We start from the raw sequence: 57,671 nt of genomic DNA, 5'->3' as shown, positions 1-57,671 counted from the left end.
AGCATCCCGCTTATTATCATTATAAATGGCATAACTTCTTGCAACGTCATTGGCGTTCTAAGTATAACCATACCAAGAATATAAAAAACGTTTACTGATTTTCCAAATGATCTGCGGGTAACTTCTAAAGCATCAACAACAATAACTACAGCTCCTACCACTAATAATACCAGTAATAGGCTTGCTATAAACCTGCGTGCAATATAACGAGATATAATAGGAAACTGGAGCATTGTCCTTACAAACAAAAATTAATTTAAGTAAATATAGGGATTTCACCCCTATATTTTTTATTACTTCTGTTTACGGCGTAGAAAAGCAGGTATATCAAGATTACCTTCATCTACACTAACTTCTACATGTGCATCTTTTTTTGATTGCTCATTGCTACCAAATAAAGAACTTGCTACTCTACCAAACAAACCCTTATTTTTCACAGGTTCAGCTTGTTGCTTATATTGCTGCTCCGTTTGAATTTCGCGTTTGTAATTCGCCATAAAATTGTCTAAAGAAGGATTTGTAGTTTGCGTAAAGCTTTCATGCTTAACCTGAGGTCTAAAATTACTTGCGCCTACTAATTCTTCTTCTAATTCCCTAATTTCAACATTTTCATCTTCTGCAATTAAACTTTCTACTTCTTTTTCTAATTCCACTGCAAAATTATCATGTTGAGCTTTTTGTACAGGAACTTCTTCAACTGTTACAGTCTCAACAGTAACTTTTACTGTTTCTTTTACTGGAGCAGTATCTATTTTTCTTTCCACATTAAGACTTGTACGTCTGTCTTCAGGGTGATCAATACCAGTTGCTACAACAGTAATTCTAATTTGACCAGTTAGATTTGGATTAAATGTAGAACCGAAAATAATATTTGCGTCTGAATCAACTTCATCTCTAATTCTGTTAGCAGCTTCATCAACCTCAAATAATGTCATATCAGGGCCACCAGTAATATTGATAAGGACGCCTCTTGCACCTTTCATAGAAGTTTGATCTAAAAGCGGATTAGAAATTGCTGCTTCTGCGGCTAAAATTGATCTATTATCGCCCGATGCCTCACCAGTACCCATCATCGCCTTACCCATCTTACTCATAATGGTAACGATATCAGCGAAATCAAGGTTAATAAGACCAGGCATTGTGATTAAGTCTGTAACACCACGAACACCGGCATGAAGTACATCATCTGCCATTTTAAATGCATCAGCAAATGTAGTGCGCTCATTAGCAACACGGAATAAATTTTGGTTAGGAATAACAATTAATGTATCAACATATTTTTGCATTTCAATAAGACCCTGCTCAGCTAGTCTCATTCTGTGCGCGCCTTCAAAATGGAAAGGCTTTGTAACCACACCTACAGTAAGAATGCCCTTATTACGTGCAAGGTTTGCAACAACAGGTGCTGCACCTGTTCCTGTACCACCGCCCATACCAGCTGTAATGAACACCATATTTGAGCCATCAAGTAATTTATCAATAACAGCAGAACTTTCTTCAGCTGAAGCACGACCAACATCAGGGGAAGCACCAGCACCAAGACCTCTGGTAATGTTTTCACCAAGCTGAACTCTTGTAGAAGCTTTTGAAAATTCTAAAGCCTGAGCATCTGTGTTTGCTACAATGAACTCCGCACCCTCAAGATTAGAATTTATCATGTTATTTACAGCATTACCGCCCGCACCACCTACGCCAAATACAGTGATTCTTGGTTTTAAAATAACATTATCAGGAATGTTAAGATTTATTGTCATTGATTGCTACCCTTCATCAGTCAGAAATTAAATATATACAACTTTAGAGAATATAGCGTTTTATGCAAGTTTTTTCATTGATTTTTATAGATTTTTTTATAAAAAATTTCTTAAGAAACATTTTATACCAAAAAGAAAATTTTGGTTCCTAAAAAATTTAAGAACCAAAATTTAAAGAAAAATTATTTTGTAGCAGCTTTTTGCGCTTCAATAAGTTGCTTAATACCCATCTCAGCAAACTCCAGCATATTATTTAATTGCTCTCTTGTATAAGACTTTTCCTCACCTGTTGCCTGAGTCTCAATAAGGTCATAATTACCGTTCATAACAAAGTTTGCATCTACTTCTGCACTACTATCTTCTTCGTAATTGAGATCAAGAATTACTTCACCTTTTAAAATACCGCATGATACTGCAGCAATATTATTTATTATCGGTGATTTTCTTAGCAAACCCTTTTCAACAAGTTTATTACACGCAATTTGAAGTGCCACAAATCCACCGGTAATAGACGCAGTACGAGTGCCTCCATCAGCTTGAATAACATCACAATCAATTAATATCTGACGCTCACCCAAAGCTTTTAAATCAACTGCATTTCTTAAAGACCTACCAATAAGCCTTTGTATTTCCTGAGTTCTGCCAGATTGCTTACCTTGCGATGCTTCTCTTCTCATACGAGAATGCGTAGATCTTGGTAGCATACCATATTCAGCCGTAATCCACCCACTTCCTGTGCCTTTAATAAATGGTGGAACTGATTCCTCAATTGTTGCTGTACAAAGTACGTGCGTATTACCAAACTTTATCATACACGAGCCTTCAGCATATCTTGATACATTAGTTTCGATTGATACAGGTCTCATTTCATTATTTTTTCTATTTTCTAATCTCATTTTTCTCTCATCAAATTTATTTCATATACGGTATTAAACATTCACCTGTAATACTATCTTTTACTTTTATTAGCTCTTCTGGTGTACATGCAGCAACAATGTAACCACCTTTATTACCACCGCCAGGACCTACATCAATTACGTGATCCGCAGTTTTAATCACATCAAGATTATGTTCGATTACAATTACGGAGTTACCAAGCTCAACAAGCCTGTGAAGCACCTGAAGTAACTTTTTAATATCATCTATGTGAAGACCAGTAGTTGGCTCATCTAAAATATAAAGTGTTTTACCAGTAGATTTACGCGATAATTCTTTGGCAAGTTTTACCCTTTGCGCCTCACCACCTGATAACGTTGTGGCAGACTGACCAATTTTAATATAACCAAGCCCCACTTCTTTAAGCGCTACCATTTTTTCTTTAATAGAAGGGATCTTGTCAAAAAACTCAATCGCTTCATCAACATTCATACCCAAAACATCTGCAATGGATTTATCTTTGTACTTAATCTCTAAAGTTTCACGATTATATCTTGCGCCATTACAACTATCACATTTAACGTATACATCTGGTAAAAAGTGCATCTCAATTTTAATCTGCCCATCACCCTGACAAGTCTCACAGCGTCCACCTTTTACGTTAAATGAGAATCTACCTACTTTGTAGCCCCTTGCCTTAGACTCAGGAAGCCCAACATACCAATCACGAATATGTGTAAATGCACCTGTATAGGTAGCAGGATTTGATCTTGGTGTACGCCCGATTGGAGTTTGATCAATCTCAATAATTTTATCAATATGCTCAAGACCAGTAAGCCTGTCATAAGGACCTGGATGGGTTTTTGTACCCTCTAATATTTTAATCGCAGCTTTATAAAGCGTGTGGATAATCAAACTTGATTTACCCCCACCTGAAACCCCAGTAATCGCAGTAAATGTTCCAAGTGGAATTTTTATACTGACATTACAAAGATTATTGGCTTTAGCACCCTCTAATATTAAAAACTTATCTTTATGACCCTTTCTTCTTGTTGCAGGAATCTCAATTTTCTTTTTACCTGATAAGTATTGACCTGTAATACTGTTAGGATCATTTTTAATTTCTTCTAACGTACCCTTAGATACAATCTGACCACCATAAATACCTGCACCTGGTCCTACGTCAATAATATAGTCTGCTTCCATCATAGTTTCTTCATCGTGTTCAACCACAATTACCGAATTCTGAAGCGCCTTAAGGTTCTTAAGTGTTTGGATAAGCTTTTTATTATCTGACTGATGAAGACCAATTGATGGCTCATCAAGTACATATAATACACCTGTAAGACCAGAACCAATTTGAGATGCAAGCCTGATACGCTGACTTTCACCACCAGAAAGAGTTCCTGATTCTCGTGATAACGTCAAATACTCAAGCCCTACGTTTCTTAAGAATCCTAAACGGTCATTAAGCTCTTTTAAAATTTTCTCAGCAATTTTGTTTTGAGTTTCAGTTAAGTATTTTGGAAGATCAAGAAACCAGTCAACAAGCTCTGCAATATTTTTTGTACAAAGCTCTCCAATATTAAGAAGATTAACTCTAACTAAAAGGCTTTCTTTTCTTAGTCTAAAACCATTACATTCACGGCAATGACGTTCCGCTCTATATTTTTCAAGATCTTCTTTCATCCATGTGCTATCAGCTTCGTGGTGTCTCTTTTCTAAATGCGGCACAATTCCTTCAAATGGCTTTGTAATTTGCTGCTTTCTATAGCCGTCATTAAACATGAAACCAATTTCTTCTTTACCAGAACCATATAGCAATACTTCCTTTGCTTTTTCAGGTATTGTCTCATATGCATCGTTGAGTGTGAAATTATAATGCTGAGCAACTGCTTCTAAAGCCTGACTCATAAGTTTAGACTTATTTTCCGCCCAAGGAGCAATAGCACCATCATTGATTGATTTCCTAGAGTTAGGGATTATAAGCTCAGGATCAAAAAATTTCTCTTTACCAATACCATCACATGTTTCACAAGCACCATATGGGCTGTTAAATGAAAATATTCTAGGCTCAATTTCGTCTAGTTGAAATCCCGAAACAGGACATGCGAATTTTTCAGAAAATACCAGTATTTGGTCATTTTGATGCGCAGTACCATGATCTTCAGGAAGCGATACTATTTCAACATATAGCAGACCATGACCATGTTTAAGAGCTGTTTCAACACTATCTGCAAGTCTATTGCCGAGGCTATCATTAATAACAAGTCTGTCTATTACTATATCTATATGATGCTTCTTATTTTTATCTATACTTGGTAGATCATCAAGCTCATGCAAGATACCATCTAATTTAATACGCTGATAACCTTGCTTTTTAAGCTGCATGAATTCTTTTTTATACTCACCCTTTTGACCACGTACCATTGGAGCTAGAATATATACCTTTGTATCTTTTGGAAGTTTCTTTATCGCATCAACCATTTGCGATACTGTTTGGCTTTCAATAGGTTTACCTGTAACAGGCGAATACGGCACGCCAATTCTGGCATACAGTAACCTTAAGTAATCATATATCTCGGTAATCGTACCAACAGTTGATCTCGGGTTTTTCGATATTGTTTTTTGATCAATTGAAATTGCGGGAGATAATCCGCTAATATGATCCACATCAGGTTTATCCTGAAGTTCCAAAAACTGCCTTGCATAAGCAGACAAGCTTTCTACGTATCTTCTTTGACCTTCCGCATATACGGTATCGAACGCTAAAGAAGACTTACCAGAGCCAGAAAGCCCAGTGATTACTACTAATTGATCCCTAGGGATATCGATGCTGACATTTTTTAAATTATGCTGCCTAGCACCCTTAACAGAAATATATCCAGTCATAACAACCACTTTGATTATTGTTAAAACGTTTTATTTTTAATTTTTTTATTAACACAAAATAAAACGTTTGATTTTAAAATATCCTTCATTATATTGGTAATCTGAAATGTAGCAACACTTTAATAGGAAAAACGACATGGTTGGTAGCATTAACAAGGTAATTTTAGTTGGTAACGTAGGAAAAGACCCAGAAGTAAGGTCAACATCCGATGGCAGAAAATTGGCTTCGGTAACTCTTGCTACATCTGAAACATGGAAAGATAAGAATACTGGCGAAAGAAAAGATAAAACAGAATGGCATAGAATCAGCATTTTCAATGAAGGTTTAGTTAACGTTGTTGAAAATTATGTTAGAAAAGGTGCTAAGTTATATATTGAAGGCGCACTTCATACAAGAAAATGGACAGATCAAAACGGTGTTGAGAAATATTCAACCGAGATTGTTTTACAAGGTTATAACTGCCAGTTAATGATGCTTGACAGACAAAATACTTCTAATAGTAGTCAATCTATGGACAGGTCTCAAACTGAAGCTGATAAAGATGAATTTGTTTTAGATGACGATTTACCTTTTTAATTATCACAGGTTTATAAATTGATTAACTTAGACTTTTATAAAGGAAAATCATTTTTTGTATATGGCCTGGGAAGAACAGGAATATCAGCAGTAAATGCTTTATTAAAGTCTAATATCAATGTCAAAAGCTGGGATGAAAAAGCATCTTCAATTAACTTACCAGATCATATTAGAAATACATTAGAATCTCCTGAAACAACAAATTGGAAAAATACTGATTATTTAGTACTTTCTCCAGGAGTGCCTTTAACATTTCCAGAACCACATTATATTGTAAATTTTGCTAAATCTGCTGGAACTACTATTTATTCTGACATAGAAATGTTATTCCATAGTCAGAAAAAAAATAAATTTATAGGAATTACAGGTACCAACGGTAAATCTACTACAACATCACTTACGCATTATATATTATCCCATTCCAAATTAGATACCCAAATTGGTGGAAACATCGGAATTCCAGTCATGGATCTTAACCCTTTTCAGAGATCTGGAAATTTTGTATTAGAAATGTCTTCCTTTCAGCTTGATTTGCTTCATGACGTTAAGTTTAATACTGCAGCAATATTAAATGTTACAAAAGATCATTTAGACAGGCATGGCAATATGGATCACTATATTAATGCTAAAACCAAAATATTTGATCATCAAACAATGATGGACAATGCCATTTTTGCAATTGATAATCCCATTACATTAAATTTATACCAAAATCTGCCTTTAAAATCATATAAAGTCCCCGTTTCCAGTCTTAATAAAAATATGGAATTTGGTGTATATGTTGGAGAAGATCACATTCAGTTTAATGTACATAACCATAAGGGTGATATTCAATTCAGTCAGCCTAAAAACCTGCCTGGCAAGCACAATCGTGAAAACATAGCAGTAGCATTTGCTATAGGTATGCTTTACAACCTAAGCCCTGAAAATATTTTACAGGCAATAAACAGCTTTAGCCCATTACCACATAGACTTGAGTATCTTGGGCAAATGCTTAACATGTCTTTTTATAATGATAGCAAATCTACAAATGCTGAAGCATCAATAGCGGCCTTATCATCATTCTCTAATATTTATTGGATCTTAGGTGGTCAGCCAAAAGAAGGGGGGCTGGAAGCTCTAAGACCATACCTATCAAATGTACATAAGGCTTATTTAATAGGATCTTCTCAGGATGAATTTGCAAATTTCCTAAAATCTGAAGGCGTTTCATATTCAAAATGCGGAACATTAGAAAATGCCTTTACCGATGCAGCATTAGATGCTAAAAGCGATCTCAAACATGCAAATATTGTTTTGAGTCCTGCTTGTGCATCATTTGATCAGTTTAAAAGTTTTGAACATAGAGGCGAAGAATTTAGAAGAATATTTGAATATTATAATGCTCAATCTTTATAATTTTTAAATTCATATGCCCACCCCATTACATGAGGCTGTTCTAAATAATAGTTATAGCCAGGTTATAAAAATAATATCCAATATTTCAACTCTAGATGTTATTGATTTACAGGGACGAACACCATTATAATACGCAGCAACTCATGGATTGCACGATATGATTGCTTTACTACACCTTTATGGAGCTAATATAAATTATTCGGATTACCTAGGTATTACACCCTTAGAAGTATCCATAGCACACAATCATACATTAAGTACTGCTTTATTAATATTATTTGGCAGCACAACACGTTTTAACATTATTTGTGCAGTTGAATCATTCAACGATATATTCTGCGAAGATAACAAAATAGAATACTCTAAGGTATTTTCATATGCAGAAAATTATATATTGTGTTATAACAGCGCTTTAGTTGACCTTTATTTCAATACTTGTATGTATTTGCATAATGATAATCAGTTATTTCCTTGCCAGAGTTACCGTAATAATCTGCATGAGAATATTTACACAGAAGTCTATGAAAGACTGATAAATTGCAATTATTTATCTTTATCGAATCCTGAATATAATAAAATTATTTACGAAGAACTTTTGCATTCTATTCATACAAAATTAGAAATGCTTAAATTTCAAACAAGAGAGCCGAGATTATTTTAGTATTAACTTCACCATAAACCATGGTCTAAACCTGTTTGCCTTTGGATTATGAACAATATCTGCAGCAATTCTACAAAATTTACGTAAACTTTTATTCAGAATGTCATCTACAATATTTTTAGAAAAATGCGTGCTATTGAAAAAGTCAGCCATGATGTCAATACTATTAGTACTAATATTTGATTCTGTTATGTTAAGGACTTTACAAAACTCAAGTAATAAATCTTTAGCACTATTATAGCTAACTGGTTTATTTTCAATTTTTGCCTCAAAAATATCCAGCAAAGCAATTGCATTAAAGTTTGTAATATTCTTTATAAGAGGATTATCATGCAGGTTGTTTTCTATAGCCTCTTTCCACCATGTTATCCTTATTTGCTGTAAAGTAGGATCAAGGGTTTTACTAAAAATTGACTGCATTTCAGCGAGAAATTCAAAGAAAAACTTAGCTTTTTGTTCTTTTTTATTAGAGGCTAGCAGGAAAATATATCCTGGTAAAAAATTGTGCTTTATGTTTAAAAGTATATTTTTATATTCTTTATGATCCACTGCCTATTAATCCTTTTAGCTCTGCTTCAACAAGCTTGTACTTAGAAACCAAATCATTCATTTGACTTTCAATATTTGTAACCTGATTATTTATAATATCAAGTTCAATTTTCTTAGACATTTCGCCCAGCTCCATCGCTCCGATTTGCTGACTGGATGACTTAATAGAATGCACCTTTATTTTTATAGCATTATAATCTTTGGCATTTAGATCATTTTTATGTTCATCTAAAAGTCTGGAAGTTGTTTTAATATAATTTTCAATTAAAAAATTAAAATTATCCTCCATAATTTCTTTAAGTTCATTAAAAGTATCTATGTTAATTTCACTCATGATGCACTCCAATACTTATTTAATACATTCTCAAGGTCTCCGGGTACAAATGGCTTTGCAATAAAGTCATTCATACCAGCTTCAAAACATTTATCTTTTTCTTCTTTTGTTGCACTCGCTGTAATTGCTACAATAATTTGGTCTTTATTGATTTGCTTAATTCGTCTGGTGGATTCGAACCCATCCATAACTGGCATTTGACAATCCATAAAAATAAGGTCATACTTTTTTTCAGAATATACATTTACTGCATCTAAACCATTTGCTGCAATTTCGCATTTAATTTGGAATTTTTCTAACATTTTAGATAAAACTTGCTGATTAATAGGATTATCTTCAACTATTAGAATACTCTTATTATCAAAGATTTTTTTGTTAATTTTTACTACTTCTGCCTCAGATTTTTTTGCAAAGATTTTTACTATATTATATATACTATAAGGCTTGCTTATTATAGTTAATTTATCATTTTCATCTTGCTCTATCATGTTATTAACATGGCATACAAGTACGCATTTAATATTTTCCTTTTGAGCTATATTTAAATAGTTACTAAACTCAGAATGATTGTCATCTATAACTATTGCGTTTAATGACTTTATATTTTCAATAGCAGGATTAATAACAACATTATACTCTTCTTCCAGTCTACCTAGAATATTTTGAATTTTTTGCGAACCATTTACAAACCCAATGGTAAAATCATTTTTAATTTTTGGTAATAACACGGGTTTTTTATCAATAGGTAGAGAAAAACAGAATTTAGAACCCTTACTTATCTCACTTGTTACAACAAGTTTACCACCAATAATTTCTACAAGTTGCTTTGTGATTGCAAGACCTAATCCGGTACCACCATATTTTCTTGTTGTACTGCTATCTGCCTGAGTAAATTCCTTAAATATTTGCCCTATTTTAGACTCTTCTATACCTATTCCTTCATCTTCTACGCTAATTAAAACTCTTGAATTCATCTCATCGATTTTTTCAAGTATAACAGAAATAATTACATGACCTTTAGAGGTGAATTTTACAGCATTACTGGTGAAGTTTTGAACTATCTGTTTAATTTTGAAGCTATCGCTTACAATTTGAAAATTATCAGGCAGATTGTAGTCTATAAATAGCTCGATTTTCTTTTGTGATATTTGATAAGAGAAGATTTTTACAGTATCTTTTATAACGTTTAATAAATTAAACTCAGATCTGTCTAAATCAATCTTACCAGCTTCAATCTTTGAAAAATCAAGAATATCATTAATTATATCTAATAAAATTTGTGATGAAGCAATAATATTGCTCATTAGTCCTTTTTGTTTATGATCAAGCTTTGTATCGAGCATTAAATGACTTAAGCCAGTTATCCCGTTCAATGGCGTCCTTATTTCATGGCTCATATTAGCCAGGAATAATGATTTACTTTTACTAGCCTGCTGAGCTAAATCTAAAGCATTCTGAAGCTCTGTAATATTAGTATGAAAACCTACCAAGCGTTTTTGTCTTTTATTGTTAAGCATTATTTTTGCACGCGATAACACATGCATAATAGATCCATCTTTATGATAATATCTCTGTTTTATATTAAACTCTTCAATAAAACCTTGTTTGTACTGTTCTAATATTCTAAAGCTTCTGTCTATATCATCAGGATGTATAAGTTTTTTCCATGTAGATACATGATTAGGCAGCTCTTCGTATGCATAACCAAGCATTTCTTTCCATTTAGGCGAAAACCATATTTCATCCGTATCAATGTTCCAGTCCCAAATGCCATCTTCTGTTGAATTTATTAAAAAATCATACATTTGGTTTGTTTGCATTAGCTGCTCTTCTGTCAGCTTAGAAAAGGTAATATCTTGCGATACAAAAATAATACTTTTAAGTCTCTCTAAATTATCATAAGAAATTTTTGTATGAACCTGAAAATACCTTTTACTTGTATCCATAGTTATAAACCTTATTACTTCTGGCAAGCATGGTTTATTACCAAGTATAATATTAATTGTACTCAAAAATTTTGTTCGGTCATCTGGATAAATCATTTCAACAAATTCATCAAGAGTAACCATGTTTATACGACTACTTGGACCAATAAGTTCAAGAAAATCATTTGATAGCATAACCAGATTTGTAAATACGTCATATTCCCAAGTGATGACGCCTGCTATTTTCTGAATAAACAATATGCGATCTATAGTTTTTCTATATTCTGTTACATCATTTTGGACGCCACAAACTTTGACAATCCTACCAAGCTCTATTTCAGCTACACATTTACAATGAAAATATACGGTAGAACCGTTTTTATGCATAAACCTTGCATCAAATTCAATGGTATTGTTTTCATTTTGTCTAATAAATTCCTTTAAAATACTCATCACCATATTATAATCACCAATATGTATGAGCTTACTCCAAGAATCAAAGTTACTTATAGCATCGCGTGTATATCCTAGTAATTTTAATACACCGTCTGCAATCTGGAAAGTATTGGTATTTACATCCCACATCCAGTATGTATGATTTTCAAAGGGTAATGTTTCAATGTTATTTTCTTGTGTCATACATTACACCTTTTACCTGATTACCTTGTTCATTAAAACTGAGTTCATCAAAAGCAATATTTTTTGCGATGGCAAGACCTCTGCCTGAAATTCCATCAAGCCTGGGGGTTTTAGAAAGAAATGTTTTCCAGTCAAAGCCTCTCCCTTCATCTGTTATTGTAATGCTTACCTTTCCAGCTTCTTTTCTTATGTCAATATTTGCAGTTTTTTGTGTTGTGTTTATAAGTTTACTAATCTCATCTGTATATATACCTTTTGATAAAAGCTCATTTTTCCTTTTCGACTCAATTCCTAAATTACCATGCTCTATTGCATTCATCATAATTTCGTGCATGCCCAGTCTTGCTCTATCTGCATCTGGGAAAATTCTACATAAAACCTGAGCAATATAATCTATCTCAGATGGCTTTGAAAATGACAATGAAATTGACCCAAATCTTTCCAATAAATTATCTATAGAAATTTCAAAAATTATATCATTTAGTGTTTTAGTAAAAGTGGCTGGATTTGTGGTCTCAATTTCGACTACGTTTGGAAGATTATTAAGTTCTTTCTGAATAGCCATACTATCTTCAATACATTTTAAAACAATAATTTTAAAATATTTATCAGCATTATCATTTATTAACTGACCATATAGTTTAATTTTAGGCTCTGATACTACCACCATATTAAAAGCAGAGAACAAATCTCTATTGTTCTCGATTTCCTGACTTTCTGTAAACTTTATATGGGCCGCTCCAAAGTAGCCGCGAATAAGCTCTAAAATATGAAAGCGATCTTCTAAAACTCCAACATTTAAAAGTCCGTAATTAATTTGATGCCTCTTTATTGTAGGTTCAATATATATTTTAAAATAAATTAATTAACAAATAAAGATTTTTGACATTTTTTAAGAATAAAAATAGTTAAATTAAATTAACGATTAAAGCTTTAATTTATAATAAAATGCGATATTTATCTAAAAAGTCATGTAAATCAATAAAATACGAATTGCGTGCTGCCAGAAATAATCATATAATCGTGGTAATATTAAATTTTTTATTGGAAAATCACATGATTGTTACTTGCCCCTCATGTTTTTCAAGATTTAGCTTAGATAACAATATTTTACCTCCAAGAGGTAGAAAAGTAAGATGCAGTAAATGTAAGAATGAGTGGCATCAGGAACATCCTGACTTTTCATTTACCACGGCTAAAAAAGAAGAAATCAACATTGATAAATTTATTAAAGACCCAGGAGAAGGAAAGCTTGGAATTCCTACAAAAGCACTAATCATTCAATATATTCCAAAAATAGTGTTTTTCTTTATTGGCGTTATAATGCTTAGTTTTACTATGCTTATTTTTTATAGAGATAATCTAGGTCTTACCGCTAAGTTTGAAGGTTTTTATGATTCTATAGGCTATAGTAATACTACAAGTATGAAGTTTGCTGATCTTACAATTCAGAAAACCTTAACTACTAACGGTAATTTCCTTGTGTTTAGTGGCAATATGATAAATGACTCTAATAAGCCTGTTGATGCTGTATTTTTAAGGGTTACTATTAAAGATCGCAATAATAATGAACTAGTAAAACAAATTTTCCCATATACAGGTGCAAAATATATAGAGCCAGGCGAATCTATAGATATAAAATTCCCTATGAAGATTTGGTTTAACCCCGAACTTATGAATTTTGTTGAACTTGATATTGCAAGTAAGCTTGAATTTGCTATAGGTCTTAGATAACCTGTATTCAAGTTTAGCTATTAGTAATATATAATTTTTATAGTACTAAAATATAAAGTTACGATATTTACTATATAACAAATTCCCACTCTGCAATACCATCAGTATCACCATTAGATATTGGAGTATATTTGTAGTTATACTTTAGATCTGATATATTTTCCTGAATCTCTACTATTGCCTCAATTACATCCTTATCAATCCGAGATGCCTGACACAAAAGAACCTCACTATTAAAGTCCATAGTAAATTTTGCGCGGCTTTTATCAAAATTATCATAAATGATATTTATTGCAGCTTCTAAGGGGTTTGAGTAATCGTCAGCCGCATAGTCTATAGCTCCCTCCAAATTCTCTACAGCAGTCTCTAAAATTAAATTAAAACCTGTATTTTGCTCTATAACTTCAATGCGCTGATCAGTTTCGGAAAAAGTTTCTCTAACAAATATATGGTATGTATGTGAGCTAGGCATATTAACCCCTTGATTAATTAATTGGTACATCTAATTAATTATAATAGTTAAAAAATTAACTGTCTACTCTCATTTGTTTTTTTTATATATAAAATAAAAAAAGCGCCTTTATTATGGCGCTTTTTTATTTTATTACTTTGTGATAGACTTATCTAGGAGCACCAACAGTAGTAGGTCTCCCAGCAGGAGCTTCTGAACCAACCGGATCAACTGCTACCATGTCATCACTTTCATTATTATCAACAAGTGTAGGGTTTTCTTTAAGCATGTAGCCTCTACCCCAAACAGTTTCAATATAATTTAAACCACCTGATGCATCAGCAAGTTTCTTACGTAACTTACATACAAATACGTCGATAATTTTTAATTCTGGCTCATCAACACCACCGTATAAGTGACCTAAGAAATCTTCTTTCTTAAGAGTTGTACCTTTGTGCATAGCTAAAAGCTCGATAATTTGGTACTCTTTACCTGTAAGATGTAAAATATTTCCGTCAACTTCTACAGATCTTGTATCTAAGTTGATTGTAACTTTGTCAAATCTGATTACAGAATCAGCATGACCTTTTGAACGACGTACAATAGCATGAATTCTTGCTAATAATTCGCTTCTGTCATATGGCTTTGTAACATAATCATCAGCACCAAAACCAAGACCTTTTACTTTTTGTTCTGCAGCAGATAAACCAGAAAGAATAAGAATAGGAGTTTGTACTTTATTACTTCTTAATCTTAAAAGCACTTCATACCCGTTAATATCTGGAAGCATGAGGTCTAGAATAATGATATCATAATCATATACTTTTCCTAACTGCGATCCTTCCTCACCTAAAGTTGCAATGTCGCACTTTATGTTATCAGCATCTAACATTAGTTCAATTGAACGGGCTGTTGATGGATCGTCTTCAATAAGTAAAGCTCTCATTTATTCTTTCTCCTTTAAAAGTTCTAATTTTTTGTAACGAACACAAAAAAGTATTTCGTTATTGCCAATTAGGCAACATATTTTTAAAAATGATAAATACAACGCATGTTTTAAAATATCAACATTTATTTTTAAAACTTTACAAATAGTTGTATTTTTTTATTAAAAATACTCTTTTGAGCGTATTTTTTGTATGTAGAAAGCTAATATATCTAAAAAATGATTAAAAGTCAAGATTAAATTATAGCAAACTTTACCATTTTGCAACAATTATTAATAGTTAAGCAAATCTTCTTGAATTTCAATTGGCTGAATGCCATTTTTGGAATTTAATATATAGCGATAAACCTGTAAATTTTCAAGTATTCTGTACACATAATTACGAGTTTCATTAAATGGAGTGGATTCTATCCAGTTTATAACCTTATCTAAATCAGTAAATTTACTTGGATCTCCAAACATTTTAAGCCATTTCCTTACATTACCTGTTCCTGCGTTGTATCCCATAAAAGTCAGATAAAGGTTACTATCGTATGCATTTAAAAGCTTGTGCAGATAAAACTGACCTAGGTTCATATTATATAGAGGATCAGATGTTAAGCTTTTCAAACTGTACTGAACTCCCAGCTGAGCTGCATTCTGCTTAGCCGTAGACGGTAAAAGCTGCATCATACCGAGAGCATTAGCTGAACTTTTTGCATATTGGTAAAAATTACTTTCCTGTCTTGTAATTGCAAATATAATAGCTTTTTCAATTAATGGGTTAAAATTAAGTTTAATCCTTGGATAACCAATATCGTAAAATAAATGCCCTTTTTGTGCCGCCTCTTTAGCAACTTCAACAGTAATATTTTTCAAGTTATAGCTTAATGGCAATTTAGCATACATGTAACTTTCAGCTTTAGACTTTGAATGCCTGACTGATGAATTAAGAAATTGCTTTGCTACCCCACCCTCTTTAACGCCAAGTAGTATTTTAGCTATTTTATATTTTACATTACCTTCTGCTCTAGAAGCAGATTCCTTATCGATTTTTGGAGCAGCAGGTAAACTAAAATTTTTCTTACCTAGCTTAAATAATGCAATTTGTCCAAAAAACTGCTCAGGGTGTTGTCCCGCCACTTCAAACCATTTATGGCTTTCTTCATTATTTCCCGCTTTTTTATAAGCCATACCCAGCCAGTATGCAGCCCTTACCTTACTCATAGTATATTTTACACCGTTATACATACGCGCAAAGTGCTGACTAGCAGTTTTATAGTCTTTTAAGTATGTTAGGGCAAGCCAACCACTTAACCACTCGCTATCAGCAAAATCTACACCTTCTGTAAGTCCATGATTTTTAATAATATTATAAGCTTCTTTATAATTTTTTAGATTAATTGCTTCTCTGGCTCTGAGCTTTCTAATACCAATCCATTTTTCAGGATATGGAACGTTTTTTCCTGCCTGAATAAGCAAATCATCTACTCTATCTGTATGCCCTCTTTCTTTATAAAACTTTATTAAACTATATATAACTAATGGGTTTTTATAATGTTCAGGTGCAATTTTTGGCGGTTTATTTGCTCTAATCTGTTTAATATTATCATATAAAACCTTATGACTTGCTGAAAGTTTACTATATATGTTTTTAGCAGCAGTTGTTTTATCTTGCCAAAGTAGTCTCATAACTCTTTGATAATGATCACTTTCTTGTAATATTTTACTATATTTTTGGATGAATTCCTGCTCTTCTTTACTGGAAAAATCACCATTTACCCATGCTTTTTTAATAAAAATAATTTTTTTACTATTTTCTTTAGTGTTACTAGCATGCAAAACATTACAAACTTTATGCGCATTACCGTGTGATGGAGTAATACTTTTGCAAAATTTTTCAGCTATTTTACGATCGCTGTTGTATGACATCTTGCTTTCAGCTAAAGCATTTATCTTTTTATGTTCAGGGAAATCAGGGTATTTCAAAATAAAATTAGCAATTTCTTCAAATGAAGCATTACTTTTAGAGTCTTTTACATATAGCCATTTGCTTAAAAGAGAGTATTCTAAGTTTTTAGAAGTTTTTGAAACTTTAGTTAAATAAGACCAGTTATTTGTTTTATAAGCATTTATTAAGGCTTTTGCATTTGTATCAGCAGCAGTGGCTTGATTCAAAGACAAAAATCCCATTAGGACAATTAAGCTGGTAATTTTGAGCATGATATATTATATACATTTTCGAGATCTAATTTATATTATAATCTAAATTTTGCTATTTAGGAAGAGAGGTTTAAATGAAAATTGCATTTGCTTTCCCAGGTCAGGGTTCACAGTCTATTGGAATGGGAAAATCTTTATATGATAATTTTAGTGAAGCTCGCGAAGTATTTGAGGAAACTAACGAAGCTTTAAAACAAAATCTATCAAATTTAATTTTTACTGGTACTCAGGAAGAACTAACAATGACAGAAAATGCGCAGCCCGCTTTAATGGCTGTTTCTATGGCTGTTATAAATATTCTTAAAAAACAGGCGGGTTATAACTTAAAAAATAAAGTATCTCTGGCATTTGGGCATTCTCTTGGGGAATACAGCGCACTCACCGCAGTTGAAATGTTTAAAGTAGAACAAAGCGCAAGATTACTCAGAATCAGAGGCAGAGCCATGCAGGAAGCAGCACCAAAAGGCACAAGCGGAATGGTTGCATTACTTGGCTGCGATATAGAAACAGCTGAAATGATAGCATCTTATGGCAGAAGCCAGGGTCACATATGCCAGGTAGCAAATGATAACGCTGAAGGACAAATTGTGATAAGTGGTCATTTAGAAGGTTTAGAGCTAGCCATTGCGAAAGCTACAGAGATCGGCAAAAGATCAGTAAAACTCCCGGTAAGCGCAGCATTTCATAGTGAACTTATGTTACCAGCCCAAAAAGTTATGGAAGAAGCTTTAGCAAAAGAACAGCTTGGCGATATGATTATTCCAATCATAGCTAACGTTACCGCAGATATTTGTAACGATTCAAACTTAGCGCGCGATTTATTAGTAAAGCAGGTGTCAGGAAGAGTAAGATTCAGGGAATCAGTGCTTAAGCTTCAGAGCGATGGTATTACACATGTAATTGAAATAGGTGCTGGTAAAGTGCTTTCAGGCATTATTAAAAGGGTTGCACCAACAATTCAGACAATAAATGTTGGCACACCAGAAGAAATTGAAGCATTCCTTGCAATGTAATTGACGAAAAATATTATTTCATTTAATTTTGATAAAAAAATAGGAGACTTATTATGGTATTAGAAGTTACAGATGGATCGTTTGAAGATGATGTTTTAAATTCAAAGGAACCAGTTTTAGTAGACTTTTGGGCAGAATGGTGTGGCCCTTGCAGACAACTTACTCCAGTAATTGAATCCATTGCTGCAGATATGCATGGAAAGCTTAAAGTTGTTAAGGTTAATATTGACGAGAATCCAGACACACCAACAAAATTTGGCGTAAGAGGAATTCCAACACTTATGGTATTTAAAGAAGGCAAACTTCATGATACAAAAGTTGGCGCTCTTCCAAAATCGCTATTAGTTGACTGGATTAACTCTAAACTTTAGTAATCTATGTTTATATATGGCATTGAAATAGAGTTTTACCTTGGAAATGCCAGTTTTGAAGTTATTCGGCAGTATCTAAATCAGATTTCTGCCGAATTTTCTTTAAATTTTATTGATTTAAAAAAGGAAGATGGTGAAAACCAATATGAAATCGCCCTTCCCCCAATAGCTGATAAATTTTTACTCATAAAATTACATAATCAAATTTACAATTTTCTTATTGACCAAGAATGTATACTTAATACCAAGCCTTTTGAAACTGAACCATCAAGCTCCCTTCAAATAAGCATTAGCCTGAAAAATCATGACAATGAAACATTCGATTATATGCTTGCAGGTTGTTTAGAAAGAATGCCAGAAATGCTGAAAATTTTTAACCCTTCAGAAGAAGATAAGGCAAGATATATTAAAGGTACGATTCATACAGCTACTAAGCTTTGCTGGGGTAGTAATAACAGATCAGTTGCTATTAGAGTTGTAAAAAACGAAGAAGGCATAAAACGCATGGAATTTAGAACGATTTCAAATAGTTCCAATTTGGAAAAATGCCTTGAGATTATAGAAGAATCAATTATATACGGCATTCACAATAAAACTTCTCTTCCACAAGCTACTTTTGGCAATGCAAATGACGATCAGTATAAGCTTCCTTTGATATTGGATTATTTATAAAGTTAGAGATTTACGCATTTGAAACTCTTCAAGTTTTTCATTAATCATTTCCTGAATGTCATCAATCATTTTCATATTACAATCTCCATCACAGCTATATAAGTACTTACGAGTTTTTAAAAAGTCTTTTAATTGTTCTTTCTGATTATCTATAGTATTTCTAAATCCATCAACTGAAATTCTGGACAAATAACCATCATAATATTGTTCTATCATATTTTTATTAAACAATATCATATAGGGTCTCACATATTCATAAGCTTTTTTAAAGTTATCTTTTTGATTTCCCTCAATAAACTTTTCTATTTCATTGTCAGATGATGATAATGCATATAAATTTTTGCCTCCTAAAGAAGTCAGCAATGTTACCATTATTTTGCTTTTGTATTCAATAGCTAAATCTAAAGCAGTCATACCCCAGTTATCGATGCTATCAACTTTAGCTCCATGCATGCACAATAGACCTATCATATTATACTGCCTATTCATTACAGCACAAAACAATGGGGTACGACCAAAAACATCCGTCACGTTTAGATTTGCGTTTTCTAAAATTAACTTATAAACCTCGGTATAGTCATTTTTCTGAACACATTCATGCAATTTACTCATCAATAATATCTCAATTAAGTTAACGGATTAACTAATGTTAATATATTAACGTATAAGATGCAAATAAACTTCTGAATGTGAAGACCATTTGAACTGATCAATAAGAGCAGCTTTTTGAATTTTATAACCAGCCTGAACAAGATGCTGTAGATCACGCTCTAAACTAATTGGACTACAAGATACTATATGAACGTTTTTAACTTTAGACTTAGCAATTTCAATAAACTGTGGTTCTGCACCATTCTTAGGAGGATTGATAATGATAGAATCATATTTAGGAAGCTCTTTATGCGATAGAGGACTTTTAAAAAGGTCTCGTGTAAAAAATCTGATATTATCAATCTGATGATTAACTTTTAAACTGCTTATGACATTATCAATTTTATCATCGCCATCAAAAGCATCAAATTTTAAAGCATGTTTATATAAATAAAGGCTGTAGGCAGCAACACCAGAAAATAAATCAGATATCTTATCATCATTATTTAGAGTAGGTAATATCAGGTTGGCGATAATTTCATTAGTATCACGTGATGCCTGAAGGAAAAAACCATTATAAGGCACCTTAAAACCTGCAATATCAATAGTATTTTCTTCTACAAGCTCTATAACCTCGGTACTTGCACCATTCTTACGAATAGATTTGAGTTTTTCTATAATTTTGTCACTTAAAACTTCACATGAGTTTATCTCAACTATATCTTTTGAGTTTCTTTTGTAAAAACCTATTTTACCGTTTTTAGTATGAAACTTGGCTTTACGACGAGATTTAGGTGATACATCTATAAATTCTATATTTTCTATCAGCCCACCTGCTCTGTTAATAGCATTCCTTACCACTTCAAGCTTGGTTTGAATATATAAATCCTGATTTAAGTGCTGCATTTCACAGCCACCGCATATACCAAAATACTTACAAGGCGGTACAGCGCGCATAGGGCTAGGGCTTACAACTTCAACAATTTCCGCCTGAATTAACTTACTGTTTTGTTTGATTATTTTGACTTTTAAGGTATCGCCCTTAGCTGCAAACGGCACTATAGTTTTCTGACCATTAATATAGCCAATACCATCGCCCATAAAGCCTTGCTTTTCAATAAATATTTCTGTTGTCACTTGATTTAATTATCTTGCTTGTTGTGTTTTCTTAGCTTGTGAATCTACCGACTGAACCTGACCTCTGTCATTACCATACCCAAAACTTAAAAAGTCTCTGTTAGGATCTGGTTGCCAGCTCATTCCTGTACCTGCCATTTTCTGACCATATTGCTTTATAGCATCCTTATCCTGAGGGCTAAATTTGCTTACGGCCTGCTTTAGGCTTTCTAATATTTTTTTTGGAAGTTGAGCCGCCATTTTATATCCTATGATAATTCTTGAGATCCTTTCCCTTTATTCTGTTTTGCAGGTTTTTCATTTATATCAGAATCTTTTACAACTTGCACTAATTTTTGTAAGCTACCCTTCACCCTGTCAACTTCAGCTGCAAGAGTTGCATTTATTCTTCTGCCTCTCATATTACCATTTTGAGACAATTCCTTAAGCTCATCAAAGAGTTTCGCCTTACCTTTTACAGATTTTTCAGTTTTAAGCTGCTCTTTAAGTTCTTTTATTCTAGCTTTTACGTCAAATCCTTCAAGACCACTCTTATTGTCCTTACTTGAAGTTGCTTTTTGAGGTTTTTTACCTTCAGTAATTTCTGCTTTTTGAGCTTTTGAATCTTTTTCGAAAGATGTTGTAGTATTATTTTGAGAGAGAGCATCTTTCATCGCATTAATGCCCATAGAAAGCTTATATGCTTCAACTGCAAGACCTTCTGCTGACATATCTTTAGTAGTGGTAATTTTTGCCCTGATGCCGGTTCCTTTTTTACCACCACCGCTATTTGCTGATAATGATCCGCCAGCATCAAATCCTTCCATATGTGCGCCTGCTTCAGCCTTTTTACCCGAATGCTTTTTGCCAGATACATCTGAAGTAGTTATAGATTGAGCCACAGCTCCTTTAGATGTAGTTGAAGTATGAGTTTGAGCGCCTAATCTACCGCCTGAATTTGCACCTAAATTACCTGTAACATCAAAGACTTCCAGACCTGATTCTGATCCATTACTAATGCCCCTAGATGCAGAGGGCATATTATTTATTTGCGCACTTGATGCTACAGCCTGATTCTTTGTTACCGTTGCCTGACCAGAAGCAGCTTTAGCACCTACTTTACCCTTACTAGTAGAATCAGCATCGCCTCGTATATTCACATTATCCATGCCTGTATTGCTTACAGCTGCGCTACTTGCCCTACCTTTTTGAGCTGAAGGCATGCCAACAGAAGATTCATAACCCGCTGATTTTAAGAATTGAGGACTTAGCCTTGATCTGCTGTTTGGTTCATCTGAAATAACCATGCCAACAATGGTACCTCTTCTTATTAATACGGTATCAACCACAGCTTTCCCACTTGCATCCCTTATAATATTACCAATAGCGTCTTCTCTTGGGATAGTATAAATACCTGAAAATGTAGATGATGGCTTAAGTGTAATACCCTCAGGTGCTTCGATAATTTCTAAAATTGCATCTATTCTTTTGCCATAAGCAATTGCACCCTGCTGAGTTTCAGTTATTGTCAATTTTCTTCCAACGCTTGCAAGATTGTCCCGCGCTTCTAATGCTGCATCTTTATCATTAATAATAACCTGAGTTTTCTTGCCTTTAGCTGTAGAAAGCGCTTCAGAATATAAGTTAGGGTTAAGGAATCCTAGTAATTTGTCTAAAAATGTAAGGTTAGAGTTACCGTACTCATTTTCATTAAGGTCCACTTCATTGGACGTATTTTTAAGCCATAACTTGCCTTTATAATTTTGGGTAGCGCCATTATTTTGAACTGCGCCTTGAACCTCTCCTTCGGAATCTCTATTATTTGTTGGTTTATTTGTACGCGGCATAATACATAACCTTAAGTTTTTAATTTATTAAGCATATCTTATTCTATATTGATATTACATAAATTGTAAATAATTTAATTTTTATAAATATAGATTTTTTACAAAATAATTCTTGATTTATCAAATACTAGATATTATATTTTCCATGTTCAACAGAAGGGTCCTTAGTTCAGTGGTTAGAACCCTCCGCTCATAACGGAGCTGTCGCAGGTTCAAATCCTGCAGGGCCCACCACCTTCGAAATTATTATGATTTCTCATTTTTTTCAGTATATAATCCTTAAATTATTTCAAATAATACTTGCGCCCTTTTCAATACAAACTACAGCTAAGATTACGGGTCAAATCGCTGTTTTTATTGGAAAATTCCATAAATCATCCGAAATTGCTTTCATGAATCTAAAGACTATATATCCACAAATGTCTGATTCTGAAATTCATCATACAATTAAAGATGTATGGATGCATTTAGGTATGAACTTTGGTGAATTCATGAAGATGAACAGTTTATCTGACAATGAATTTCTGGATTTATTTGAAAATACTGAAATGAAAATACTTCAAGAACTATATGATAAATATGGAAAAGTTATTTTAGTATCAGGTCATTTTGGAAATTGGGAGTTAGGACCAAAGTTATGCAATATTCATAATATGCCTTTTAGCTTAGTTTACAGGCACTCAAACAATGGCTTTGTAGATAAGGCAATCTCAAGCATTAGAAGCAAATATACGACAGGGCTATTTAATAAAGGTGTAGTTGGCGCAAAAAATATGATTAAAGCCATAAAATCACCAGAAAACTTGATTTTGTGTATGCTTATCGATCAAAAAATGAATAATGGCGAAAAACTTAAGTTCTTTAATCATGACGCCATGACTGCAACAGCCGCAAGTGAACTTTCTATAAAATATAACTTACCCATTATTATAGCTTCAGTTAGAAGAATTAGAAAAGGCGAAAGTAAATTCTCATTTGAAACTAGCAAAGTAATATTACCACAAGAAACCGACTCAAAAATTTTGGCACAAACCCTAAATGATGAAATCGCTTTAATTATAAATAAAAATAAATGGCAGTGGTTCTGGGTACATGACAGATGGTCTTTCTTTAAAAATAAGAAATAAATCCTTAATTTAACTAGATTTTTTAAAAACCAATACTATAACAATTAATAGTTATTAATACTTAATAGTTATAGGTTTCTATCATGCTTTCTTCAATTATCTTTCCAGAATCAACTAAACATCATTTAGCCTCAATAACTTTATCAAAATCGAGCATATTTAAAATAGCCTCGGAAACTTTAACTCATTTATTAAGTGAGGAATTTGAATTTACCCTAGATGACAAAGATACATCTATGTACTTTTTAGTTCAGGAAGATCAAATTAATGAAGAAATTGTAGCCGGATTTTTATATAACTATAACTCAGCTAAATGTTCAGTTTTTAACTATAGAAGCTTGTATTTGAACAAAACCGTTTTTAGCGCGAAGCTTCAGACCTCAATTTTTGCTTTAGTCATGTATGCTTTTCAAGCAAACCTAGAGTTTGTTAAAAAATACCCTGATGTTACTCAGGATAACTATCAGGAAATTTTAATCAAAAAATTAAGCTGGTATCATAAGTCACTTTATAACTTAGAAAAATTCGAGCTAAACTTATTAGAAACCACGTCATATGAAGATGCTATTAAAAATATCTTTGATTATAATGAGGTGCAATATAGAGATTCTGGTAAATGTATTATATCAAGTTCCCTTGACGATGAGACTTGTAAACAAATTAAAAACCGTATAGAAAATAGTGGCATTTCAATAAGTTTTCGTAAAAATGAAAGTAGCCTAAGTCCAATTTTCATCAGAATCATTATTAAAACCTCAGAGTTTAAAAATGCTTTTGAAGAATCAAAGGCAAGACTTATTACTAAAGGCTCAAGTCATGGACACGAAGAATTTATAGCTCAATTAGAAGAGAATTATAGAAGTAAGGTAATCCAACCAAAAAACTACAACTATGAAAGCCCAACTTCTACTAGCTCTAGCTCAAGTAATGAAGAATTAAAAGATACACAGAAAAATAATAGTCCATTTTGCATTCAATAATTTTATGAATTATTGCTTATGATTTATTTAATAAACTTACATGCAAAAAACTTGAGGATTTTAGCATTAGGCACAAGAACCTCTAAAATAAAGGCTTCTTGATAACTAAGAAGCCTTTAAATTTACAAACTATTTCTCTTTCCTTTGATCAAAGCCAACATAATTTCTAACTTCTTCACCAAGATAAAGTTGTCTTGGTCTGCCAATTTTCATATGTTCATCACCAATCATTTCTTTCCACTGCGACACCCAGCCCGCTGTTCTTGCAATTGCGAATAATACAGTAAACATTTGGGGGGGGATTTTCATAGCTCTGTAGATAATACCTGAATAGAAATCTACGTTTGGATAAAGTTTCTTATCAATAAAATATTGATCATGAAGCGCAATATTTTCAAGCTCCATAGCAATTTGCAGCATTGTATCATTTTGTCTGTTAAGAGCAGTAAGTACTTCATGACATGTTTTACGAAGAACCGCAGCTCTAGGGTCATAGTTTTTATAAACCCTGTGGCCAAAGCCCATAAGTCTGAATGGATCATTTTTATCCTTAGCTTTAGCAATGAATTCAGGAATACGGTCCACAGAACCAATTTCCTCAAGCATTCTAATTACTGCTTCGTTCGCACCACCATGTGCTGGTCCCCAAAGGGATGCAATACCAGATGCAATACAAGCAAATGGGTTAGCGCCACTTGAACCTGCAAGTCTTACCGTTGAAGTTGAAGCATTTTGTTCATGATCAGCATGTAAAATAAAGATTTTATCCATTGCTCTACCAAGAACTTCATTTACCTGATAATCTTCAGTAGGAACCGCAAACATCATACGAAGGAAATTTGATGAATAATCTAAGTCATTTTTTGGGTACACAAATGGCTGACCGATAGAATATTTATATGCCATAGCCGCAAGTGTTGGGATTTTTGCAATAAGTCTATATGCTGCGTTTAACCTTTCTTCTGGTTCATGAATATCTAAGCAATCATGGTAGAAAGCAGATAAAGAACCTACGGCACCAACCATTACAGCCATAGGATGCGATCTTCTTGGGAAACCACGGAATAAAAACTGTAACTGCTCATGAATCATAGTATGCTTTTTAATTTTTTTCACATATTCTTCATACTGATTATGGGTTGGAAGTTCTCCATTAAGAAGCAAATAAGAGACTTCCATGAAATTACTTTTCTCAGCAAGTTCCTCAATTGGATACCCCCTATGTCTTAAAATACCTTTATCACCATCAATAAAAGTAATACCTGAATCACAGGAAGCAGTAGACATAAAACCAGGGTCATATGTAAAATAGCCACTTTGACTATAAAGTTTTGTAACGTCAATTACATTCGGACCACTTTTAGCTTCTAAAATTGGAAGTTCAATAACCTTCCCATCTGGTAACGTAATAGTTGCTTTTTGCGACATAAAATTCCCTCTTGAATATACTAAAAATTTATATTTATACTTTTATGTTACTATTTTTTAGAATTTTTTCAATTTTTATTAGATCAAACCACATAATCTTTTTTTGAGAAGGCTGCCTAAGTAAGTATGCAGGATGAAATATAGTATAAGTTTTAATTGGTCCTTTTAAATACTTATTAATATATTCAAATGGTTTTTCCCTAAATTGATTCATATTATAATTTTTTTGCGTAAGATTTTGTGCTGCCACACTTCCTACCGCTATAATTATTTTAGGATTTATTAGAGCAATAATTTTTTCAAGCATCGGTCTGCAAATATCTAACTCATCATCTGTTGGCTTACGGTTTGCAGGTGGTCGCCAAAAAACATTATTCGTAATAAATACGTTTTTATTACGATCAAGACCAATAGATTTGAGCATAAGATCAAGCAATTGACCGCTTTGACCACAAAATGGTCTACCTTCAAGATCCTCTTGCGCTCCAGGTGCTTCTCCTATTAATAATATCTCTGCTCCAATCGTGCCATCGTACATAACAGTATTTGTTGCAAATTCTTTTAAGCTACAACCATCAAATTTATTTATATATTCAAATAAATCCTGAATATTATCTATAGAGTCTACAGGATTAGACTTAATATCCTGTTTTACTTCTTCTATTAGCATTTCTCCCTCGCCTGTTACTTCATCTACGCCCATCTCTTTGTACATATGAAGTAACTGATTTTTAAAATCCATTTTTTTGCCTATAAATCTTTAAAATTATGTGCATTCTATACCACACAATAACTAAAATCAAAGAATTATAAAAAAATTCCTTGACTAAACATAAATTATAAGACATAACATAGCAATATTAGCTGATTGCAAAAATTCAAGCTATTTTGTGCCCGTAGCTCAGCGGTAGAGCATCTGACTTTTAATCAGAGGGTCGAAGGTTCGAACCCCTCCGGGCACACCACTTCCTCTTCCAGAAAATTATTCCTTACATTTTTACATTCTAAGTTATTGATTTATAAAGTTTTTTTATAAAAAACTTATTTACACCATTAATTTATTTAGGCATACTTAAAAAGTATTAATTTTATAACAAAAAACAAATATTAGGTATGTTATATGAAAATGTATGTAGGTTTAGTTTCTGCGCTATCTATTATAGGTCTTGCCTCGTCTGCTTACGCAAGTGAGCATATGCATTTTAACGCTGCAAATACTGCTTTTATATTTTTATCATCAATACTTGTTATGATAATGACCCCAGGGCTTGCACTTTTTTATAGTGGTATGGTGAGGAATAAAAACGTAGTCTCTACAATTTTGCATAGTTTTATTAAACTATCTGTGGTATCTGCGGTTTGGATTATTTGCGGATATAGCATTGCATTTAGCGATACAAGCATTAACGGGTATTTTGGCGACTTAAGAAATTTTATGCTAAACAATATAACGCTTAACGACATTTATTCTGAATCAAGCGGAATCCCAACCTACTTATATGTTATGTTTCAAGGGATGTTCGCCGTAATAACTTCAGCTATTATTACTGGATCATTTGCAGAAAGAGTAAGAATGATTCCTGTTATGATATTTGCAGCTTTATGGATAATATTTGTATATGCCCCTGTTGCACATTGGGTTTGGGGAAATGGCTGGTTACATAAAGCACTTCATCCTCTTGATTTTGCAGGCGGAGCTGTAGTACATTTAAATGCTGCTATAGCAGGCTTAGTTGCTGCTTTAGTAATAGGCAAAAGAACTCAATCTGGTTCAGATGCTAAAGCACATAATATTCCAATTACTATATTAGGATGTAGCTTATTATGGTTTGGCTGGTTTGGTTTTAATGCAGGAAGCGAACTTGCAATTAATCAGGTCGCTATCATAGCGATGCTAAATACAAATGCAGGAGCAGCAGCTGGTGCAATTGCTTGGATTACAATATCTTATATTCATGAAAAGAAAATTAATGCACTTGGAATTATAAACGGGGTGATCGCAGGACTTGTTGCTGTTACACCAGCAGCTGGATATGTAGAGGTCTCAAGCGCCCTTATAATTGGTTTCTTTGCTTCTATTTTCTGTTATTGGGGCGTTATGATTGTAAAACCAAAAGTTGGCTATGATGATTCACTCGATGCTTTTGGTATTCATGGTATCGGAGGTCTTTGGGGATCAATTGCAACTGGTATATTTGCAAGTAAAGCTGTAAATCCAAATGGTGCGGATGGTCTTATACATGGCAATATGGAACTTGTTGTAAATCAGATTTTATCTTCATTTATAGTAATTGCATACTCTGCAGTAGCAACTTTCATTATTCTTACAGTTCTTAAATCTTTTGTAAGATTAAGGGTAACACCGCTAGAAGAAAGACGTGGACTTGACAAAGTAGAACTTGGTGAAGAAGGTTATAGGTTATAGCTAAGTCTTGACATCTGAGCCTTATTTAGGATATTGTCCTCTTAAAATATACCTAAATATATTCTCGGAGAAATACACATGTTAGATCCATCTGCAATTATAAGTGATCTTAAAAAACGTATGGAAGGTGCAAACGGTACACTTTCAAATAACCTTAAAGGTTTAAGAACTGGCAGAGCTTCAACAAACTTACTAGATAGCGTTGCGGTTGAAGCTTATGGCGATAGAGTAAATATTACTCAAGTGGCATCTGTTTCTGCTCCTGAACCTAGAATGTTAGTAGTCCAGGTTTGGGATAAAGGTTTAGTTAAAGCCGTTGAAAAAGCTATCGTTATCGCTGATCTTGGTTTAAACCCTATGTCAGATGGTCAGCTTATTAGACTTCCTATGCCACCACTTACAGAAGAAAGAAGAAAAGAACTTGCAAAGGTTGCACATAAATACGGTGAAGAAGCTAAGGTTGCGGCTCGTAACATTAGACGCGATATTTTAGATGCATTTAAAAAGCTTGAAAAAGATAAAGTTATTAGTGAAGATCAACATAAAAACTATCAGAAACAAGTACAAGACGCTACAGACGAATTTACAAAAGGCGTAGATAGTCAGGTTTCTACTAAAGAAAAAGAAATTCTTGCAATGTAATTAAAGTGTCAAATATAGTTTCCCCTGATTTACATGTCGCCATTATTATGGATGGAAATAGCAGATGGGCAAAAAAACGTTTTTTGCCTACTGCTGAAGGTCATAGAAGGGGAGCTAAAAACCTAAGATCTGTATGTGAGTATTCACTTGAATTTGGCATAAAGTACCTTACAGTCTATGCTTTTTCTACTGAAAACTGGAATAGACCACAGCAAGAAGTAAATGACCTAATGGATTTACTAAGGCACTATCTTAAAAGCGAACTTGATACCCTACATAAGATGAATATCAGACTTGCAGTAATTGGTAACTTATCAATGCTGTCATCTGATATTAATAATATGATAGCTGCCGCTATTCATAAAACTAAAGATAATACAGGACTTTACCTAAATATTGCCCTAAGTTATGGCGCTCGTGATGAAATAGTAAATGCTACAAAACGCATTGCAAAACTGGCTGCCTATAAACAAATTACCATAGATGATATTGACACTAATTTGTTTGAAAAACATTTATATACCAGCCATTTACCTGATGTAGATATTTTAATAAGAACAGGCGGAGATTACAGAGTAAGTAATTTTCTTTTATGGCAAATTTCTTATGCTGAAATGTTTTTTACAGATACCTTATGGCCTGATTTTTCAAAGGAAGATTTAAGCAATATTGTTACAGAGTTTAATCAAAGAACCAGAAGATTTGGATCCAGAGAAGCAATTTAAAAAAGGCTCATTATGAGCCTTTTTTAATTATTGTATTTATGGTTGCTGTTGAAAGCCTTGAGGATTCGACTGACCTTCAATTTTAAAGATCCATGAACCACCAGATACATCTAATAATTTTTCACCAGCTTTACGTACTAAACCCCATTTATTAGACTGTTCCTGAACATAATCTTGATAAATGTTTTTTTCATCAACTGTTCCGTCTGGCTTAATCTCAGCTTTTTCAAATCCAGCTTCTTGTTTATATGATCTCATGGACAGCACTGAAGCTGCAGCAAGTGCAATTACTCCGTATACTGGTATTCCTATACCCATGAAGCTTGTAACTGGTGCTAATAACAGAGGCAAACCATATTTTACTCCTCCTTTAGCCACCCACTCAATAGGAGTTTGCGCACCAAATAAGAATGTATTTACAAGAAAGTCACCGAACCCGCTAAATTTTGGCGCAACTTTACTTCCGATAAAGCTCCCCATAACGTGCATCGTACTACTAAATGTCTCAAGTGCTAAGAAAGCTCCAACCTGATACATTAAAAATTTACCTGATGCTTTTGCTACACCCTTCCACGATTTTAAGCTAAAGAATCCTTCCCAAGATTGTCTTACTGTTCTTATATAATCTGGCAACTTAAAATAACCAACCGCAAGCTGCGTTAATGTATGACCAACTGTTAGATTAACAAATAATCTTGATGCAACACCCGCTGTTGCTGCAAATAAAGCTGGAATTGGCAGCGATAGAAGCGCAAATGCTGCAACACCTGCAACGGCAGCAGCAATAAGCTTAGATTCAATGTAATAAAGTCCAAACATATCTGATACGTTTTGCAACAACTTAGTAGCACCAAATGAATATAGCGTTGAGCCAAGCGCTAGTACCGCAGAGAACTTATAAGCCGCAGGACCTAAAATTGCTAAAGCCGGAATAGCTGCATTAGCTATTACTAATCCCATCGCTAAAAATGTCAGTAATTTAGGTCTATGGAAGTATTCACCTAAAGCAGGATTATTATCTTTTATTTTTTTAATCCCATAATAACCTATACCAACTACAGATGCTGTAAGTAACGGGCTACCAAGAATATAAGCCGCATATTTATAAGCAAATAATGAACCGAGTAAGCTCAAAATTTCCACAGGAGCTGTTTTTTTTATTTTTTCCCAGTCTATTTTACGTGTAAGAGCCATAATACAATCACTTATTAAAATTAATCATTAACATATTAACATTTTGTTAGTATTTTGTCAAGATATTTACTAATTATATATTAATAATAGTTTATTCCAAAAAATTCAACTATTTATGGCTGCACCTCAAGACCATCATAGGCGAAAAATTTTCCTGAGCTTTCTGGTGTAATGTCTAAAATAACCTTAACCATCTGATTTACAGAGAATTCTGGTGTAAATATCTGTTTTTCAGGAATATTTGCATGAAATGGCTTAGATAATTTAGTATTCACAGTTCCAGGGTGAAGCCCAATTATAATGCTCTCAACCTTTTTTCTTTTAAGCTCAATGCTAGCAGTCTTTATAAGCATATTAAGCGCCGCCTTTGATGCTCTATAAGAATACCAGCCACCAAGATGGTTATCTGATATACTTCCAATCCTTGCAGATAATATCCCAAATCTACCATTATCAGAAAGCTTGGGCAAAAAATGCTTCATTATAATTGCAGGAAGCACGGTATTTACTTTTAATATATGCATCATTTTAAGTTCTGAAACTTCTTTAATAGATTTTTCAGGCATAATTCCTTCATCATGAAGTATACCACTTGCTAAAATGATGATATCAAATTTTGGCATATCAGGTAGAATGTCTAACCACTGATTTTCATCAAAATAATCTACTTTATAAGCTTTTACTTTAGGACTTTCATGATTAATGAGATTACGAGAAAATGCATATACTTCAGCAATATTATCCATATTAGCATATTGAGTTACAAACTCATTACCAATGGCACCACTTGCACCTATCACAGCAACTTTAATCATTTTCTTTTACCAAACTTTTGTTTTTTCTGCATTTATCTGAGCAGTATTTAATATCTTCCCAAACCCTTTGCCACTTTTTACGCCATGTAAATGGGCGCTTACAAACTTCACATATTTTTTCGGGTAAATTTTCTTTTTTAACTTTATTGGGCATATTTAAAAGGAAGAGGTTCAAAATAGCTTTAAACCCCTTTATTTTTAGAAATTAAGTGCTTTCCCGAACGCAGCGGCTAAACATGCCTCTTTTACTGCTTCGTTTAAGGTTGGATGTGGATGGCATGATCTTGCCACATCTTCAGCAGATGCGCTAAATTCCATAGCTAAAACTAGCTCAGATATCATTGTACCAGCATCTGCACCAATAATATGAGCGCCTAATATTTTATCAGTTTTTTTACAAGCCAGAATCTTTACCAGACCAAATGTATCGTCAACTGCTCTTGCTCTACTGTTTGCCAAAAATGGGAATTTACCAATTTTATACTCAGTGCCTGCTTTTTTAAGCTCTTCTTCGGTTTTACCGACAGTAGCTACTTCTGGATGGGTATAAACCACACCTGGAATTGCGTCATAATTAACGTGACCTGCCTGACCTGCAATAATCTCTGCTACCGCAACGCCCTCTTCTTCTGCTTTATGAGCAAGCATAGGACCTGTAATAACATCACCAATAGCATAAATATTAGGAACATTTGTTCTAAAGTGGTGATCAGTTACAACTCTTCCTCTTTCATCAAGTTTTACTCCTACTTTTTCTAAGCCTAAATCTTTGGTATATGGAACACGCCCAACTGCAACAAGTACAACTTCAGCTTCTAATGCCTCTTTTTTACCATCTGCTACAGACTCGATATTCAGTATCACTTTATCTTTTTTATTCTCAGCAGATAAAACTTTATTGCCGAGTTTAAATTCCATGCCTTGCTGCTCTAAGCTTTTTTGGAGCTGTTTTGCAATTTCAGAATCCATTGACGGCGTAATTCTATCTAAAAACTCAACAACGGTTACTTTTGTACCAAGTCTTTTCCAAACTGATCCCATTTCAAGCCCAATGTATCCACCACCAATTACAATCAGTGAACTTGGAATTTTACCAAGAGCAAGCGCCCCTGTAGATGAAACAATAGTCTTTTCATCTATTTCAACATTTGGAATTCTGGCAATGTCAGAACCTGTTGATATTATGATATTTTTTGTTTGAAGTACTGAAGTTTTACTATCTTCAGCTTTAACTTCAACTTCACTTTGTGATTTGATAGAACCAAAACCGTTAATATAGGTAACTTTATTTTTAGTAAAAAGACCTTGAATTCCTTTTGTAAGATCGCCTACAACTTTATCTTTTCTTGCCATCATTTCCGAAAGATTCACACTCACATCTTTTGCATGAATGCCATGATTTTTAAATGAGTGCATAAGCTCTTCATATTTATGTGAAGAGTCCAGCAAAGCTTTTGATGGAATACATCCAACGTTTAGGCATGTGCCGCCTAAAGTTTTTCTCATCTCTACTACAGCAACTTTATGTCCAAGCTGAGCCATTTTAATAGCGCCAACATATCCCCCAGGACCACCACCAATAAATACTGTATCAAATGTATTTTCTGTCATAATTTTATATACCCTAAAATTTAAAAGGAGCCATTAAAATAGCCCCTTATATTATTAAAATTAAAGATCAAATAATAATCTTTCAGGATTTTCGATGCATTCTTTAATACGCACTAAGAATGTTACAGCCTCTTTACCGTCAACAATTCTATGATCGTACGAAAGCGCAAGATACATCATAGGTCTGATTTCTACCTTACCATTTACTGCAACAGGTCTTTCCATGGTTTTATGCATGCCTAAGATACCTGATTGCGGAGGGTTGATAATTGGTGTAGATAAAAGCGAGCCGTAAACACCACCGTTAGACACGCTGAATGTACCACCGCTCAAATCTGACATTGTAAGTTTGCCTTCACGAGCTTTTTTGCCGTATGCTACAATTTCCTTTTCGATATCAGCAAATGATTTTTTATCAGCATCACGAACGATAGGAACTACTAAACCTTGTTCAGTACCTACTGCAACACCAATATCACAGTAATTTTTATAAACAATCTCGTCACCATCAATCTCCGCATTTACTGCTGGAATTTCTTTTAGTGCGGCTACTGCAGCTTTTACAAAGAATGACATGAAACCAAGTTTCACACCGTGTTTTTTCTCGAATGAATCTTTGTAAAGATTACGCATAGCCATGATGTTTGACATATCAACTTCGTTAAAAGTTGTAAGAATTGCAGCCGTATTTTGTGACTCTTTAAGCCTTTCAGCAATACGCTTACGAAGCCTTGTCATTTTCACACGTTCTTCACTTCTTGTAGAACTTTGAGCGCTACTATTTGAAGCTGGATTTTCAAGAGCATTTATAACGTCACCTTTTAAAATACGTCCATCTTTACCAGTACCAGGTACGTTTGATGCCGCTAAGCCATTTTCAGCCATCATTTTACGAGCAGAAGGCATTACATTATCTGAAATACCAACTGTAACATTAGGTGCTGCCGCCACTGCTGAAACTGCAGTTGGTGCTGGAGCTGGGCTTGCTGATGCGACCGCACCTTCTTTCAATTTACCAAGAACAGTACCTACTGTAACACTGCTACCAGTATCAAAGCTAATTGCCTCAAGAACTCCTGATGTCGATGCTGTTACTTCTAAGGTAACTTTATCTGTTTCTAACTCTACTAATAAATCGTCAACTTTAACACTGTCACCAACTTTTTTTGACCATTTGCCAACTGTTGCTTCAGTTACTGATTCACCAAGTGGTGGAACCTTAATTTCTACAGTCATTTCATTACCTCTTAACTTTCAAAAACTGCTTTTATAATTTCTTGTACTTCACGATTATGGATTTTACCATAACCTGTTGCAGGAGAAGCTGCCTCTTTTCTACCGATATAGCCAACCATTTGACCCAATAAATCAAATAATTTAAGCGCAATAAAACTGTAAGCGCCCATATTCTTTGGCTCTTCTTGCGCCCAGAAAATTTTAGCCTTCTCAAACTTTTCCAGAACCTCTAAAATCTGATCGCTTGGTAATGGATAAAGCTGTTCAAGCCTAATAAGCGCAATAGATGTATCACCACGTTTTTCCCTTTCTTCATAAAGGTCGTAGTACACTTTACCTGTACAGAAAATCACTTTTTTGACTTTCTTAGGATCTATAACTTTACTTACCTCTCCAATAACAGGTTTAAAGCTTGTACCCTCACCCATTTCAGCTAAATCTGACACTACTAATTTATGACGTAGTAATGACTTAGGCGACATCATAACTAATGGCTTTCTAAAGTCGTTTACAATTTGTCTTCTAAGAATGTGGAAATATGAAGCAGGTGTTGTACAGTTTGCAACTTGCATATTATCTTCCGCGCAAAGCTGCAGGAACCTTTCAAATCTTGCCGAGCTGTGTTCTGGACCTTGACCTTCATAACCATGCGGTAATAAAAGCACTAAGCCATTCATTCTAAGCCATTTGCGTTCTGCTGAAGCAAGATACTGATCTATAATAATTTGAGCGCCATTTGCGAAGTCACCAAACTGACCTTCCCAAAGCACTAATGCATTTGGATTACCTAGAGCATAACCATATTCATAACCCATTACTGCATATTCTGAAAGCGCACTGTCGATAACTTCATATTTTGCTTGTTTGTCAGCTAAGTTATTAAGCGGCTCGTATTTTGCTGCAGTTTTTTGATCATGGAAAACTGAATGTCTGTGCGAAAATGTACCGCGACCAGCATCTTGTCCACTAAGTCTTACTGGGTGATTATTAACTAAAAGAGAACCAAAAGCTAAGCTCTCTGCTGTTGCCCAGTCAATACCTGAACCTGTTTCAAACATTTTTTTCTTTTGATCTAACTGGCGTGCAATTTTGCTATTAATTTCAAAGCCTTGCGGAACAAATGTTAGCTTTTCACCAATTTTCTTAAGTGATTCAATATTTACACCGGTATTAGGCTCTTGTCTTTCAATTGATGGCAGCTTAAACTTAGACCATTTACCTTCTAACCAATCACCTTTGTTCGGTTTATAAGTTTTTGAAGCATCAAGTTCGCTATCTAAGAACTTACGGAAAGCTTCCTTATAACCACTAGCTTCCTCTTCTGTAATAGAGCCGCTATTCACAGCATATTCCTTATACTTAAAGGTTACACCAGGATGAGCAGATACTTTATGGTACATAAGCGGCTGAGTAAAATTCGGCTCATCCGATTCATTATGTCCATGCAGCCTAAAGCATACAAGATTCATTACAGTATCTTTTTTGAATGTCTGCCTGTATTCAGCCATCAGTCTTGCAACTTTTGTAACAGCTTCAGGATCATCACCATTTACGTGAAAAATTGGTACAGATACAGCTTTAAAAAATTCTGTTGGATACCTTGAGGTTCTACCGTTCCATGGGTTCGCAGTAAAACCAACCTGATTGTTAACAACAACATGGAGTGTTCCTTTGACTTCATAGCCTGGAACGTCACCTATCATAATACTTTCAATTACTACGCCCTGACCAATAACAGCTGCATCACCATGAATTAGAATAGAACCAATAGATTCAGGCTGTTTGCCTTCTAATATTGCCTCTGTTTGCTCAGCTCTTACCTTACCCATTACAACAGGATTAACTGTCTCTAAGTGTGATGGGTTTGGCACCATAGTTACAGAAATTTTATTGTTTTTTGAAGTCGTTTTAATAGATGAATAACCAAGGTGATATTTTACGTCACCAGAAAAACCCATTTCTTCTGGAAATGCTAAATTACCCTGAAATTCTGATAACATTGCTACATAAGGTTTGCCAAGAATTTTAGTAAGGTTATTAAGCCTACCGCGGTGCGCCATACCCATAATTATACGTGATACACCAAGCTCTGCTGACTTTTCAATCATTTGCTCAACAGCAACAAGAGATGATTCACCACCTTCTACAGAGAAACGTTTAGCACCAGGGAATCTTAAATGCAAAAACTGCTCAAAACCTTCTGTTTCAGTAAGAGTTCTAAGAATATGCTTACGATCATTTGCATTAATCTGGTTTATAAATTCGCCTGATTCTAATTTATCGTAAAGCCATTGTCTTTCATTAGGATCACGAATTTGCTGTATTTCAGCACCAAATGTTGATGAATATACTGACAATAAGAAATTATATAAACCCGCAACTTTAACTTTAGTAATTCCGTTTACATAGTTTTTAATATCAACTTCCATTTCAGCTTCGCTAGCAGAAAAACCAAAATTAATCAAACCTAAACCAATTTCTTCAGGTGTTGGAACACGTTCGATTCCTAATGGATCAAGCTTTGAAAGTAAGTGACCTTTATCCCTGATACTATCGATCATTTTGACCGCTTTTAATAATAAAACAGCAGAAATATCCGCTGTTTTACCTTTTTCCGCAGTCTTAGCTACTTCTTCTTTTACCTTAGTAATCGTAACATTACGAGGACACCATTTGGGACCATTTAGTAAAGATTTCACCTGATCTTTACTATCACCAAAGTCTTTAAAGAAACTTTGCCAGGAACTATCAACGCTATTCGGATTTTCCAAATATCTTTCATAAAGTTCTTCAACAAAAACTGTATTACCACCGAATAGGTGTGTATTACCCTTTAGCTGTGACATTGTATTTTGCTCCTATGCTTTGCCAAGTAGTTGTGCCATGGTAAGACCTATAGTTGCCGGAGATTCAGAAACTCTGATTCCTGCGCTACGCATCATTTCCATTTTGTCATCAGCACCACCTTTGCCGCCAGAAATAATAGCGCCAGCATGACCCATTCTTCTACCAGGAGGAGCTGTTCTACCTGCAACAAAGCCAACCATAGGCTTTTTAATTTTTGAATCTTTTACAAACTGAGCTGCATCTTCTTCCGCATTACCACCAATCTCACCGATCATAATAATTGCATCTGTTTCATCATCTTTAAGGAACATATCAATTACGTCCACAAAGTTTGTACCGTTGATTGGATCGCCACCAATACCAACGCATGAAGACTGACCTAAACCTAATGCTGTTGTTTGTGCTACAGACTCATATGTAAGTGTACCAGAACGAGATACGATACCAATTCTACCTTTTTTATGAATGTGACCTGGCATAATACCAATCTTACATTCATCAGGAGTAATAACCCCCGGACAGTTAGGTCCTACAAGTCTTGTTCTAGACCCTTTTAATGCTCTTTTGACAGTCATCATATCGAGAACAGGAATACCTTCTGTAATACAAATTACAAGCTCGATACCCGCATCAATCGCTTCTAAAATAGAGTCAGCAGCAAATGCAGGCGGAACATAAATTACTGAAGCATTGGCGCCTGTTGTATGTACAGCTTCATCTACTGTATTAAATACTGGAAGATTAATATGTGTTGTGCCGCCTTTACCTGGAGTAACACCACCTACCATTTTTGTACCATATGCTACAGCTTGCTCAGAGTGGAATGTACCTTGAGAACCTGTAAAACCCTGGCAAATCACTTTTGTGTTTTTATTTACTAATATACTCATGATTAAACCTTCTTAACTTCACTTACAATTTTTTCCGCAGCATCTGCAAGATCGTTAGCAGGAACAATCTTTAAACCTGAATTCGCTAAAATTTCTTTACCTAGATCTACGTTAGTACCAGCAAGTCTTACAACAAGCGGCACACTTAATGATACTTCTTTCGCAGCCGCAATTACACCTTCTGCAATAACGTCACAGCGCATAATTCCGCCGAAAATGTTAATCAGAATACCTTTTACGTTTTTGTCTGAAAGAATAATTTTGAATGCTTCACATACTTTTTCTTTGTTAGCACCACCACCAACGTCTAAGAAGTTAGCTGGTTCACCACCATAAAGTTTAATAATATCCATAGTAGACATCGCAAGACCTGCGCCATTGACCATGCATCCGATATTACCATCCATTTTAATATAGCTAAGACCACTTGATGCCGCTCTTCTTTCTAATGGTTCTTCTTCATCTTCATCACGCATTGCCTGAATATCAGCATGCTTGAATAAAGCATTATCATCTAAGTTAAATTTAGCATCAAGTGCTACAAACTCATCTTTCTCATTAGTAATTAGTGGGTTGATTTCTACTTGCGAAGCATCAGTTGCTAAGAAAGCTTTGTAAAGTTTTTCCACGAACTGACCAAATTTTTTCGCCTGCTCACCTGTAAAACCCATAGCGAAAGCAAGCTTTCTTAAATGGAACGGCTGAATATGCGATACTGGATCAACTGTAACTCTCACAATTTTTTCAGGATGTTTTTCAGCAACTTCTTCAATATCAACACCACCTTCTGTTGATGCCATAATAGTAACGGCTGATGTTGCACGGTCTACTACTAAACTAATGTAGTATTCCTTTTTAATGTCAGATCCTTCTTCAACGTAAATACGTCTTACAACCTGACCATTAGGACCTGTTTGATGTGTAACTAAAGTAATGCCAAGCATTTTTGATGCAAGATCTTTAACTTCTGCAGGGCTTTTTGCAAGTTTAACACCACCTGCCTTACCTCTACCACCAGCGTGGATCTGAGCTTTTACAACATAAAGCTTACCATCTGTTAGCTTTGATACTACTGGGTCGATATCAGCGGCGCTCAAAATTAGACCGCCCTGGTTATTTACAGGAACCCCAAACTTACGCAAAAGTTCCTTTGCTTGATATTCATGTATATTCATACTAGATTTCACCTATTAGTTTTTATAATTTTATACTGGAAATTAAGCTTCTTACAGCATCAGCTGATTTAGCAAATTCTTGTTTTTCTTGTTCGTTGAGTTCAATTTCAACAATCTTTTCAACACCGTTTTTGCCAATAACTACAGGCACGCCAACATATAAGTCTTTAACGCCGTATTCACCATTAAGGCTTGCAGCGCAAGGAAGAACTCTTCTTTGGTCATAAATGTAGCTTTCAGCCATTTCAATAGCAGAAGCAGCAGGAGCATAGAACGCAGAACCTGTTTTTAATAGCCCTACGATTTCAGCACCACCATCTCTGGTTCTTTGAACGATTGCGTTGATTTTTTCTTCGGAACTCCAGCCCATTTTAATGAGATCAGGTACTGGGATACCAGAAACTGTAGAATATCTTACGAGCGGAACCATTGTGTCACCATGGCCACCAAGCACGAAAGCATTTACATCTTTTACTGAAACTTTGAATTCTTCGGCTAAAAAGTGCTTGAATCTTCCTGAGTCAAGAACACCCGCCATACCAATAACTTTATTTGTAGGAAGACCACTTGCTTGCTGAAGTACCCACACCATAGCATCTAGAGGATTTGTGATCACAATAACAAAAGCATTTGGCGCATATTTTTTGATATTCTCACCAACTGTTTTCATTACGCCTGTATTAATATTTACCAGATCGTCTCTGCTCATACCAGGTTTACGTGGTACGCCCGCAGTTACAATGATAACATCACTATTTGCAATTTGCGCATAATCATTAGTACCAGCATAAGATACTGTAATCCCCTCAACTGCACAGCTTTGCGCAATATCAAGTGACTTACCTTGCGGTAGTCCTTCGGCAATATCAAAAAGCACAACGTCACCTAATTTTTTAAGTGCGATTAAGTGTGCAAGCGTACCACCAATGTTACCACCACCAATTAAAGCAAATTTTTTACGACCTGACGTAACTGACATAAATACTCCCCCCAGTTTTTATTTATGAATTCATTGAATCAAAGAATTCCCCGTTGTTTTTTGTTGGCTTAAGTTTATCGATTAAGAATTCCATAGCGTCTACCGTACCCATAGGCATGATAATTTTTCTTAGAACCCACATCTTCTGTAATATATTTTTATCAAATAGTAAATCTTCTTTACGTGTGCCTGATCTAATAATATCAAGCGCAGGGAAGATTCTTCTATCTGCAACTTTTCTTTCAAGAATGATTTCTGAGTTACCAGTTCCTTTGAATTCCTCAAAGATAACCTCGTCCATTCTTGAACCAGTTTCTACAAGTGCTGTTGCAATAATTGTGAGAGACCCGCCCTCTTCAATATTTCTTGCAGCACCGAAGAATCTTTTTGGACGTTGAAGTGCATTAGCATCCACACCACCTGTTAATACCTTACCTGACGAAGGAACAACCGTGTTATAAGCTCTCGCAAGCCTTGTGATAGAGTCCAATAAAATTACAACGTCTTTTTTGTTTTCAACTAATCTTTTTGCCTTTTCAATAACCATTTCAGCAAGTTGTACGTGGCGTGTTGCAGGCTCATCAAATGTTGAGCTTACCACTTCACCTTTTACTGAACGAGCCATATCAGTTACTTCTTCTGGTCTTTCATCAATAAGAAGAACAATTAAATACACTTCAGGATGGTTTTTTGTAATAGCATGCGCAATGTTTTGCATAAGCATTGTTTTACCTGTTCTAGGAGGCGCAACAATAAGCGCACGCTGACCTTTACCAAGTGGACATACAAGATCAATAACCCTTGTGCTTAAATCTTTACTATCACCAGTGTCATTCTCAAGCATTAATCTTTCGTTTGGATAAAGCGGAGTAAGGTTATCAAAATTCACTCTATGACGAATTGTCTCGGGAGCTGCAAAATTTACTTCTGTTACTCTAACTAAAGCAAAGTATCTTTCACCATGTTTAGGAGCGCGAATTTGACCCTCAATTGAATCACCTGTACGAAGACCAAAACGTTTAATTTGATTTGGCGATACATAAATATCGTCAGGACCTGCTAAATAGTTAGCTTCTGGTGAACGAAGGAAGCCAAAACCATCTGGTAAAACCTCTAAAACACCGTCACCGATAATTGCCCCACCTTTTTCGGCAATCTTTTTTAAAATCGCAAATATTAAGTCTTGTTTTAGCATTGCACTGGTATTTTCTATACCATAAGAATCTGCAATAGAGGCAAGCTCTAAAGGATTTTTCTTTTTTAAATCTTTTAAATAAATAGTTTCTACTTCGTGAGCCTGAACCTGTGTATTTTCTGATTCATCACTACTTAAGTTTTGTGTTTCTGTCATCTGTTTTATTATCGCGTTAGAATTGTTTGAAATATATAAGATCTTTGGGAATGATGAATAAACTCTAGAGTTTTTTACTCCTATTGTCAATTATTCTTTATTAAAACGGCTTCAGAACTACTAGCATCACTATCAAAATCATTAATACTGTAGGCACTTCATTTAACATTCTAAAAAACTTCTCAGATTTTTTGTTTACACCTTTCTCAAAATCTTTACGATATTTCGCAAGCATTCCATGGCATCCTGCCATAATTAGCACTAAGGTTACCTTAGCATGGAACCATCCGCCTAAAGACTCTAAACCTAAAATATACATTAGCATTATACCAAAAATAAATGTCGCAATCATTGCAGGGTTCATTATAACTCTTAGCAGTTTCCTTTCCATAGTCTGAAATAACTGATCAGTTTCAGATCCACTCTGATATTTTGTATGATAAACATAAAGCCTTGGAAGGTAGAACATTCCAGCCATCCACGCTGTAAAAGAAATTATATGCAAAGCTTTAATTAATAAGTAATATTCTGCCATGTTATTTCCTTAGTTTCCAACCTGTTGCTAAAATCACATAAACAAATATCCAAAGCGATATACATAAAGCTAATAAAAATATTGCACCACTTTCAATGCTAGCTTCTGAATAACCTGTAATTGAATATCTAATGCCGTCAACCATATAAAAGAATGGATTAAAGTCAACAAGATATTTCCAGTAACCTTCTAAGTTATGCGCTGAATAAAATGTGCCTGATAAAAATGATAAAGGCGTTACAACGTAATTTGTGATTGCAGCCATGTCATCGAATCTTCTGGAATATATACCGGCAAAAGTTCCAATAAGACCACAAATTAAAGAACTTACTAATATATAGTATGCAAATAAAAATATATCATGTATATGAAGTGGTGCAAGTAAACTAAATACAGCTAAGCTTAAAACCGATATTAAAGCACACCTAAAAAATGAAGCGGCATTAATACAAAAAATTATTTGGTTACTGGTAAAGGGCGGAATTAAATAATCAATAATAGCCCCATTTACTTTACTAATAAGTATAGTAGAAGAGCTATTGGCAAACGAGTTTTGAATGACAGACATTGCAATAAGACCCGCAGCTACAAAAGTTTCATAATGCAAATGCGCAATTTTAGGAACTGATTTTGAAATTGATAGTGCAAATATATGATAAAACAATAAAGCTGAAACTAACGGTGAAATTATTGTCTGATGATAAACCCTTAAAAACCTCTTAGTTTCCTTAGATAACAATGTTTTATAAGATGAAATTTTTCTGTATAGCACTTAAATACCGTTTTTAACTAAATATATGTGCCATGATTAAATTGAAATACAAGGAAAAAAGCAAATAGTTTTTTATTTAGTTTATTTAATATCTCATAAATGTTAAAATAGTAGTTATACATAAAACTTATATTAGGGAGGTAAGTTATGAGTAATTTATTTGAACGTATTGGTGGTGTTAATGCTGTAAACACAGCAGTTGATATTTTTTATCGTAAAGTTTTAAATGATAATACCATAAACCATTTTTTCAAAAACATAGATATGGAAAAGCAAATTGCTAAACAGAAAAGCTTTTTAACATATGCATTTGGTGGTCCTAATAATTATACTGGCAAAGATATGCGTGAAGGTCATAAACATATGAAATTAACAGATGCTCATTTCGATAGCGTTGTTGGTCATTTGGCATCTACATTACAAGAATTAGGCGTTGCCGCTAATGACATCAGCGAAGTTGCTAAAATTGCAGAAAGCGTAAGAAGCGATGTTTTAAATAAATAACATGCCTAAAATTAAATATAATCAAGCATTTATTGAAGTAGCTGAAGATAGTATATTACTTGATAGCTTACTATCTTCCGGCAACTCTATTCCATATTCCTGCAGAAGCGGAACTTGCCAGTCTTGCCTTATGAAGTCTGAAAGCAAAAATTTACCAACCAAATCACAGGAAGGACTACATCCAAACCAGAAAATACAAGGTTATTTACTTGCATGTCAACATCAGGTTACTGAAGATATCGAGGTATGCATGCCTAGTGATGCAGGACTTGATATATTTTGTAATATTCATAGCTTAAAACTACTAAATGATAATGTGATGCAGGTAACTTTAAAACCTCAAAAACCTTTAACTGCAGAACCTGGTCAATATATTAATCTTATTTATAATAATTCGTTGGCGCGTTCTTATTCCATTGCAAGCATACATGATGATCTTATTGAGTTACATGTAAAAAATGTGAAAAATGGTCGCATGAGTAATATTTTATTTAACTACGCTAAAGTTGGTCATGAATTTATGTTACGCGGTCCTATTGGTAATTGTTTTTATAGCAATCAACACCATAATAATACAATTATTTTAGCAGGAACTGGTACAGGACTTGCACCTCTTTGGGGAATTTTAAATAAAGCATTAGAAAGCAACCATATAGGTGATATATATTTATTTCAGGGCGGTAGGAATCTTAATGATCTATATTTTGTTAAAGAACTAGAAAATTTAAACGCAAAACACAATAATTTCAAATATATTAAATGCTTACTTGATGAAAATAATCCTCTTGAGCATAATATTGAAAAAACTATTAACTTATTTACCAATAAGTCAGGTATTTACGCATTTTTTTGCGGAAACCCAGCAATCGTAAGCAGCCTAAAACAAACAATTTTCTTGGCAGGAGTCTCATCTTCCAAAATTGCAAGCGATGCATTTATAATGTCTAAATAATATAACAAAATTTATTCAGCGCTAATTAAATTTCTCATTTTTTCAAGCGCTTTTGCTTCGATTTGTCTTACTCTTTCTGTAGATACACCTAAAGTCTTAGATATTTGCTCAAGAGTCATAGCACTTTCAGTCATATACCTATTACGTATTACTTCCTGCTCTCTTTCATTAAGAGTACTAAAAGCAGATGTAAGCTGCTGATTTTTATAATTTTTTTCATCTTTAGCTATGATCATATTTTCATGATTAGCAGATGGGTCTGGCAATAAATCAATAGCCTCCATAGACTTATCTTCACCAACAAGTGTATGAAGTGATGCATCTGATTTATTCATACGCATGTCCATTTCACGGACTTCATCACTAGTAACGTCTAGCCTGCTTGCAATTTCATCAATTTCAGCATTAGTTAAAAAGCCACTTTCTGCTTTGCTAATAACCGATTTTACCTTTCTTAAGCTAAAGAATAGCTTTTTTTGAGCGGTTGTAGTACCGATTTTTACTAATGACCAGCTTTTTAAAATGTATTCCTGAATAGACGCTTTAATCCACCAAGTTGCATAAGTCGAAAGTCTAAAACCAAGTTGCGGGTTAAACTTTTTAACAGCATGCATAAGCCCTATATTACCTTCTGATATCATATCGATAATGGGCAGACCATAGCCGCGATATCCGAAAGCAATCTTTGCAACAAGCTTTAAATGACTCATTACAAGCTTTTGTGCAGCTTCAACGTCTTTTTCTTCGTTCATTTTTCTTGCAAGTTCTTGCTCTAATTCCTGATCTAGAGTAGGAATTGACTTAATTCTGTCAAGGTAGCTACTTAAACTTGCTTGATCTACTGGTGAATTAGATATAATCAGAGACATATTTTCTTTCCTCTTTTTCCTGTATATATTATAATAACTTGTTTAGAATTTCTCAAGCCCTATAGTGTAAAAAATTTAAAAAAAACTTAAATGACTGATGAAAATTGGAAGGATTTTACTAAATCCGTAAAAAAAATTAATAAAAAACCAAAAGTTTCAAAGACTTATGCTACTTCTAATAAAGTAAGAACAAGCAAAATACAAGAGATTACTTTAGATGAATTTGGCATTTTGTTCGATAAAACAATAAGTTATACAAAAAAACAGGCTAAAAAATTACGCAAAAGAGATGTTGAACGCACAATAGATCTTCATGGGCAAACTACAGAGCAAGCATTTTTGACTTTAAAATCGTTTTTAATTGATGCCAGTACTAGTGGTGTTAAATGCGTTATAGCAATTTGTGGCAAAGGCATGAATGAGAAATTCGAATTTAAAGGAAAAATTAAGCAAAATATAGAACACTGGTTAGAAGGCTTTAAAAAATCAGGTATTATAACAAACTATATTACAGCAGAAAGAAGCCTTGGTGGTGAAGGCGCATATAGAATATACATCAAGTCCAAACTTATTTAAAAATACCATATTTTTCAAAAACTTATTGCCTAAAATAGACAAAATTTACTATAATCTTTTTATGAGATTTACTTATGAGTAATATTTATGAAACAGAAAATAAAAGTAGGTTGGCAAGAGTGGGTGAGTCTTGAAAATTTAGGGATACCACGCATAAAAGTAAAAGTAGATACAGGTGCTACAACCTCTTCTATCGGCACTAAAACTATCAAAGAATTTGAACAAAATGGGGAAACCTGGGTAAAATTCAACGTAAAGCCAATTCAGGGATCAAAAATAAAAGTAAGCTGTGAAGCTAAGGTTGTAGATAAACGTACAGTCTCTGACTCTGGCGGACATAAAAGCCTTAGATATGTAGTGAGAACTCATTTAACAATTGGTAACAAAAGCTGGCCAATAGAAATAACTTTAGCAGACCGTACTAAAATGAAGTACCAGATGTTACTAGGAAGACAAGCAATGAAGGGAAGAATTTTAGTTGACCCTGGCAAAAGCTTTTTACAAGGCAAAGTAAAGAAAAGTGAAGCACTTGCTGTTTACAGCGATTAATTATTACAATGCGCCACATAATTTTTGTTTACGCTAGTATATTTACTATTCTCTTCTTCAAAACTTCTAAAATCACCTACTAATATCCTGCCATATTTTTCATTTTTTGATACACACATTCTTAAATCTTTATAAAGGTCTAAGTAGGTTTTACTATCACAACTGGAATATTTTTCGAGCAAATCGCTGGCATAAGTTTTAAGTAGATCATAATCTTCAAGTTCTGGCAAATTTCCATACATTTCATTTGTTATATCAATAATTTGCTTGCAGTAATAAAGCTTTTTATTTTTAAAAAACAATTTATAAGAGTATATCAATATTTCTTTTACAGTGTACATTTCCTGTAAATCTTTTGACAAATTTTGTATTTCGGATAACAAACCATTATCAATCATTAAGCTAATTTCCTTCACTCTTCCGAAATGCATATAAAGCCTTACTTCAAAATTTGTACCTATAAAATCATTTGGAAATAATGTTTTTAACTGACCAACAATCTCAAGTGCCTCTTCAAACCTACCATTTTCACTTAAATACATTATTTTCATTCCAAGTGCTTTATAAGAAGCAGTTTTTTGATAATAGGCATCTAGCAATTCATACAATATTGTTTCTTCTGAATTTTTATGTAATCTTTCAAAAAAATGAAAACTGATCTTTTCATTTACGAAAATAAGATTTTGAAAAATTTGTCTGTTTTTTTTAACATATTTCTCTATGTAATTTATTGCCACTTCCTCATGCTCATTATTGATAAGAAACTTTATTAAAACCTCAACTACTTCATATTTAGCATTCTTCGCATTTATATGGTTTCTCATATTTTTTAAAACCACATCTAGAGTTTTTTGGTTTTTAACTCTTTTTAAGTTATTAACTGCTGAAATTATTAATTCTTCACTATTATTTTTAAGAGCGTAATATAAATTATACAAAATTCTATGATCGTTACTAAGTCCTGATGATAAATAATATTTAAATTGATGGAGTTTATAATTATCGAATAATTTATCTATTAATATTACTATATCTATAGCGTTATCTAAATGTCTTGGATAATCAAGACCATCTATTTCACTTGCAAAATTTATAAATTTTGCGCTCATAAGATTTAGATGAGCATATATACTTTTCATAAGATTTGTAGTCTTATACCATTCAAAAGCCTTGAGCAAAAAAGAACTGTCCTTGGAATAAAATGTATAGAGTAAAATTTCACAGAATAATAATGAGTTATATTCAGCAATCTGAGGAATATAATGCTCAAAATACTCTTTAACTAAATTATACTGACCACTTTCAAGGTAATATGAAATTAATTCAGTACGATCAGCAGCTGCCATTGTATCTAGTATCATTATTTTGATGGCTTTAATATCTTGAATATTTGATACAAACTGCTTTTGCCTTATAATATCTAGCATCTGCATTAGAATTAAAGGAACTCTTATACCAATGTACTCATCAGATATTATTATTCCATTTCTATCTAGAATAAATTCTGCGAATTCAATATTTTCATTATATCTTTTAATATCTTTGATACATGCACTGTATGGATCTTGTTGATAAACGAGAACAACTTTTTCTCTGGGTTGCTTCAAATATTGGTCGTATTCTACCATTTTAGCTAGGAAATTTTTTATTATATATGCTAGATGTTCGCAACACTTTTTAAAGTATATCTTATGCCAATTTTGTATTTCTTTATCTGATGCATATTTTTTACCTTCATAATCAATAAACATCACATAAAATAGCATTTTATGAAATTCATTGTAAAAAAATTGACTGTCGTTTTTTAATAAACTCTCAAAATTTAACTCTTCTAAAGTTAGCTGTTTACTTTTAATAAAATATCTGATGATTTCCTGTCTGTTCACTCCCGAATATTTATTGAGAACGTGTAATTGAAGAAATTTTATATTATTAAAATCCATTATAAGGTCATTATTTTTTAAAACACTAAGCATTTGAAGTAATGTTATATCCGCATCTATTTCCAAACTAAAATTTTGAAAAATTCCCAAGCCTTGCTTTTTAAGTACTTTTCTACATATTACTTCGTTTGTTTCAATTTCATTTTTAAAGATTTTATAAGGATCTTCCTTGCATAACTCTGGTTTTTGCTCATAATATTTCACACACTTTATAAAGTCTGTAAACTCTTTATCAATATCTAAAAATGACCCTGTACCTATACTTAAAAACATTAAATGAAATAAACATTCAGGAGAATATCCATATTTTTTAATTAATATTCTAAGATATTCATTTGCTTGTTTAATTAATTCTTTATGAGTAAAATTATGCATAATCACGTTACTATCTGCTTTACCTAAGACAGCCTTAGACGTATTAAGAAGCTTACCAATTGAGTAGATTTTATCATCGTGTTTTAGATTCTTGTCATTTACAATTATACTGAGCATACTTTTAAATTGCGAGCGATCAAAGCTTGATTCCTGATGATTTATATCTTCTTTACTTATATCAAGTAATGCTACAGCTTTTACAAATATAAAGACTTTATCGATATCATGATTTGTAATTTCCCCGTTAATAGCAAAACTATGATGCAGTTCTTGAGACAAGCTATGTGACAGCAATGAATAATCTTTATTATTATTTAGGCGATAAATATAACTATACTCTGTTCCTTTTGACATAGCCTAACCGTAAATTTTTAGTTAATATACAAATATTATTATAACATTAAAAATTAATTTTCTATAATAAATTCACATTGTACAGAATTCTTGTATAATTCCAAAAAGCTGCTATTTTCATTTGATAATCAGAAAATTTATTACATATGAAACAGTTTTTTCTCGAAATTTACATATCTTTCAGATACTTACGCAGCAAACATAAAAGCGGATTTATATCAATAACTTCATCATTTGCAATGCTTGGAATAATTTTAGGTGTGGCTACATTAATTGTAGTAATGTCGGTTATGAATGGTTACCGTGAGGAGCTTACAAGAATTACTCTTGGTGTTTCGGGTCATATAACTGTTAAAAGTACATCCAATGGTATTGTTGATTATCATCAATATTTAAATGATCTCAAAAAAATGCCAGAAGTCAAAGAGATTACCCCTCTTATAGAGCAGCAAGTAATGGTTACTACTAATTCCAAAGCTTCAGGTTCATTAATTCGGGGCATTGAAAATGGCGACCTAAAACGCAAGAATATTATAACAAATAATCTAGTAGATGGAAGTTTATCGGCATATTTGCATGACGATAATGCAGTTATGGTGGGCGAAGGCTTAGCAGGAAACTTAGGTCTAAATGTAGGTGATGATATTAAAGTTGTAACTTCAGGGCTTACTAAAACTGTTATGGGTTCAATTCCGCGCTTTAAAACTATGACAGTTGCGGCAATATTCCGCTCTGGATCATACATGTTTGATAGTGCGCTATTATTTATGCATATGGAGTCTGCACAAAGGCTTTTTTCAATGCCTAATATGATTTCGCAGATTGAGGTTAATATTCATGATCCTTTTCAGTCAACTATGCTTACTAAAGATGTTGCAAATTTGCTAAAACGCAAATTTTACGTGGAAGACTGGCAATATCAAAATGCCCAAATTTTATCAGCTTTAGAAATTGAAAGGGCTGTAATGTTTCTGATTCTCACACTTATTGTAGTGGTAGCAGCATTTAATATTATTTCAAGCCTGTATATGCTTGTTAATGATAAAAAATATGATATCGCCATTCTTCGTACTATTGGAGCATCAAGGTTTACCATTGTCAGAATATTTGTATATATGGGCTTTATACTGGGTGCATTTGGCGTTTTATCAGGTGTTGCTCTTGGAATTGGGTTTGTAAAAAATATTAATACTATCAAAGACTTTTTAGAATCTATAACTTCGGTAAGCCTATTTGACCCTGTAGTTTATTACCTTAATAACTTACCGGCTAAAATTGATTATAACGATGTCAGAAGAATTATATTTATTACCCTCGGACTTAGCATAATTTCAACCTTATTCCCAGCATTTAAAGCATCACAGGTAAACCCTGGGGAGGCATTACGCAATGACTAATATAGCACTTGAACTTCAAAATATATCAAAATCATATATTCAGCCTGGTCTTGAAATTAAAGTTTTAAATAATGTAAATTTATCTATTGAAAAAGGTGAGTTTACAGGCTTAGTTGGTCCTTCTGGGTGTGGTAAAACAACTCTTTTGCAAATTGCAGGACTTCTCGATGATGCAGATTCAGGCGATGTGATTATTGCAGGCTCTAAACTTGAAAAAAATAACGATAAATCAAAGACTTATCTTAGGGGTCATAAAATCGGATTTGTGTATCAGTTTCATAACTTACTTAAAGATTTTTCAGCAATTGAAAATGTTGCAATGCCACTTATTATCAATTTTAATTACTCAAAAAATGACGCATTTACCAAAGCTAAATCTTTGCTAGAAATGCTAGAGCTTCCTCACAGAGCTTCCCACTATCCAAACCAGTTATCTGGGGGTGAGCAGCAAAGGGTAGCTATTGCAAGGGCGTTAATACACAGCCCTGCCCTCATTCTTGCTGATGAACCTACCGGGAACCTTGACCCTGAAACAGCAGATCATGTATTTAAGCTTATGAAAAATACTGTAAAGGAAATGGGTCTTGCGGCTTTAATTGTAACGCATAATAATAGCCTTCTTAGTAGTTTTGATCGCAAATTCCAGATAAAGTTGGGCGAATTTAAACAAATATAGTTTTTTATTGCAAATAGCGCAAAATTTGCTAGAAACATATGGTCTTTTAATTTTATTTAGGCGCAAGAGGCAAACGAAAGAAGTGTAGTAAACCCTACATGATTGAGTAAGCGACGCTGTACACAATTCAAATAAAATAACTATAGTTAAAGTATTTGAATTATGGTACAGGAATGACGAGCGAAGCTGAGTCAAACTTAGGTGAGTGAGGAAATGACGCATACCAGAATTATAAAGACTTAACTATATACTACATGGAGAGGTGGCCGAGCGGTTTAAGGCGCACGCCTGGAAAGCGTGTTTACGTGAAAACGTATCAAGGGTTCGAATCCCTTTCTCTCCGCCAGATTTGACATTTATTAAAGTCCAATAAAGTCCCAAAATCCTTGACATTTAGCACCACTTACCGTAAATTATCGTCCAATATAATTTAATGACGTATAATAACATCCGGGGGCATTTGGGGTCACAAATGGGGGCACAAATTTTCTTGGATAGGAGAAATGCCCCCATGCTGACTGATTCAGCCTGTAAAAATGCGAAACCTAGCGAAAAAGCACGTAAAATTTCTGATGAAAAAGGTCTATATTTAGAAATTATGCCTAATGGCAGCAAGTACTGGCGTTTAAAGTACCGTTTTGCCAGTAAAGAAAAAAGATTAGCTATTGGGGTTTATCCAGAAGTATCTTTAAAAGAAGCGAGAGAAAAAAGAGATCAAGCAAGGAAATTATTATCTGAAAATATAGACCCCTCTTCTGCAAAAAAGGAAGAAAAGCTGAAAAAGTACCTAAATTCAGAGACCACCTTTGAATTAGTGGCAAGGGAATGGCATCAAAAACAGGTAAATGCATGGACTGCAAGACATTCGGAATATGTACTTAGAAGATTAGAAGCAGATATTTTTCCAAAAATTGGATTTAAACCCATCAATAATATAGTAGCTCCTGAATTACTATTAGTGCTAAGAGAAATAGAAAAACGTGGGGCACTTGATATTGCAAAAAGAGCTAGACAAACTTGCGGGCAAATTTTCAGATATGCCGTAGCGACTGGTAAAGCTGAACGAGACATATCAACTGATTTAAAAGGTGCACTACAGAGCCGTAAAAAAACTAATTATGCAAGACTTGATGCAAGAGAACTACCTGAATTTCTAGAAAAAATAGAAGAATATGATGGCGAATATCAAACAAAACTAGCCTTAAAATTATTACTTCTCACCTTTGTTAGAACCATTGAATTAAGGGGTGCAAGATGGGAAGAAATAGATTTTGTAAAAAAAGAATGGCGTATACCTGCTGCAAGAATGAAAATGCGCGAACTTCATATTGTACCTTTATCAAATCAGGCTCTTGATCTTATTGATCAAATTAAACTTATAAATGGAAATAGAGAGTATCTTTTTCCTAATCGCAATAATCCCCTCACCTATATAAGCGAAAACACTCTTTTATACGCTATGTATCGCATGGGTTATCATAGTAGAGCGACACCACATGGCTTCAGAGCTACTGCATCAACAATCTTAAATGAACATGGTTTTAGACCAGATGTTATTGAAAGACAACTTGCACATGCTGAAAGAAATAAAGTTAGAGCAAGTTATAACCACGCTCAATATCTGCCTGAGCGCAGGACAATGATGCAATGGTGGGCAGATTATTTAAGTAAATTGTTTTAAATTATAAAATGAGTAATAAATGCAAAATGAATTCAACAATTCCCTTTCAATTTATAATATAGCTACCTTAATTGCAAAAGAAACTAATAGAAATGATTTTATAAATCATATAGCAGAAGAACTTTTGGGGCGCTTTTTAAATTCTGAGTTTGAATTTGATAGACTGGAAATGAAATCTAGCTCAGATTGTTACCTCAATTTAATTGAAAATGGTGAGAATTTTTTTAATCCAATTATACATGGTGTATTAGTAAATAACTACATAGAAGATATTATAATCTATATTAATAACTGCCTTAATGATAACAAATTCATCCAAAGTTATTTTCCTCAAGCCCTAATTAGTCAATTCGATAAAGTAATAAATTTTAAATATTTCGTGAAGATTCAATTTGAATATTTTCAACAAAGCAAAATATTAATTGAGAGCATAAGCTCAATTACATTAGAAAGTGAAATAAAAAAATTTTTATCTGAATTAACTAAAATTATATACATTTCCAGATCAACTTTTTTTAGTTGGATAAGATTAGAAAGACATATGAAAAAAAGTATTCATAAATATTCCCATAATATTATTTTCCCAAATGAAATTTCTTTTTGGGGGAATCCTTATACGTACTTCCCAAACAATTCATTCAATAAAACTATAAAATATACAGAAAAGGAATACACGTTAAAGGAAGCAATGAGTTACTTTGGAGAGGAACATTTATTAACTGAATTTCACAACTTCATAAATACCAATGAAGATAATGAAAATTTGATAGATAATATAAAAACTCAATTTCAGATAATAGTTAAATATACGAAATATGGAAAAATATCTATAAAAGCATTTATTAACCAATCAAGGAACCCCGTAATATTAAATAAAATACAACTAGAAGGTATAATAAATTCTGGTTCTATTAGTGTTCAAAATTCCTCTGCATCACTTGCAAGATCTATATATTCCAATATTAAAATAATTATTAATCCTACTAAATCAAAATCACAAGGACGCCCTAAAAATAAATACATTAAAATATGGAAAATATTTATTACTGAAATTTTAAAAGGTAACATTTCTGATAGCGAAAATTACTCCATAGAAGAGTATCTAAATATTGCCATAGAATCGTTTAATAAACTTAAAAATAAAGAAAGTCTAAAGCTTATATCACCAAAAGGAAAAATTCATAAATCTATAATTAGAGATGATTTATATAATCTTTTAGTTCGAGATTATCCAAGTTTGAAATGTGGAAAAACTTCTTTAGATACATATATAATAAATCCATTTTGTAAAAAAATTCCAAAAATTAATTTTCATTCTAATATGTAGAGAAACAGCAACACTTGAAAAATTCCAAAAAATAAAAAAATTGATTTTTAATATTTTTTGGAATTTCTTGAATTGATCTACCTTTTAAAAAAACTAATAAATTAAAGTAGGTTTAAAAACCGATTACGTTTATTTAAATTTTATCAAAGGTTATATCCGTGAATAAAAAGCTATTAAAAAATCATTTAGGTTTTATCAGGCTACCTGATGTACTAAAAATGTACCCTGTCAGTAAATCAACTTGGTGGCTGGGTGTTAAGCAAGGCCGCTTTCCTAAATCTGTAAAATTAGGTCCACGCACTACCGCCTGGAAAGTTGAAGATATCATATCTTTAATAGAAAATATTAATTAGGAGGGGTTATGAAAAAATTTAATCTTTCACAAATGAATATTTTTAGCAAAGGAAAATCTAAGTTAGAGCCTCGTATTTACAGCCTCTTACAACAAATACTTCCTCATGGGAAAAAAGTTGGCTCAGAGTATATATCTACTAATCCAACTAGATATGATCAAAAACTAGGATCTTTTAAAATTAATATACACACTGGTAAATGGGCAGATTTTGCAACAAATGATAAAGGCGGAGACATCATATCTTTATATGCTTATATCAAAGGCATAAGTCAAAAACAATCACTTTTAGAATTATTAAAGTTAATAGGAGAAAAACTATGAATGAGATAAAGTTTATATATCATGAAATTCCAAAAAATGCCTTACCATTTCAGAATATCATAGATCAAACAAAACCAGACATAATATATCCCTATACCAACGAAAAAGGCTTTACAGTATTTTATGTTTGTAGGTGGGATTATATAGATTCCTCAAGTGGCAAACCAAAAAAAAGTATTTTACCTTACGTATATGGTCAGCATCTAAACAGCACTGACGCCTGGATGAGTAAATGGCCTGACTTTAAAAGACCTCTCTATAATCTTGAGGAAATTATACGCTGCCCTGAAAAACCTATCTTAATAGTAGAAGGAGAAAAAACTGTTGAAGCTGCAAAACATTTATTTCCTAATTTTATTCCAACAACATCTTCAGGAGGTAGTAATGCAGCCGATAAAACTGATTGGAGTGCTTTAAAAGGAAGAACTGTTTACATAAGCTATGACTGTGATGAGCCAGGAATTAATTACTGTGAAAAAGTTATCGACTTACTATTAAAAGAAAATATTTTGCAAATTTATATTATTAAAACTGAAAAACTAGGAGAACTACAATGCAATTAACAAACAAATTTAATGTAGAAAAAGGATACGATATTGGAAATGCCTTCGCAGCAGGCATTTCCCCAGAAAATATCGCAGCAAACATGGATATTATTAGTATCCAACGTAAACTATCTATAAAAGAAATCAAGCAAATAATTGATAATATCTTTGATGAGCAAGAATTATATACGCTAGCTAACACTATTCTTGATTTAGACTATTTAACAATAACTCAGCAACGAACGATATTGAGAAACATAGCTGTAAGATGTGATTTGTCTTTAGATGAACTTATGTGGAATTGCGAACAAAATGCTACAGATAATCTAAGGGAGTTAAGGAATAAATGGTATCAGATTCTTGGAGATGAGCTAAGTATTTCATTGTATATTATTAATATAATTGGGCAGGATAATATTATTTATACCGATAATTCATTTTATATATTTAATCTCAATAGATGGGAGTCTAAAGAAGACAGAGAAATTAAACAAATAATTATTAGTCAAACTAAGCATTTACGTGTATTAAAAAGCAAAATTGATTCAATCTTGGATATAATGAAATCGAGATTATATAATCAAAACATTAAGTTTAATCAGGATATCTTAGATCTAACTTTCAAAAACTTATATTTAAAATGGGATACAAATAATTTCATATCATCACAACCTACAAAAACTACTTATAACACTATTTATTTTGATATTAATTACGATCCATATGCGACTGCTCCTCGTTTTGAAAAGTTTTTGCAAGAAATCTTCTATTATGATGAAGATAAAGATGATAAAATTAATTTATTATTAGAAATGATAGGATATACGCTGATTAAAGATTGTTTTTTAGAACGTTTTTTTATTCTGGTAGGGTCAGGATGCAATGGCAAATCTGTTTTTCTAAATGTTATAAAAAGTTTATTAGGTAATCGTAATTGTTCTTCTGTATCCATGCAATCATTATCAAATAAATTTCAAAAAGCACAATTAAATGGTAGACTTGCGAATATTGTTGCGGAAATATCTGAAGGAGAAAAACTACCTGATGAAGAAATCAAAGCTTTAAGCTCTGGAGAGATCATGACTATTGAGAAAAAATTTATAAATCCAATAGAATGTAAACCTTTTGCTACATTGATATTTGCTACTAATCATTTACCTTACAATAAAGATTATAGCGATGCTATTTATAGAAGAATAATACCAGTGACATTTAATAGAACATTTAAGCCTGATGAAATAGACCCTAATCTTTCCAAAGAACTTGAATCAGAAATCCCTGGTATATTTAATCTCGTTATTTCTGCTCTAATAAATTTGTTGAGAAGAGAAAGTTTTATTGTACCTGCATCCTCAACAAAAGCTACTGAAGATTGGAAGTTTAATAATGACCATATTAAACAATTTTTAGAGGATTGTTGTAAAGTAGGTGGAGGAATTATTGTATCTAAATTAGTATACGAAAGATACTTAAAGTGGTGTAGTGATAATGGTATAAATACCAAATATAATCGTAATAATTTTACTAACAGATTATATCATTTTGGAGTTAAACCTAAACGAGGTGTTAATGGAGTCAGGATGCTTTCTAATATAATGCTATTAGCAAATCATTCAGAATAAATGACACAAGTGACGCAACTTTTTAATTAAATAAATTATATTATTTTTACTTATGATAAATGTTTATAATATTAGGATTAAAAGTGCGTCACTTGCGTCATTGTGTAAGCATTAAAATTTAGTTAACGGAGGGGAATGTGAGGAAATCTAATAATCCTGCTGGAAGACCAAGGAGTAGATCTGTTATCTCTGAACTCTCCGTAAACATAGGTGACATGCCAGAATTTACAACTTTATCTATACTTGGCTTTAGTAACGAAAAAATACGCAAAATATACGGTTATTCTAACGATACTTTTTATGGCAAGTTATTGAAACAGCCAATAGTACAAAAGCTTTTACAAG

Annotated in this window: 52 protein-coding genes, 3 tRNA genes and 2 pseudogenes (1 of these 57 running past the window's edge); 27 read left to right on the top strand and 30 right to left on the bottom strand. The window is 33.3% G+C overall.

The window, feature by feature from the left end:
* The 4 genes and pseudogenes from BGO27_01180 to BGO27_01165 all read right to left on the bottom strand — a co-directional run.
* Nucleotides 1-161, bottom strand: the 5' portion of a protein-coding gene (locus BGO27_01180; protein ID OJV14083.1) for a hypothetical protein. The gene continues 862 nt to the left of window position 1, outside the view; the window shows 161 of its 1,023 coding nt (coding positions 1-161); the start codon lies at nt 159-161; the stop codon falls past the left edge of the window.
* Nucleotides 162-794: 633 nt separating this feature from the next.
* Nucleotides 795-1,754, bottom strand: a pseudogene (locus BGO27_01175) (cell division protein FtsZ).
* Between the two features lie 182 nt (nt 1,755-1,936).
* A complete protein-coding gene (locus BGO27_01170; GenBank protein ID OJV14082.1) occupies nt 1,937-2,650 on the bottom strand; it encodes a ribonuclease PH in 714 nt (237 codons plus the stop codon).
* 16 nt (nt 2,651-2,666) lie between these two features.
* A complete protein-coding gene (locus tag BGO27_01165; protein OJV14081.1) occupies nt 2,667-5,522 on the bottom strand; it encodes an excinuclease ABC subunit A in 2,856 nt (951 codons plus the stop codon).
* A gap of 136 nt (nt 5,523-5,658) precedes the next feature.
* Here BGO27_01165 and BGO27_01160 point away from each other — a divergent pair, with 136 nt between their 5' ends.
* The 3 genes from BGO27_01160 (at nt 5,659) to BGO27_01150 (ending at nt 8,158) form a co-directional block, all read left to right on the top strand.
* Nucleotides 5,659-6,099, top strand: a complete 441-nt coding sequence (locus tag BGO27_01160; protein ID OJV14080.1) for a single-stranded DNA-binding protein — start codon at nt 5,659-5,661, stop codon at nt 6,097-6,099.
* Between the two features lie 18 nt (nt 6,100-6,117).
* On the top strand, nt 6,118-7,497 hold the full coding sequence (locus BGO27_01155) for a UDP-N-acetylmuramoylalanine--D-glutamate ligase (protein ID OJV14079.1): 1,380 nt from the start codon (nt 6,118-6,120) through the stop codon (nt 7,495-7,497).
* Nucleotides 7,498-7,654: 157 nt separating this feature from the next.
* Nucleotides 7,655-8,158 carry a hypothetical protein gene (locus tag BGO27_01150; protein OJV14078.1) on the top strand — a complete coding sequence of 168 codons (504 nt, stop codon included), beginning with the start codon at nt 7,655-7,657 and terminating at the stop codon, nt 8,156-8,158.
* Here BGO27_01150 and BGO27_01145 read toward each other — a convergent pair.
* The 4 genes from BGO27_01145 to BGO27_01130 are packed head-to-tail and all read right to left on the bottom strand — an operon-like array spanning nt 8,150 to nt 12,275.
* The gene (locus BGO27_01145; protein ID OJV14077.1) at nt 8,150-8,707 is read right to left on the bottom strand and encodes a hypothetical protein; all 558 of its coding nucleotides are present in this window, start codon (nt 8,705-8,707) and stop codon (nt 8,150-8,152) included. The genes BGO27_01150 and BGO27_01145 overlap by 9 nt on opposite strands.
* Nucleotides 8,697-9,041 (bottom strand): hypothetical protein, encoded by a 345-nt coding sequence (locus tag BGO27_01140; GenBank protein OJV14076.1) that lies wholly within the window; start codon nt 9,039-9,041, stop codon nt 8,697-8,699. The genes BGO27_01145 and BGO27_01140 overlap by 11 nt, the downstream gene beginning before the upstream one ends.
* Nucleotides 9,038-11,605, bottom strand: coding sequence for a hypothetical protein (locus tag BGO27_01135; GenBank protein ID OJV14075.1), 2,568 nt, complete (start codon nt 11,603-11,605; stop codon nt 9,038-9,040). Before BGO27_01135 ends, BGO27_01140 begins: the two co-directional genes overlap by 4 nt.
* Nucleotides 11,589-12,275, bottom strand: coding sequence for a hypothetical protein (locus tag BGO27_01130; protein ID OJV14074.1), 687 nt, complete (start codon nt 12,273-12,275; stop codon nt 11,589-11,591). The genes BGO27_01135 and BGO27_01130 overlap by 17 nt, the downstream gene beginning before the upstream one ends.
* Before the next feature lie 386 nt (nt 12,276-12,661).
* Between BGO27_01130 and BGO27_01125 the strand changes: the two genes are divergently transcribed.
* Nucleotides 12,662-13,339, top strand: a complete 678-nt coding sequence (locus tag BGO27_01125; GenBank protein OJV14073.1) for a hypothetical protein — start codon at nt 12,662-12,664, stop codon at nt 13,337-13,339.
* A 70-nt stretch (nt 13,340-13,409) separates the two neighbouring features.
* Here BGO27_01125 and BGO27_01120 read toward each other — a convergent pair whose 3' ends face one another.
* The 3 genes and pseudogenes from BGO27_01120 to BGO27_01110 form a co-directional block, all read right to left on the bottom strand.
* A complete protein-coding gene (locus BGO27_01120) occupies nt 13,410-13,811 on the bottom strand; it encodes a hypothetical protein (protein OJV14072.1) in 402 nt (133 codons plus the stop codon).
* A 256-nt stretch (nt 13,812-14,067) separates the two neighbouring features.
* Nucleotides 14,068-14,736 (bottom strand): annotated as a pseudogene (locus BGO27_01115) (DNA-binding response regulator).
* 273 nt (nt 14,737-15,009) lie between these two features.
* Nucleotides 15,010-16,908 carry a hypothetical protein gene (locus BGO27_01110; protein OJV14071.1) on the bottom strand — a complete coding sequence of 633 codons (1,899 nt, stop codon included), beginning with the start codon at nt 16,906-16,908 and terminating at the stop codon, nt 15,010-15,012.
* 104 nt (nt 16,909-17,012) lie between these two features.
* Here BGO27_01110 and BGO27_01105 point away from each other — a divergent pair, with 104 nt between their 5' ends.
* The 3 genes from BGO27_01105 to BGO27_01095 are packed head-to-tail and all read left to right on the top strand — an operon-like array spanning nt 17,013 to nt 18,994.
* Nucleotides 17,013-17,951, top strand: coding sequence for a [acyl-carrier-protein] S-malonyltransferase (locus BGO27_01105; protein OJV14070.1), 939 nt, complete (start codon nt 17,013-17,015; stop codon nt 17,949-17,951).
* A 53-nt stretch (nt 17,952-18,004) separates the two neighbouring features.
* Nucleotides 18,005-18,322, top strand: a complete 318-nt coding sequence (locus BGO27_01100) for a thioredoxin (GenBank protein ID OJV14069.1) — start codon at nt 18,005-18,007, stop codon at nt 18,320-18,322.
* A gap of 6 nt (nt 18,323-18,328) precedes the next feature.
* Entirely contained in the window at nt 18,329-18,994 is a 666-nt protein-coding gene (locus BGO27_01095; protein OJV14068.1) for a hypothetical protein, read from the top strand.
* On the opposite strand, the gene BGO27_01090 is transcribed toward BGO27_01095, so the two are convergent.
* From BGO27_01090 to BGO27_01075, 4 genes are all read right to left on the bottom strand, one after another.
* A complete protein-coding gene (locus BGO27_01090) occupies nt 18,989-19,447 on the bottom strand; it encodes a hypothetical protein (GenBank protein ID OJV14067.1) in 459 nt (152 codons plus the stop codon). The genes BGO27_01095 and BGO27_01090 overlap by 6 nt on opposite strands.
* Nucleotides 19,448-19,651: 204 nt before the next feature.
* On the bottom strand, nt 19,652-20,722 hold the full coding sequence (locus tag BGO27_01085; GenBank protein OJV14066.1) for a hypothetical protein: 1,071 nt from the start codon (nt 20,720-20,722) through the stop codon (nt 19,652-19,654).
* Nucleotides 20,723-20,731: 9 nt separating this feature from the next.
* Nucleotides 20,732-20,962 carry a hypothetical protein gene (locus BGO27_01080; protein ID OJV14065.1) on the bottom strand — a complete coding sequence of 77 codons (231 nt, stop codon included), beginning with the start codon at nt 20,960-20,962 and terminating at the stop codon, nt 20,732-20,734.
* An 8-nt stretch (nt 20,963-20,970) separates the two neighbouring features.
* A complete protein-coding gene (locus tag BGO27_01075; protein ID OJV14064.1) occupies nt 20,971-22,548 on the bottom strand; it encodes a hypothetical protein in 1,578 nt (525 codons plus the stop codon).
* A 158-nt stretch (nt 22,549-22,706) separates the two neighbouring features.
* Here BGO27_01075 and BGO27_01070 point away from each other — a divergent pair.
* From BGO27_01070 to BGO27_01060, 3 genes are all read left to right on the top strand, one after another.
* Nucleotides 22,707-22,782: transfer RNA gene (locus BGO27_01070), tRNA-Met, on the top strand.
* Nucleotides 22,783-22,796: 14 nt separating this feature from the next.
* Complete coding sequence (locus BGO27_01065; GenBank protein ID OJV14063.1) at nt 22,797-23,675, top strand: hypothetical protein; 879 nt, start codon at nt 22,797-22,799, stop codon at nt 23,673-23,675.
* A gap of 83 nt (nt 23,676-23,758) precedes the next feature.
* A complete protein-coding gene (locus tag BGO27_01060) occupies nt 23,759-24,655 on the top strand; it encodes a hypothetical protein (protein ID OJV14062.1) in 897 nt (298 codons plus the stop codon).
* 129 nt (nt 24,656-24,784) lie between these two features.
* Here the strand turns inward: BGO27_01060 and BGO27_01055 are convergent, their stop codons facing one another.
* Together BGO27_01055 and BGO27_01050 are read right to left on the bottom strand one after the other, a co-directional pair.
* Nucleotides 24,785-26,083 (bottom strand): citrate (Si)-synthase, encoded by a 1,299-nt coding sequence (locus BGO27_01055; GenBank protein ID OJV14061.1) that lies wholly within the window; start codon nt 26,081-26,083, stop codon nt 24,785-24,787.
* Between the two features lie 34 nt (nt 26,084-26,117).
* Nucleotides 26,118-26,825, bottom strand: coding sequence for a hypothetical protein (locus tag BGO27_01050; GenBank protein OJV14060.1), 708 nt, complete (start codon nt 26,823-26,825; stop codon nt 26,118-26,120).
* 148 nt (nt 26,826-26,973) lie between these two features.
* Between BGO27_01050 and BGO27_01045 the strand changes: the two genes are divergently transcribed.
* From BGO27_01045 to BGO27_01030, 4 genes are all read left to right on the top strand, one after another.
* Nucleotides 26,974-27,048 (top strand) — tRNA-Lys (locus BGO27_01045).
* A gap of 230 nt (nt 27,049-27,278) precedes the next feature.
* The gene (locus BGO27_01040) at nt 27,279-28,508 is read left to right on the top strand and encodes an ammonia channel protein (GenBank protein OJV14140.1); all 1,230 of its coding nucleotides are present in this window, start codon (nt 27,279-27,281) and stop codon (nt 28,506-28,508) included.
* A gap of 78 nt (nt 28,509-28,586) precedes the next feature.
* The gene (locus BGO27_01035; GenBank protein OJV14059.1) at nt 28,587-29,150 is read left to right on the top strand and encodes a ribosome recycling factor; all 564 of its coding nucleotides are present in this window, start codon (nt 28,587-28,589) and stop codon (nt 29,148-29,150) included.
* A gap of 47 nt (nt 29,151-29,197) precedes the next feature.
* Nucleotides 29,198-29,875: a di-trans,poly-cis-decaprenylcistransferase gene (locus BGO27_01030; protein ID OJV14058.1), complete on the top strand. Its 678-nt coding sequence runs from the start codon at nt 29,198-29,200 to the stop codon at nt 29,873-29,875.
* 36 nt (nt 29,876-29,911) lie between these two features.
* Here BGO27_01030 and BGO27_01025 read toward each other — a convergent pair whose 3' ends face one another.
* The 11 genes from BGO27_01025 to BGO27_00975 all read right to left on the bottom strand — a co-directional run bounded on the left by BGO27_01025 (nt 29,912) and on the right by BGO27_00975 (nt 43,280).
* Complete coding sequence (locus tag BGO27_01025) at nt 29,912-31,069, bottom strand: hypothetical protein (GenBank protein OJV14057.1); 1,158 nt, start codon at nt 31,067-31,069, stop codon at nt 29,912-29,914.
* 113 nt (nt 31,070-31,182) lie between these two features.
* On the bottom strand, nt 31,183-31,884 hold the full coding sequence (locus BGO27_01020) for a hypothetical protein (GenBank protein ID OJV14056.1): 702 nt from the start codon (nt 31,882-31,884) through the stop codon (nt 31,183-31,185).
* Between the two features lie 198 nt (nt 31,885-32,082).
* Nucleotides 32,083-33,495, bottom strand: coding sequence for a dihydrolipoyl dehydrogenase (locus BGO27_01015; GenBank protein OJV14055.1), 1,413 nt, complete (start codon nt 33,493-33,495; stop codon nt 32,083-32,085).
* A 60-nt stretch (nt 33,496-33,555) separates the two neighbouring features.
* Nucleotides 33,556-34,731, bottom strand: coding sequence for a dihydrolipoamide succinyltransferase (locus BGO27_01010; protein OJV14054.1), 1,176 nt, complete (start codon nt 34,729-34,731; stop codon nt 33,556-33,558).
* An 11-nt stretch (nt 34,732-34,742) separates the two neighbouring features.
* Entirely contained in the window at nt 34,743-37,577 is a 2,835-nt protein-coding gene (locus BGO27_01005; protein OJV14053.1) for a 2-oxoglutarate dehydrogenase E1 component, read from the bottom strand.
* A 12-nt stretch (nt 37,578-37,589) separates the two neighbouring features.
* Entirely contained in the window at nt 37,590-38,468 is an 879-nt protein-coding gene (locus BGO27_01000; GenBank protein OJV14052.1) for a succinate--CoA ligase subunit alpha, read from the bottom strand.
* A gap of 2 nt (nt 38,469-38,470) precedes the next feature.
* Nucleotides 38,471-39,643 (bottom strand): succinate--CoA ligase subunit beta, encoded by a 1,173-nt coding sequence (locus BGO27_00995; GenBank protein ID OJV14051.1) that lies wholly within the window; start codon nt 39,641-39,643, stop codon nt 38,471-38,473.
* Nucleotides 39,644-39,665: 22 nt separating this feature from the next.
* Nucleotides 39,666-40,622, bottom strand: coding sequence for a malate dehydrogenase (locus BGO27_00990; protein OJV14050.1), 957 nt, complete (start codon nt 40,620-40,622; stop codon nt 39,666-39,668).
* A 22-nt stretch (nt 40,623-40,644) separates the two neighbouring features.
* Entirely contained in the window at nt 40,645-41,901 is a 1,257-nt protein-coding gene (locus BGO27_00985; GenBank protein OJV14139.1) for a transcription termination factor Rho, read from the bottom strand.
* 172 nt (nt 41,902-42,073) lie between these two features.
* Nucleotides 42,074-42,508, bottom strand: a complete 435-nt coding sequence (locus BGO27_00980; protein OJV14049.1) for a TIGR00701 family protein — start codon at nt 42,506-42,508, stop codon at nt 42,074-42,076.
* 1 nt (nt 42,509) lies between these two features.
* Nucleotides 42,510-43,280, bottom strand: coding sequence for a hypothetical protein (locus tag BGO27_00975; GenBank protein OJV14048.1), 771 nt, complete (start codon nt 43,278-43,280; stop codon nt 42,510-42,512).
* Nucleotides 43,281-43,427: 147 nt separating this feature from the next.
* On the opposite strand from BGO27_00975, the gene BGO27_00970 reads away from it, so the two are divergent.
* A complete protein-coding gene (locus BGO27_00970; GenBank protein OJV14047.1) occupies nt 43,428-43,784 on the top strand; it encodes a group 1 truncated hemoglobin in 357 nt (118 codons plus the stop codon).
* 1 nt (nt 43,785) lies between these two features.
* Complete coding sequence (locus tag BGO27_00965; protein OJV14046.1) at nt 43,786-44,736, top strand: hypothetical protein; 951 nt, start codon at nt 43,786-43,788, stop codon at nt 44,734-44,736.
* Nucleotides 44,737-44,747: 11 nt separating this feature from the next.
* On the opposite strand, the gene BGO27_00960 is transcribed toward BGO27_00965, so the two are convergent.
* Nucleotides 44,748-45,605, bottom strand: coding sequence for an RNA polymerase factor sigma-32 (locus BGO27_00960; GenBank protein OJV14045.1), 858 nt, complete (start codon nt 45,603-45,605; stop codon nt 44,748-44,750).
* 90 nt (nt 45,606-45,695) lie between these two features.
* Here BGO27_00960 and BGO27_00955 point away from each other — a divergent pair, with 90 nt between their 5' ends.
* Together BGO27_00955 and BGO27_00950 are read left to right on the top strand one after the other, a co-directional pair.
* Complete coding sequence (locus BGO27_00955) at nt 45,696-46,181, top strand: hypothetical protein (GenBank protein OJV14044.1); 486 nt, start codon at nt 45,696-45,698, stop codon at nt 46,179-46,181.
* An 87-nt stretch (nt 46,182-46,268) separates the two neighbouring features.
* Nucleotides 46,269-46,730: a ribosomal protein S6 modification protein gene (locus BGO27_00950; GenBank protein OJV14043.1), complete on the top strand. Its 462-nt coding sequence runs from the start codon at nt 46,269-46,271 to the stop codon at nt 46,728-46,730.
* Here the strand turns inward: BGO27_00950 and BGO27_00945 are convergent.
* Nucleotides 46,727-49,402: a hypothetical protein gene (locus BGO27_00945; protein OJV14042.1), complete on the bottom strand. Its 2,676-nt coding sequence runs from the start codon at nt 49,400-49,402 to the stop codon at nt 46,727-46,729. The genes BGO27_00950 and BGO27_00945 overlap by 4 nt on opposite strands.
* 146 nt (nt 49,403-49,548) lie before the next feature.
* Between BGO27_00945 and BGO27_00940 the strand changes: the two genes are divergently transcribed.
* The 9 genes from BGO27_00940 (at nt 49,549) to BGO27_00900 (ending at nt 57,326) form a co-directional block, all read left to right on the top strand.
* Nucleotides 49,549-50,799 (top strand): hypothetical protein, encoded by a 1,251-nt coding sequence (locus BGO27_00940; GenBank protein ID OJV14041.1) that lies wholly within the window; start codon nt 49,549-49,551, stop codon nt 50,797-50,799.
* A complete protein-coding gene (locus tag BGO27_00935; protein ID OJV14040.1) occupies nt 50,792-51,475 on the top strand; it encodes a hypothetical protein in 684 nt (227 codons plus the stop codon). The genes BGO27_00940 and BGO27_00935 overlap by 8 nt, the downstream gene beginning before the upstream one ends.
* A 256-nt stretch (nt 51,476-51,731) precedes the next feature.
* Nucleotides 51,732-51,821: transfer RNA gene (locus tag BGO27_00930), tRNA-Ser, on the top strand.
* 165 nt (nt 51,822-51,986) lie between these two features.
* Nucleotides 51,987-53,156, top strand: a complete 1,170-nt coding sequence (locus BGO27_00925) for an integrase (GenBank protein ID OJV14138.1) — start codon at nt 51,987-51,989, stop codon at nt 53,154-53,156.
* A gap of 19 nt (nt 53,157-53,175) precedes the next feature.
* Nucleotides 53,176-54,483 carry a hypothetical protein gene (locus BGO27_00920; protein ID OJV14039.1) on the top strand — a complete coding sequence of 436 codons (1,308 nt, stop codon included), beginning with the start codon at nt 53,176-53,178 and terminating at the stop codon, nt 54,481-54,483.
* 158 nt (nt 54,484-54,641) lie between these two features.
* Nucleotides 54,642-54,836 carry a transcriptional regulator gene (locus tag BGO27_00915; GenBank protein OJV14038.1) on the top strand — a complete coding sequence of 65 codons (195 nt, stop codon included), beginning with the start codon at nt 54,642-54,644 and terminating at the stop codon, nt 54,834-54,836.
* A 32-nt stretch (nt 54,837-54,868) separates the two neighbouring features.
* Nucleotides 54,869-55,159 carry a hypothetical protein gene (locus tag BGO27_00910; protein OJV14137.1) on the top strand — a complete coding sequence of 97 codons (291 nt, stop codon included), beginning with the start codon at nt 54,869-54,871 and terminating at the stop codon, nt 55,157-55,159.
* The gene (locus BGO27_00905; protein ID OJV14037.1) at nt 55,156-55,722 is read left to right on the top strand and encodes a hypothetical protein; all 567 of its coding nucleotides are present in this window, start codon (nt 55,156-55,158) and stop codon (nt 55,720-55,722) included. The genes BGO27_00910 and BGO27_00905 overlap by 4 nt, the downstream gene beginning before the upstream one ends.
* Nucleotides 55,713-57,326: a hypothetical protein gene (locus BGO27_00900; GenBank protein OJV14036.1), complete on the top strand. Its 1,614-nt coding sequence runs from the start codon at nt 55,713-55,715 to the stop codon at nt 57,324-57,326. The genes BGO27_00905 and BGO27_00900 overlap by 10 nt, the downstream gene beginning before the upstream one ends.
* The last annotated feature ends 345 nt before the right edge of the window (nt 57,327-57,671 follow it).

The organism is Alphaproteobacteria bacterium 33-17, assembly GCA_001897445.1.
In the GTDB taxonomy this organism is placed as follows: Bacteria; Pseudomonadota; Alphaproteobacteria; order Rickettsiales; family 33-17; genus 33-17.
The sequence above is the reverse complement of the archived record's forward strand: the minus strand, read 5'-3'. Positions and strand labels throughout refer to the sequence as shown.

Coding starts and splice junctions, on each gene's coding strand:
- BGO27_00960 (OJV14045.1), bottom strand. CDS start 45,605: ATGTCTCTGATTATATCTAATTCACCAGTAGATCAAGCAAGTTTAAGT.
- BGO27_01140 (OJV14076.1), bottom strand. CDS start 9,041: ATGAGTGAAATTAACATAGATACTTTTAATGAACTTAAAGAAATTATG.
- BGO27_00940 (OJV14041.1), top strand. CDS start 49,549: ATGAAACAGTTTTTTCTCGAAATTTACATATCTTTCAGATACTTACGC.
- BGO27_01080 (OJV14065.1), bottom strand. CDS start 20,962: ATGGCGGCTCAACTTCCAAAAAAAATATTAGAAAGCCTAAAGCAGGCC.
- BGO27_01055 (OJV14061.1), bottom strand. CDS start 26,083: ATGTCGCAAAAAGCAACTATTACGTTACCAGATGGGAAGGTTATTGAA.
- BGO27_00980 (OJV14049.1), bottom strand. CDS start 42,508: ATGGCAGAATATTACTTATTAATTAAAGCTTTGCATATAATTTCTTTT.
- BGO27_00970 (OJV14047.1), top strand. CDS start 43,428: ATGAGTAATTTATTTGAACGTATTGGTGGTGTTAATGCTGTAAACACA.
- BGO27_01040 (OJV14140.1), top strand. CDS start 27,279: ATGCATTTTAACGCTGCAAATACTGCTTTTATATTTTTATCATCAATA.
- BGO27_00925 (OJV14138.1), top strand. CDS start 51,987: ATGCTGACTGATTCAGCCTGTAAAAATGCGAAACCTAGCGAAAAAGCA.
- BGO27_01015 (OJV14055.1), bottom strand. CDS start 33,495: ATGACAGAAAATACATTTGATACAGTATTTATTGGTGGTGGTCCTGGG.
- BGO27_01065 (OJV14063.1), top strand. CDS start 22,797: ATGATTTCTCATTTTTTTCAGTATATAATCCTTAAATTATTTCAAATA.
- BGO27_00965 (OJV14046.1), top strand. CDS start 43,786: ATGCCTAAAATTAAATATAATCAAGCATTTATTGAAGTAGCTGAAGAT.
- BGO27_01035 (OJV14059.1), top strand. CDS start 28,587: ATGTTAGATCCATCTGCAATTATAAGTGATCTTAAAAAACGTATGGAA.
- BGO27_01165 (OJV14081.1), bottom strand. CDS start 5,522: ATGACTGGATATATTTCTGTTAAGGGTGCTAGGCAGCATAATTTAAAA.
- BGO27_00995 (OJV14051.1), bottom strand. CDS start 39,643: ATGAATATACATGAATATCAAGCAAAGGAACTTTTGCGTAAGTTTGGG.
- BGO27_00910 (OJV14137.1), top strand. CDS start 54,869: ATGAATATTTTTAGCAAAGGAAAATCTAAGTTAGAGCCTCGTATTTAC.
- BGO27_00950 (OJV14043.1), top strand. CDS start 46,269: ATGAAACAGAAAATAAAAGTAGGTTGGCAAGAGTGGGTGAGTCTTGAA.
- BGO27_01125 (OJV14073.1), top strand. CDS start 12,662: ATGATTGTTACTTGCCCCTCATGTTTTTCAAGATTTAGCTTAGATAAC.
- BGO27_01050 (OJV14060.1), bottom strand. CDS start 26,825: ATGGATTTTAAAAATCAGTTACTTCATATGTACAAAGAGATGGGCGTA.
- BGO27_00900 (OJV14036.1), top strand. CDS start 55,713: ATGCAATTAACAAACAAATTTAATGTAGAAAAAGGATACGATATTGGA.
- BGO27_01105 (OJV14070.1), top strand. CDS start 17,013: ATGAAAATTGCATTTGCTTTCCCAGGTCAGGGTTCACAGTCTATTGGA.
- BGO27_01020 (OJV14056.1), bottom strand. CDS start 31,884: ATGATTAAAGTTGCTGTGATAGGTGCAAGTGGTGCCATTGGTAATGAG.
- BGO27_01120 (OJV14072.1), bottom strand. CDS start 13,811: ATGCCTAGCTCACATACATACCATATATTTGTTAGAGAAACTTTTTCC.
- BGO27_01130 (OJV14074.1), bottom strand. CDS start 12,275: ATGGTGGTAGTATCAGAGCCTAAAATTAAACTATATGGTCAGTTAATA.
- BGO27_00955 (OJV14044.1), top strand. CDS start 45,696: ATGACTGATGAAAATTGGAAGGATTTTACTAAATCCGTAAAAAAAATT.
- BGO27_01150 (OJV14078.1), top strand. CDS start 7,655: ATGATTGCTTTACTACACCTTTATGGAGCTAATATAAATTATTCGGAT.
- BGO27_00905 (OJV14037.1), top strand. CDS start 55,156: ATGAATGAGATAAAGTTTATATATCATGAAATTCCAAAAAATGCCTTA.
- BGO27_01075 (OJV14064.1), bottom strand. CDS start 22,548: ATGCCGCGTACAAATAAACCAACAAATAATAGAGATTCCGAAGGAGAG.
- BGO27_01135 (OJV14075.1), bottom strand. CDS start 11,605: ATGACACAAGAAAATAACATTGAAACATTACCCTTTGAAAATCATACA.
- BGO27_01060 (OJV14062.1), top strand. CDS start 23,759: ATGCTTTCTTCAATTATCTTTCCAGAATCAACTAAACATCATTTAGCC.
- BGO27_00935 (OJV14040.1), top strand. CDS start 50,792: ATGACTAATATAGCACTTGAACTTCAAAATATATCAAAATCATATATT.
- BGO27_01110 (OJV14071.1), bottom strand. CDS start 16,908: ATGGGATTTTTGTCTTTGAATCAAGCCACTGCTGCTGATACAAATGCA.
- BGO27_01170 (OJV14082.1), bottom strand. CDS start 2,650: ATGAGATTAGAAAATAGAAAAAATAATGAAATGAGACCTGTATCAATC.
- BGO27_00920 (OJV14039.1), top strand. CDS start 53,176: ATGCAAAATGAATTCAACAATTCCCTTTCAATTTATAATATAGCTACC.
- BGO27_00990 (OJV14050.1), bottom strand. CDS start 40,622: ATGTCAGTTACGTCAGGTCGTAAAAAATTTGCTTTAATTGGTGGTGGT.
- BGO27_01005 (OJV14053.1), bottom strand. CDS start 37,577: ATGTCACAGCTAAAGGGTAATACACACCTATTCGGTGGTAATACAGTT.
- BGO27_01160 (OJV14080.1), top strand. CDS start 5,659: ATGGTTGGTAGCATTAACAAGGTAATTTTAGTTGGTAACGTAGGAAAA.
- BGO27_01090 (OJV14067.1), bottom strand. CDS start 19,447: ATGCATGGAGCTAAAGTTGATAGCATCGATAACTGGGGTATGACTGCT.
- BGO27_01095 (OJV14068.1), top strand. CDS start 18,329: ATGTTTATATATGGCATTGAAATAGAGTTTTACCTTGGAAATGCCAGT.
- BGO27_01000 (OJV14052.1), bottom strand. CDS start 38,468: ATGAGTATATTAGTAAATAAAAACACAAAAGTGATTTGCCAGGGTTTT.
- BGO27_01030 (OJV14058.1), top strand. CDS start 29,198: ATGGATGGAAATAGCAGATGGGCAAAAAAACGTTTTTTGCCTACTGCT.
- BGO27_01025 (OJV14057.1), bottom strand. CDS start 31,069: ATGGCTCTTACACGTAAAATAGACTGGGAAAAAATAAAAAAAACAGCT.
- BGO27_01010 (OJV14054.1), bottom strand. CDS start 34,731: ATGACTGTAGAAATTAAGGTTCCACCACTTGGTGAATCAGTAACTGAA.
- BGO27_01100 (OJV14069.1), top strand. CDS start 18,005: ATGGTATTAGAAGTTACAGATGGATCGTTTGAAGATGATGTTTTAAAT.
- BGO27_00945 (OJV14042.1), bottom strand. CDS start 49,402: ATGTCAAAAGGAACAGAGTATAGTTATATTTATCGCCTAAATAATAAT.